Genomic DNA, 57,671 nt, shown 5'->3' on the forward strand with positions numbered 1-57,671 from the left:
AAAAAAGTTTTTTGTGTCAGTTGGTATTTCTTAACTGGACAACTCCTTAATTATATAACAATAATTCATTGAAGTCAATTGCTTTTTTAAAATATTTTTATAACTGTTTTCCAACAGCAACTTTTATATAATATAATACTTTTTTATAAAGTGCAAGTTTTTTTATGAAATTAACTTTAGATTTTAAAAATACACCTTAGACTTACTGTCTGTGGTGTATTTCCAAAGTGTTTCTTCTATATATGAACTCGGTGAATAAACATATTTCTTTTTAAACTCAAATCAATAATCTCTCCACTATGCTCAATTTTAACAGTAGGTCGTGTAATTAAATTATTATTTGTATAAACAATCGTTCCGATTAATCCATTAGACAGTTCCACTACTGTACCTAAAGGTAGATCTGCTACTGACGCCAATAAGGCCTGAACGACATCTATACGATACTTACCAAATGCTGATTCTCTAATGACTTCTACTACTTTAAACACAGACTCTTTAGGTTTGTATAAACGTTCGCTAGTCATTGCATGAAATACATCTGCGATTGCAATAATATGAGATATCTGTGTAATTGAATCACCTTTGACTCGATTAGGATAACCACTTCCGTCTAATTTTTCATGATGTTGAAAAATCGCGAGCTTCATTTCTTGTTTTAAAATCGGTATATCTTTTACCATCTTCAGACTATGAATTGGATGATTCATGATTTCTTTAAATTCAAATTCATTTAAAGCACCTGGTTTCATTCGAATTCTTTTACTAATCTTCGCCATACCACAATCAGCTAACAAGGCAGCTGTTGCAATTTGTAGAACATCACCTTTGTTATATTTCATCTTATTCGCAATAACAGCTGCTACTAAAGCTACTGCTACTGCATGATGATAAATATATTCTCTAGAATCCGCATAATCATTCAATGTGAAGATTTTTGTGCGATCTGTAATCATCTCATCAATTAGCGGCATGACAATATCTCGTGCTTTACCGATATCTACTTTAGAGCCTGCTTCCCAGTTGGAAAATTCAGATTTAAATTTTTGCACACTTGTTTTAAGTTTTTTCTCAAAGTTCTGCTCATCTGTTTTAAAAGTTTCTTTTGTATATACTACTTCTTTTTTAGATTCAATTGATTGTTTTGTTATTGGAATCATCGATATATTGAACGCTTGAAAGACCATCAACATGTCACGGTCTACTCTTGTATCCTTATATGCGATTGGATACTGTGTGTTCGCTAAAATATCTTCTGCTAATACACTACCTAATTTTATTTCATCTAAATTAATTTTTACTGTATCCAACTCACTGCCTCCTCATTCTATTTTATAAAAAATCAATGCACATATTTTCCACTAAATAGTCTACTTTCATTAAATATACACCTAATTTTTATGTGTTCCAATATAAAAAGAAGAAATCACGCATATTAACGTGATTTCTTCTAAGTCTAACAACTATTCTTCTTCTGTAGATTCTTCTTCAAGATTTTCAGATTCTTCTTCAGATGGATCTTCTTTTTCTACTTTCGCAACAGTCGCAACAAATTCTTCATCGGCTAAGCGAATTAAACGAACACCTTGTGTACTACGTCCAATTTGAGAAATATCATTTACATCCATACGAATTAACATACCGTTAATTGTTATAAGCATAATATCTTCTTCACCTGTAACTGCTTTAACTGCCACTACCGGACCATTTTTATCTGTAATTTGACATGTTTTAATTCCCACGCCACCGCGAGTTTGTAAACGATATTCTTCTTCTGAAGTACGTTTTCCATAACCTTTTTCTGTAACAACAAGAATCTCTTGACCTTCTTCTAAGATTTCCATGCCGACTACATAGTCATCGTCACGTAAACGAATACCACGAACACCAGCTGCATTTCGTCCCATCGCACGAATATCTTGTTCTTTAAAACGAACTAACATCCCTTGATGTGTTCCGATAATAATTTCTTTTGTACCGTCTGTTAAACGCACTGAGATTAATTCATCATCTTCACGTAAAGAAATAGCAATCAAACCGTTAGTACGAATGTTTGCAAAGTTTGATAATGATGTACGCTTCGTTACACCTGTTTTTGTTGTGAAAATAAAGTAAGCATCTTCTTCATATGAAGGAACGCGAATCATCGCTGTTACTTTTTCATCTTTATCCACATTTAACAGATTCACAATCGGTAAACCTTTTGCTGTACGTCCAAACTCAGGGATTTCGTATCCCTTCGCTTTAAACGTTTTACCTTTTGAAGTGAAGAATAGAATTGTATCATGCGTTGAAGCATACATTAAATGTTCTACAAAATCATCTTCATTCGTTCCCATACCTTGAACACCGCGTCCACCGCGTCGTTGGCTGCGGTATGTATTAGCAGGTAAACGTTTAATATAACCATTGTGTGTAAGTGTTAACACCGAATTTTCTCTTGGAATCAAATCTTCATCCTCAATCATGTTCGCGCCACCAGCAATAATTTCTGTACGGCGTGCATCATTGAAGCGCTCTTTTACTTCTGTTAACTCTTCATGAATAATCGCAATGATTTTTCCTTCATTTGCTAAAATTTCTTTTAATTCTGCGATTAGAGCTAATAAACCATTGTATTCTTCTTCAATTTTATCGCGTTCTAAACCTGTTAAACGTTGTAATCGCATATCAAGAATGGCTTGTGCTTGTCTTTCACTTAATGAATATTGCTCACCTAGCGTTCGCTTCGCTTCATCTGCTGTTTGTGAACTACGAATTAATTGAATGATTGCATCGATATGGTCTAGCGCAATACGAAGTCCTTCTAGGATATGTGCGCGATCTTCAGCTTTCTTTAATTCAAATTCTGTACGGCGACGAATTACTTCTTTTTGATGTTCTAAATAATGATAGAGAGCTTCTTTTAAACTTAGTGTTTGCGGTTGGCCATTTACTAAAGCTAGCATGTTAATACCAAAACTTGATTGCATTGCAGTTTGTTTATATAAATTATTCAAAACAACATTTGCATTTGCGTCTCTACGTACATCAATCACAATACGCATACCATTACGATCCGATTCATCTCGAATATTCGTAATGCCATCAATTTTTTTATCACGAACTAATTCAGCAATTTTCTCAATTAATCGCGCTTTATTTACTTGGTAAGGAAGTTCATTCACAATGATTACTTCTTTACCACTTGTTTTTTGTTCGATTTCAACTTTTGAACGGACAACAATTGATCCGCGTCCTGTTTCATAGGCACGACGAATTCCACTGCGCCCAAGAATAAGACCACCTGTAGGAAAGTCTGGACCTGGAATGATCTCCATTAATTCTTCTGTCGTAATTGCAGGATTTTCAGATACTGCTAAAACACCATCAATCACTTCACCAAGTTGGTGAGGAGGGATATTTGTTGCCATACCTACAGCAATACCTGATGTTCCATTCACAAGTAAATTAGGATAACGCGCTGGTAATACAACCGGTTCACGTTCATTCCCATCGTAGTTATCTTTATAATCAATTGTATTTTTGTTAATGTCACGCAACATCTCCATTGCGATTTTTGACATACGCGATTCTGTATAACGCATCGCTGCGGCACCGTCACCATCAATCGAACCAAAGTTACCATGCCCATCTACAAGCATGTAACGGTAACTGAAATCCTGTGCCATACGTACCATTGCTTCATAAATAGATGAGTCACCATGCGGGTGATACTTACCCATAACATCCCCAACAATACGTGCAGATTTTTTATATGGTTTATCCGATGTACTACCTAGCTCCTGCATTCCATATAAAATACGTCTTTGAACTGGCTTCAATCCATCACGCACATCTGGTAATGCACGTGAAACGATTACACTCATAGCATAATCTAAAAATGCTGTTTTAACTGTTTTAGTAATATTGACTCCTTTTACGCCGGAGTGATTTTCTTCAGACAAAACGTAAACCTCCTTTCAAAAACCTTACTTAAATATCTAAATCTGCATATACTGCATTCTCATTAATAAATTGACGACGTGGTTCTACATCATCACCCATTAATTGTTCAAATGCTTGATCTGCTTCAATTGTATCATCTAATTCAACTTGTAATAACACACGATGTTCTGGATCCATGGTTGTATCCCACAGCTGCTCTGCATTCATCTCACCAAGACCTTTATAACGTTGTGTCATTGGTTTTGGTTGACTTGGTAAACGATTTAAAATTTCTTGTAATTCCGCATCGCTATAACAGTATTCTAAATGCTTCCCTTGCTTCACTTGATAAAGTGGCGGTTGTGCGATATACACATAGCCTGCTTCAATCAATGGGCGCATGAAACGGAAGAAGAATGTTAATAGTAATGTACGGATATGCGCACCATCAACATCGGCATCGGTCATAATAACGATTTTATGATAACGTGCTTTTTCTAAATTAAATTCTTCACCAATACCTGTACCGATGGCTGTAATCATCGCGCGAATTTCCTCGTTTGATAAGATACGATCTAAACGTGCTTTTTCAACGTTTAAAATTTTACCTTTCAGCGGTAAAATTGCTTGGAAATGACGATCACGTCCAGATTTTGCAGACCCACCTGCAGAGTCTCCTTCTACAATGTAAATCTCACAGTCAGCTGGATTACGAGATGAACAATCAGCAAGTTTACCAGGAAGGCTTGAAAATTCTAAAGCTGATTTACGACGTGTCATTTCACGTGCTTTTTTAGCAGCTACGCGCGCACGAGAGGCAATTAAACCTTTGTCGATAATTGTACGTGCCACATTTGGATTTTCTAATAAGAAACGTTCGAAGCGTTCTGAGAATAATGAATTCGTAATCGTACTAACTTCCGAGTTACCTAATTTTGTTTTTGTTTGACCTTCAAATTGTGGATCAGGATGTTTAATTGAAACAATCGCAACTAACCCTTCCCGTACATCTTCACCTGTAAGGTTCGCATCATTTTCTTTTATTAGATTATTTTTACGTCCATAATCATTAATCACACGTGTTAAGGCAGTTTTAAAACCTGATTCATGTGTTCCACCCTCATACGTATTGATATTATTAGCAAAAGAGAAAATATTGGATGCAAAGCCATCATTGTATTGCATTGCAATCTCTACAGAAATGCCGTCCTTTTCACCTTTTAAATCAATCGCTGGGTGAAGTGGATCTTTGTTCTCATTGATATGTTCTACATATGATTTGATACCGCCTTCATAGTGGAACTCATCACGACGTTCGCTACCTGGTCGTTCATCAATAATAATCATCGTAATACCACGATTTAAGTATGCTAATTCTCGAATACGATGCGCTAAAATATCATATTCATATACAGTTGTTTCTTTGAAAATTTCTGGGTCTGCTTTAAAACGCGTTGTTGTACCATTATGATTTGTCTCACCAATCACTTTTAACTCTTGTACAACTTGACCACGTTCAAAGATGATTTCATGGATTTTTTCATCACGATGAACTTGTACGCTTGTTTCGACAGATAGTGCATTTACTACTGAAGCACCTACACCATGTAAACCGCCCGAAACTTTATAACCGCCACCGCCAAATTTACCACCTGCATGTAGTACTGTCATAATAACTTCTACAGCTGGCTTACCAACTTTTTCTTGTATATCAACTGGAATACCACGACCATTATCCTCTACGCGTATCCAATTATCTTTTTCAATTGCAACAGTAATCGTGTCACAGTAACCTGCTAAAGCTTCGTCAATACTGTTATCCACAATTTCCCACACTAAATGATGAAGACCTTTAGAACTGGTCGATCCAATGTACATACCTGGTCTTTTACGAACAGCTTCCAATCCTTCTAAAACCTGAATCTGCTCGGCATCATATGAAGTTGGATTTTTCTCTTCTAACGTCATAACTGGTTCCACCTACTCTTTCATATAACATTTAGATGTCTTTTGATTTGATAAGGTTCTGTAAATACTGTTACTCAGAATCTACAGAACCTTGTTTCACGTGAAACAATTTTGCTTCACGTATTGTATTGTGGTCAATGCCATCTACACTCGTTGTTGTAACAAATGTTTGTACATCGCCATGTATTGTGTTTAATAAATGGGATTGGCGATAATCATCTAATTCAGATAAAACATCATCCAATAATAAAATCGGCGCTTCTCCCACTTCTTGTTTAATTAATTCAATCTCAGCTAATTTTAAAGAAAGTGCTGTTGTGCGTTGTTGACCTTGTGAACCATATACTTGTACATCATAACTATTTACCATAAATTGTAAGTCATCACGGTGCGGACCAAGTAATGTAACACCACGCTCAAGCTCTCGATTTTTTTGTTCTTTTAATTTAGCTAATAGATGTTCTTCCATAGCTGTTGAATCCCAAGAAGCTTCTAATCCACTTACAGCTTTATAGTGAATTTCTAGCTTTTCTTTTTCCCTTGAGATTCCAAAATGAATAGGCGCAGCCCACTCTTGTAATAATTCCATGAATTCAAAACGTTTACGAATAACCTTCACTGCAGCGGCAACATATTGTTCAGTGAAAATATCAAAACTTAAATCATCTAAATTTCGTTTTCCCTGATTTTTTTTCAAAATATGATTACGCTGTTTTAATATTTTTTGAAAGCTAGATAAATCATGTAAGTAAGTCGGCGAAATCTGACCAATCTCCATATCTAAAAAACGCCTGCGCAACTGTGGACTTCCTTTGACGACATTTAAATCTTCAGGAGCAAACATGACTACATTCATTTGTCCAATATATTCGCTTAATTTACTTTGATTGAGGTGATTTGCTTTCGCTTTTTTACCTTTTTTGGAGATTGTAAGTTCTAGAGGGAGTTTTCCATATCGTTTTTGAATGTCTCCCTCTATTTTACCATACTCAGCGCCCCACTGGATTAATTCTTTATCATTCGATGTTCGATGTGATTTTGCCATCGCTAAAACATAAATTGCTTCCATGACATTCGTCTTACCTTGTGCATTTTCACCGATAAAGATATTAATCGTTTTAGAAAAATTTAATTCAAAAGAATTGTAATTTCGGTAATCATGTAATTTTAAGCGTTCAATATACATGCATTATTCCTCAAGAAATGCATCTTTCACAATAAATCTCCCTACCTCAGGTAACTCCACAATATCTTCGTGTCTTAATTTTCTTCCTCGGCGATCTTCTAACTCATCATTCACAAATACATCATTCTCAGCAAGGTACCATTTTGCTTGGCCTCCAGAACTAATAAGGTCGACCATTTTTAAAAATTGACCTAATGTTACATATTCAGTGTCTATTACGATTTCGTTCACAGTTTTCATCCTTTTCATAACGATTCTTTATCTTTCTATTATACCGAATTTTAAGCAATAAGTAAAAATAGGTATTAAAAAGCGAATTTAGCACCTGGTACTAAACTCGCTTGGGAAATAATTCGCGCTGTTGCTATTTTAAAATATTAATACGTACGCACAGGTAAAATCAGCTGTAGAATCGAGTCGTCATGAATTGAACGAATGATAAATGGACGCATCGCACCAGTGAATTGAATGATTACATCTTGACCATCTATTGATTTTAGAGCATCCATCATATATTTCGCACTAAATGAAATACGCAATTCATCACCCGTTAATTCTTGTACTTGAATTTCTTCTTCAACCTTACCAATCTCAGGTGAATTTGAAGAAATTTCGATTTGGTTTTGATCTAAAGTTGAAAAACGAACAACATTATTGCGTTCTTCACGTGCTAAAAGTGATGCACGATCGATAGCTTGTAATAATTCTTTACCGTTAATTTGTACAGTAGTTTGATATGTTTCTGGGATTAAGCGATTTGTATCAGGATAATTCCCCTCTAATAAACGTGAGAAGAAAAGAACATCTTCAGTTTTGAATAATACTTGTTGATTTGTCATATAGATATTCACAGGTGTAGATGAATCTGAAAGAATTTTGCTTAATTCAGTTAGACTCTTCCCTGGGATAACAACACTTTCCACATCTTTTGGTAAATTGTCCAGCGTGACAATTCTACGTGCTAAACGATGGCTGTCTGTTGCAACGCAAATAAGTCCTTCTTCTGTAACTTTCCAATTTACTCCTGTTAATACAGGACGCGATTCACTTGTTGAAACTGCAAATACTGTTTCACGAATAATCGATTTTAATAAATCTCCAGGAATTGAAATTTGATTTTCTTCACTTACTTCTGGAAGCATTGGATATTCATTTGGTTCTAAGCCGATTAAGTGGAAATCCGATTTACCAGAACGAATACGCGTTTGATAATTTTCAGTTACTTCAATTTCAACTTCATTTGTTGGTAATTTACGAATAATTTCGTTAAACATACGAGCTTGTAAAACAATTGAACCTGTTTCATCAATTTGAATTAATTGTTGACCGTCTTTTTCAGTTGGAATAAATGTTTGAATTGTAATATCTGCATCACTACCTGTTAAACGAATACCTTCTGTAGATACATCAATTTTAATACCTGTTAAAATTGGAATCGTTGTTTTTGAACTTACAGCTTTCATTACATCATTTAGTGCATTTAATAACTGATCTCTTACTATGTTGAATTTCATGTAAATAACCTCTCTTTATATATTATTAATTAATATTATTTTTAATAGTTTAAGTAATAGGGGGTGTGGATTCTGTGGATAACCCATCTCGTACGAATAAAATCAGTCTATCTGCTTGTAGATAGACTGTGTATAAGTGTGTGGTTAAAAATCTAATTTATCCACAAGCTAATTACTTAACTTGGTTTTAATCTGTTTAATATCATCTTGTAAAATTGCGTCTGTTTTTAATAAGGATGTAATTTTTTCATGTGCGTGAATTACAGTTGTATGATCACGACCGCCAAATTCTTCACCTATTTTTGGTAGTGAGGAGTCTGTCATTTCTCGTGATAAATACATAGCTACTTGACGAGGAAAAGCAATTGATTTTGTTCTCTTTTTAGCAGAAAAATCTTCAAGTTTAATACCATAGTGTTCCCCAACAGTCTTTTGAATATCCAAAATGGATAAAATTTTTGGAGTTGTTGAAGGCATGATGCTTTTTAAAGCTTCAGCAGCTAATTCAGCTGTTAAAGGTTGATTTAGTAAGTTTGAATAAGCAACAACTCGTGTTAAAGCACCCTCTAACTCTCGAATGTTCGAATCAATTTGACTTGCAATATAACTCATTACATCATCTGAAATTTGCAAACCATCTGCATCAGCTTTTTTTCTTAATATGGCAATACGTGTTTCTAAATCAGGTGGACCAATATCGATAATCAATCCCCATTCAAAACGAGAACGTAAACGATCTTCTAATGTTGGAATCTCTTTCGGTTGGCGGTCACTTGAAATAATAATTTGTTTAGACTCTTCATGTAGGGTATTAAATGTATGAAAGAACTCTTCTTGAGTAGATTCTTTTCCAGCTAAAAACTGGATATCATCAATTAATAACACATCTACTTTTCGATATTTATTACGAAAAGCCTCCGTATTATTATCACGAATTGAATTAATAAATTCATTTGTGAATTTCTCCGAAGATAAATAAACTACTTTCGCATTTGGGTCATGTTCTAACACATAATGACCAATTGCATGCATTAAATGTGTTTTTCCTAAACCTACTCCCCCATGTAAAAACAAAGGGTTATAAGCTTTTGCTGGTGCTTCAGCTACAGCTAATGATGCAGCATGTGCAAAGCGATTTCCAGGTCCGATTACAAATGTATCAAATGTATTTTTTGTATTTAACATTGCTGGAGAGTGATCATTTGCAACGACAGGTAACTCTTTTTTCTTACGTTTAGTTGATGGTTGAAAATCATCATCTGCTACTTCAGTAAAATGAATATCCAATGACGAACCCGTTAATTTTTTAACAATCCCTTGAATTGTAGTTACATAATTTTTAGCTAACCATTCTTTTGAAAATGAGTTTTCAGCTGAAACAACGAGTTGATCATCTTCATATGCAATTAATTCAGTTGATTTAAGCCAAGTATCAAAGCTTGGTTTCGATATGATTTTTTTGGCCTCATGTAACACCTGATTCCAAAAATGTTTCAGTTCTTCTTGGTTCAAAATCGTCTCTCCTTTCAATTAATTTTTATGTAAATAAAAGCGCAATGTTTAATATACATGAAAATAGAATTATACACAATAGCAACAACCTGTGGATAAGTGTTGTTAAGAGGGTGCAAATAACTTTATCCACAGGTTATAATAAATTGTGGAAAAATAGAGTTAAGGGAAAAATTGTATACAAACATTTCAACAAAACTGAAGTCCTTTAATAATTGGTATACGAGTATTTAAAGTACTTATCCACAGTGGGAGGTTACCACTCGAATAACTTTATCCACAGGGTATTAATTTGTGAAAAACTTGTAGATAATACCTGTGGATAAAAAATATCTGAAAATTTTTAGTCACAAGCTTTCTGTATAACCAAAATAAGATTTGTGGATAAATCTTATTTGTTATTTAGCAATGAAAATCAGGGTATTTTTGAAGCAGACTTTTTGGGATCCGTATTGACAAACTATTTATAAAAACGCTATAATGTGCAAGACTGTCTGTAGCATTTATAAATGGACTTTAGACTTTCAACAGGAGGTGTATTACACAATGAAACGCACATACCAACCAAAAAAACGTAAACATAGCAAAGTGCATGGTTTCCGTGCTCGTATGAGTTCTAAAAACGGTCGTCGCGTATTAGCAGCTCGTCGTCGTAAAGGTAGAAAAGTATTATCAGCATAAGCAAGTCCACTGACCAACATCAGTGGTCTTTTTCTTTTGAGAGGTTCGTGTCAATTTTTGGCACGGACAACTCTATTCAATAATTGTTGAGCAGGTGAACGATGAAAAAAAGTCGTAGAGTGAAGTCAGAACATGACTTTCAAAAAGTATTTCGAAGAGGTAAATCTTTTGCGAATCGTCAATTTGTTGTTTACGGTTTAGCAAAAGAAGAGCAAGAACAGTTTCGTATCGGTTTATCTGTGAGTAAGAAGTTAGGAAATGCCGTAACACGAAACCAAATTAAACGTTATATCCGACAAAGCTTTCACGAGCTAGATCTTGAGTTACGCCAAGATATGGATTACGTCATTATCGCCAGAAAACCGGCGGCCACAATGAATTTTGAAGAAGTAAAAAAGAGTTTAGAACATGTTTTAAAAATCTCTAAATTTTTGAAGAGAACTACTAGAGTTAAGCAGAATAAGCATGATAAAATAGAGAAAATGAATTGACTCGCAGGGAGCGATCACTAAAAAGATTTCTACATTACTTCATCCTGCGAACAACAGGAGGGGCCCAATTGAAAGAATCGATCCAAGTCGCGAAAACAGTGGAAGAAGCTGTTGCGAATGCTTTGAAAAAACTTGATTTGACCCATGACCAAGTAGAAATAGAAATTTTACAGGAGCCTAAAAAAGGTTTTTTAGGTATTGGTGTTCGTGATGCACATGTTCATGTAAAAGAGAAATTAATACTGGTTGAACCAGAAATTGAAGAAGTAGAAAATGATGAAGTTCATCCACAAACTGTAGATAACTCTGTGGAAAAAGAAGAAATTCAAATAAAGCATGATGACACCCGTGCAATTGAAGAAGCAAAAACGTATATTGAGTCTATCGTAAAGCAAATGGATATCCATGACTTGCAAATGGATGTTATACAAAAGCAGAAAACAATTCATATTCAATTATCAAGCGAGAAAGCAGCACTATTAATTGGAAAACGAGGTCAAACATTGAACTCACTTCAACTAGTTTCGCAATTAGTTGTACAAAAATATACAACGCGCTACCTTACTTTAGAATTAGATGTGGAAAACTATCGCCAAAAGCGTAGAGGAGCATTAATTGAATTGGCACATCGTTTAGCTGATCAAGCTGTATCCACAGGTAAACGTATTGATTTAGAACCAATGCCATCTAGTGAAAGAAAAATTATTCATCATTCGTTAGCGAGACGTTTGGATGTGGATACTTTTTCTGAAGGTGACGCGAACCGTCGCCATTTAGTAATTGAACCTATTCGCTCATAGTATTAAAGGATTGTGAAAGAGTCCTTCTCACGTTTTTACGGAGAAGGACTCTTTATTTTTTGAAGTAATATGAGTGTAGTGAAAAAAGAATTTATGTTAACATATATCATTAGTGAATTACGGAAAATTAGATCCAAGGAGGATTCAAAAGATGTTTGAATTTGATACAATTGCGGCAATTTCTACGCCATCAGGAGAAGGGGCGATTGCGATTGTACGCATTAGTGGTGAAGAGGCATTTGCAATTGCTGATCGTGTATTTCATTCCCCGAGCGGAAAAAGTTTGATAGAAGCACCATCTCACACAATCCATTACGGTCATTTAAAAGAAGTGGATAGTGGACAAGTTGTGGAAGAAGTCATGGTTTCAATTATGAAGGGGCCAAAAACTTTTACACGTGAGGATGTAGTTGAGATTAACTGTCATGGTGGTCTCGTTACTGTGAATCGTGTACTTCAACTTATTTTACGAAACGGTGCACGCATGGCTGAGCCTGGTGAATTTACAAAACGTGCATTTTTAAATGGACGAATTGATTTATCTCAAGCAGAAGCAGTAATGGATTTAATTCGTGCGAAAACAGATCGTGCGATGAATGTAGCTTTAGGACAGATGGACGGAAAATTGTCTCGTTTGATTACACAGCTACGCCAAGCACTAATTGAAGTGCTTGCACAAGTAGAAGTAAATATTGATTATCCAGAATATGATGATGTGGAAGAAATGACAATTCCACTTATGCTTGAAAAATCAAATTGGGTAAAAGGTGAAATCGAAAAGTTATTACAAACTTCTTCACAAGGTAAAATTTTACGAGAAGGTTTATCCACAGTTATTTTAGGACGTCCAAATGTAGGGAAATCATCGCTTTTAAACAGTTTAGTACAAGAAAATAAAGCAATCGTAACAGATGTTGCGGGAACAACTCGTGATATTATTGAAGAGTATGTCAATGTTCGTGGTGTGCCACTTCGTCTTGTGGATACAGCGGGTATTCGCGAAACAGAAGATATTGTAGAACGTATTGGTGTAGAACGTTCACGCCAAGTATTACATGAAGCAGATCTCATTTTATTTGTTGTAAATTATAATCAAGCATTAACAGACGAAGATTTACGTCTTTTCGAAACAATTCAAGATATGAATTATATTGTCGTTGTAAATAAAACAGATTTAGAACAAAATATCGATTTAGATCAAGTGAAGACTTTAGCAAAGGATCGTCGTGTGATTACAACATCTATTTTAAATGAAGAAGGTGTAGACGCTTTAGAGGAAGCAATTGCAGCGATGTTCTTTGAAGGTTCAATTGATGCCGGAGATGCTACGTATGTATCGAATTCACGTCATATTGCGTTACTGCATCAAGCGTTAGATCGTATCACAGATGCGATTAATGCAGCAGAGGCAGATGTGCCTGTAGATATGATTCAAATTGATGTAACGCGTACATGGGAAATTCTTGGAGAAATTATCGGAGATACAATGCAAGAAAGTTTATTAAATCAGCTATTCTCACAGTTCTGTTTAGGAAAATAAATTTATTTTTAAAAAAGAAGGGAAGTACGAACATGCCAAACACATTTGAAGCAGGCACGTTTGATGTCATCGTAGTAGGAGCAGGTCATGCAGGAGTAGAAGCTGCTTATGCTTCAGCGCGTATGGGCGCAAAAACACTCGTTTTAACAATTAATTTAGATATGATTGCTTTTATGCCATGTAATCCATCAGTTGGTGGACCGGCAAAAGGAATTGTCGTTCGTGAAATTGACGCAATGGGAGGTGCGATGGGAAAAGTCATCGACCAAACTCATATTCAAATGCGTATGTTGAATACTGGTAAAGGTCCAGCTGTACGTGCATTACGTGCGCAAGCAGATAAAGTTTTATATCAACAAGCTATGAAACAATTATTAGAAGAACAAGATAATTTAACAATTCACCAAGCAATGGTAGACGAGTTAATCGTTGAAGATGGTGAAATTAAAGGGTTAATTACACAAGTGGGCGCTGTATATCGTGCAGAAACAGTTGTTATTACAACAGGTACATTTTTACGCGGCGAAATTATTATTGGCGACTTAAAATATTCATCAGGTCCAAATAATCAACAACCATCGATTAAATTAGCAGATAATATGCGTGATTTAGGATTTGAAATGGTGCGTTTTAAAACAGGTACACCGCCTCGTGTAAATAGCAAAACAATTGATTACGCAAAAACAGAAATTCAACCAGGCGATGAAGAGCCACGTGCATTCAGTTTTGAAACAACTGAATTCATTATGGATCAAATTCCATGTTGGTTAACATATACAAGTCCTGAAACACATCAAATTATTAATGATAACTTAGATTCCTCACCAATGTTCACAGGCGTTATTACAGGTGCAGGTCCACGTTATTGTCCATCAATTGAAACGAAAATTGTACGTTTTAATGATAAACCACGTCACCAACTGTTCTTAGAACCAGAAGGACGTAATACACAAGAAGTTTATGTACAAGGTTTATCCACAAGTTTACCTGAACATATTCAACGTAAAATGCTTGAGACAATCCCAGGATTAGAAAAAGCTGAAATGATGCGTGCAGGTTATGCAATTGAGTATGATGCCGTAGTTCCTACACAATTGTGGCCAACACTTGAAACGAAAAAGATTAAAAACTTATACACAGCTGGTCAAATTAACGGTACTTCTGGTTATGAAGAAGCAGCAGGTCAAGGAATGATGGCTGGTATTAATGCAGCAGCGCGCGTATTAGGTAAAGAAGAAGTTATTTTAGGTCGTGCAGATGCTTATATCGGTGTTTTAATTGATGACTTAGTTACAAAAGGTACAAATGAACCATATCGTTTATTAACATCACGTGCAGAATATCGTTTATTACTGCGTCATGATAATGCAGATATGCGTTTAACAGAAAAAGCTTTTGAATTAGGTCTTGTTTCAGAAGAGCGTTATAACAAATTTGCTGAAAAACGTGAGTTAGTAAAAGCTGAAATTAATCGTCTAGCTGAATTCGGTATAAAACCACGTCTTGTCAATGAAGCTCTAACAGAAATAGGCAGTAGTCCTTTAAAAGATGGTATTCATGGAACAGATTTATTAAAACGTCCAGAATTAAATTATGATTTTGTTGCTAAAGTGACAGAAGCTCCTGAACTACCTGAAGATGTGAAAGAACAAGTAGAAATTCAAGTGAAGTACGAAGGTTATATTGAAAAAGCTTTACAACAAGTTGAAAAGCTTAAGAAAATGGAAGGTAAGAAAATTCCAGAGCAAATTGATTACGATGCCATTTCAGGAATTGCGACAGAAGCACGTGAAAAGCTAAAAGAGATTCGTCCATTAACTGTTGCACAAGCATCACGAATTTCAGGTGTAAATCCAGCCGATATTTCAATTTTATTAGTGTATATTGAACAAGGTAAAATTGCTAAAATCGCACAAGCATAAATCAATTTAGTCGATATGAGAGGGGAACAATATGAACGAGGAACAGTTTATACAAGCGTTAAAAGAACAAGGTATTGAGTTATCAGAAAAACAAATTCAACAATTCCGTCGCTACTTTGAAATTTTAGTTGAATGGAATGAAAAAATGAATCTTACAGCGATTACAGATGAACCATCTGTTTATCTAAAGCACTTCTACGATTCAATTAGTGCAAGTTTCCATTTTGATTTTACAAAAGTTACAACTGTATGTGATGTGGGTGCAGGGGCTGGTTTCCCAAGTTTACCAATTAAAATTTGTTATCCACATTTACACATTACGATTGTGGATTCTTTGAATAAACGTATTCAATTCTTAAATCATTTAAGCGATGAAATTGGTTTAGATCATGTCGAATTTGTACATGCGCGAGCAGAAGAATTTGGTCAAAATTCTCAATACCGCGAAAAGTTTGAGCTTGTAACTGCTAGAGCTGTAGCACGCTTATCCGTGTTATCAGAGCTATGTCTGCCTCTTGTTAAAGAGGGTGGACAATTCCTTGCTTTAAAAGCTGCAAGTGGTGATGATGAATTAAAAGATGCTAAAAAAGCGATTACTGTGTTAGGTGGTAAATTAGTGCATCATGTTGCTTTTGAGTTACCTATTGAGGAAAGTGAACGTACCATCTATGTATTTGATAAAGTAAAAGCAACACCAAAAAAATATCCAAGAAAACCTGGAACACCGAATAAATCTCCTATTAAATAACGAATGTTTCATGTGAAACGATATGTCACCTTACTTTTTTTGTAGAAAGAAACTATAATAGAGGTATTGCGCAACAAAACAGACATAAAATCGACTTATCACAATGATGTGGAATGAGGATATACTTGAAATAATCGTTAAAAGGTGGTGCTAAACTTGAAAAGTGCTTTATCACGTATTTTTGGTGGCGGCGATAAAACTGTAACGAAAGAGTCAGCTGAAAATGTGCTAAACTTACCAATTGGTAAAATTCATCCGAACCGTTTCCAACCACGTACAATTTTTGATGACTCCAAAATTGAAGAATTAGCTCGAACAATTCATACACATGGGATTATTCAACCAATTGTTGTACGAACGATGGAGAATGGTGATTACGAAATCATTGCAGGTGAACGCCGATATCGTGCGATGAAGTCATTACAATGGGTGGAAGTCCCAGCTATTATTCGAGAGATGTCAGATAAAGAGACTGCTTCTGTCGCATTAATCGAAAATCTTCAACGAGAAGAACTAACAGCAATTGAAGAAGCACAAGCATTTCAACAGTTGCTAGAGCTACATGAATTAACACAGGAAGCGTTAGCGCAACGTTTAGGTAAGGGCCAATCGACTGTCGCAAATAAATTGCGTCTATTAAAATTACCTGAACAAATTAAAGAGTCTATTTTAAAACGTGAAATCTCTGAGCGTCATGCTCGTGCATTAGTTCCTTTGAAAAATGAAGAATTGCAATTGCAATTATTAGAAGAAATTAAGGAACAAGACTACAATGTGCGTCAGTTAGAACAGCGGATTCGTGAAATTTTAGAGCCGATTGAAAAGGTGAAGAAACCACGTGTTAAAAGGAAGTCTGTTAGTCGTGATGTTCGTATTGCTTTAAATACAATTCGTGAATCATTAACCCTTGTTAATAAAACAGGTATTGATTTAAAAGCAGAAGAAGAAGAACATGATGAGTATTATCAAATTACTGTAAAGATACCAAAAAATAAAAAATAAATTGCGTAAAAGGGAAGCAGACATATGAGCTGTTTCCCTTTTTCATATACTTATACTGAAAAAAATTTGATAGAATATAGAAAATACAGACAATTAAGGGATGGTGGAATTTATATGGTACGTGTAATTGCGACGGCTAATCAAAAAGGTGGTGTTGGTAAAACAACCACAACGATTAATTTGAGTGCAGGTTTAGCTAGTTTAGGACAACGTGTATTAATTGTTGATTTAGATCCACAAGGAAATGCAACAAGTGGATTAGGTGTGGATAAAAGCACAATCGAACACTCAATTTATGATGTATTAGTTCGAGATGTACACATCAATCAAGTTATACATAAAACCAATACATCTAATCTATCCATTGTGCCGACGACAATCGCGCTTGCAGGTGCAGAAATTGAATTAGTCTCTATTATTTCGCGTGAATCACGTTTAAAAAAAGCATTAGAAGAAATAAAAAATCAGTTTGATTATATTCTAATTGATTGTCCACCATCTTTAGGATTATTAACGTTAAATGCACTAACAGCATCGGATGAAGTAATAATTCCAGTACAATGTGAATATTACGCCTTAGAAGGTTTGAGTCAGTTATTATCCACAATTACATTAGTGCAAAAACATTTGAATCAAGATTTGAAAATTACCGGTGTTTTACTCACAATGTTTGATATAAGAACAAACTTAAGTACACAAGTAGCAGATGAAGTTCGTCAATTTTTTGGTAATCAAGTTTATGAAACAGTTATTCCAAGAAATATTCGTTTAAGTGAAGCGCCAAGTCATGGCGAATCTATTTTAGAATATGATGAAAAATCAAAAGGTGCGTTCGTTTATTTAGAATTAGCAAAGGAAGTGAATCAGCTTGGCTAAAGGTTTAGGAAAAGGATTAAATGCCTTATTTAATACAGATGAAGTAGTTGCAGGGGAAAAAGTTGAGAAGATTCAAGTACGTGATATTAAACCAAACCCGTATCAACCACGTAAAGAATTTAAAAAAGAAGCGCTAGAAGAATTAGCAGAATCAATTAAAGAACATGGCATTTTACAACCAGTAGTTGTTCGTAAACAAGGAAAAGGCTATGAACTAGTTGTGGGAGAACGACGATTTAGAGCTGCTAAAATGGCTTTGCAAAAAGAAATTCCGGCAATTATTCGCGAATTCGATCAACAACAAATGATGGAATTAGCTATTTTAGAAAATTTACAGCGTGAAGATTTAACGGCATTGGAAGAAGCAGAGGCCTATCAAAATTTAATGGAGAACTTGAAATTTACACAAGAACAATTGGCACAGCGTTTAGGAAAAAGCCGTCCCTATATTGCGAATCAAGTTCGCTTACTATCGTTACCAAAAGATGTTCAACAATTAATAGCAGAACAAATAATTACACCGGGACATGGTCGTACATTACTAAGTTTAAAACGCAATAAGCTCATTTCACAAGTAGCAGCTAAAGTCGTTCAACAAGGTTTAAATGTTCGTCAGTTAGAAGCGCTTGTTCAACAATATAATGAAGATGTTTCACGTGAAACGAAAGAAAAACCTAAAAAGGATTTATTTTTACAAGAGCGTGAAGATCAATTGCGTGATGTCTTTGGAACAAGTGTTGTAATCACAAAAGGAAAGAAAAAAGGGAAAATTGAAATTGAATTTTTCTCAGAAGACGATTTAGAACGTATTTTAGAAATACTTGAAAAGTAATAGGCTATAAAAAACAGTGTAATAAAATCTTTTGCACAATTAAAGAATCGTTTGACTTAAATTAAATTAAAATTTTATAAAATCTCCATAGTGATTCATCGCATCTATAACATAATTTTTATATAATCAAACGAGTGAAAGTGAGGGATTTTATTTGTCTAATTTGTATGGAGATGCCAAAAGTCAATTATATAAATGGGTTATGAATAAGCTGACAGATGAAGATATGTGGGTAGCATTAGGAACAGGATTGTTAAAAATTATTGCCATTACAATTTGTTCAATTATTTTAGTAAAGCTCGGAAATCATATGATAAAAAAAGCATTTGATTTACGGATTCATGCACCTGCAAAAATGACGCAGCAGCGTGAACGTCGATACGAAACGATTTTGAAATTACTTCAAAGCGTCATTACGTATGTTGTGTACTTTACAGCCATTTTAGCCATTTTATCTGTTATGCAAGTAAAAGTTGCCGGACTATTGGCAGGGGCTGGTATTGTGGGTTTAGCAGTTGGATTCGGTGCGCAAAGTTTAGTTAAAGATGTTATTACAGGGTTCTTCATTATATTTGAGGATCAATTTGGTGTTGGGGACTTCATTAAAGTTGCTGGAGTACAGGGAACAGTTATCGAAATTGGATTACGCACTACAAAAATTCGTGGAATTGAAGGCGAGATAAATATTATTCCGAATGGCTCCATTTTAGAAGTTGTTAACTGCTCTGTGAATAACTCCGTTGCAATTGTGGATATTAGTGTGGCATACAATGCAGATATCAACAAAGCTGAACGGTTAATTGAAGAATATCTAGACGGTTTAGTGGAACGTTATGAAGATGTCGTGACACGACCTAATTTATTAGGTGTTCAAAATGTGAATGGAGCAGAAATTACATTACGTATGTCAGTCGAAACATTACCAATGCGTCACTTTGCTACAGCTAATTTAATACGTAAAGATATTAAAGAAATTTTTGATGAAAATCATATTGAAATTCCATATCCTAAAATGATGGTTTATGAACGAGATACGACAAAAAATAAAGAGGAGGAAAAATAAGAGTGCAAGCAAAAGTGTATAATTTAAACGACATCGTTGAAATGAAAAAAGCACATCCATGTGGCACAAACGAATGGAAGATTATTCGATTAGGAGCAGACATTCGAATTAAATGCGTTGGATGTCAACATAGCGTGATGATTCCACGTCGCGAATTTGAGAAAAAAATGAAAAAAGTACTTGTACAAGCGAATCCAGAAGACAATTAGACTTTTACGATAGAAGTCACTATAATAAGACGAGTTGAAAATTTGAAAACAAACAAACTGAAGGGTTGTGACATATATGGCTTTAACAGCCGGTATTGTCGGTTTACCAAACGTAGGTAAATCAACATTATTTAATGCAATTACAAAAGCAGGAGCACTTGCTGCAAACTATCCATTCGCAACAATTGATCCAAACGTAGGAATCGTGGAAGTACCTGATGCACGTCTTGATAAATTAACAGAATTAGTTGAACCAAAGAAAACAGTTCCAACTTCTTTTGAATTTACAGACATCGCGGGTATTGTAAAAGGTGCTAGCCAAGGTGAAGGTTTAGGAAATAAATTCCTATCTCATATTCGTGAAGTAGATGCGATTACACAAGTAGTTCGCTGCTTTGAAGATGAGAATATTACACACGTAGCAGGTAAAGTAGATCCAATCAGCGACATCGAAGTAATTAACTTAGAATTAATCCTAGCCGATTTAGAATCTGTGGATAAACGCTACGCAAAAGTAAGTAAATTAGCGAAACAAAAAGATAAAGAATCAATGGAAGAAGCAGCAGTTCTTGAAAAGCTAAAAGATGCTTTTGCGAACGAAATGCCAGCTCGCTCTGTTGAACTAACAGATGAAGAGAAGAAAATTGTAAAAGGTTTAAGCCTACTAACTTTAAAACCTGCTCTTTATGTAGCGAACGTTTCTGAAGATGAAGTATCAGATTCAGAAGAAAATGAGTATGTAAAACAAGTTCGTGAATATGCAGCTAAAGAAGGCGCTGAAGTAATTGTTGTTTGTGCAAAGATTGAAGAAGAAATTGCACAATTAGATGATGAAGAAAAAGCAATGTTCTTAGAAGAATTAGGAATTGAAGAATCAGGTTTAGATCAATTAATTAAAGCAGCATATAGCTTATTAGGTTTAGCTACATACTTTACTGCAGGTGTACAAGAAGTACGTGCTTGGACATTCCGTAAAGGTATGAAAGCACCACAATGTGCTGGTGTTATTCATTCTGATTTTGAGCGTGGATTTATCCGTGCAGAAACTGTATCATTTGATGATTTAGTAGAGTACGGTTCAAAACCAGCAGCAAAAGAGGCTGGACGTTTACGTTTAGAAGGTAAAGAATATGTTGTACAAGACGGTGATGTAATGGAATTCTTATTCAACGTATAAAATAAAGAAAACTCGAAATCAATCGGTTTCGAGTTTTTTTGTATAGAAATGTAGTTTAGGATTCTCAGTATCATCTTGAATATAGTAGGCATCATCTACACGTTTTAATTGTCTGTACATATAAAAATCACCAATTGCACCTACCATAAGCCAAGCACCCACTAATGTAAGTGGTGTGTAATCAAAATAAATGCCGCAAATAGTAGGAGCTACTCCTGTCACCCAAAAAGGTAGTAGAAGTGCTTTTCGCATCGCTTTATTTGGCATTAATTTTGTTGTTGTAGCATAAGCTACACCCATTTGTAAGTTCACGCCGATCTTCAAACTTTTTAAAGGAGCGTGTCCAAATAGTACAAAACCAATGAGATGACAAATTTCATGTAAAAACATAAAGAGTATGTAAAGTAGAATGATAATTAATGTACCGATTAGAAAATTGGTAATCGTAAATGTGAAATTTTGATGGATTACAAATTGAAGAACTAATACAAATAGCGTTAAAATGATTGTCCATTGTGTCATAGGTTTAACGATTTCTTCGATTTTTAATTCAAATTCACCGACTTTTTCGAAATTTCCCATGAAAAATCATCTCCTTTTATTCTTAGTATATTCGATATGAAGTTATTGCACTATGGATATCCCTATGTTACAATTTAACGATGTGAGTAGTATTAAATACTAGCTCCTTGCCTTTACTCAATGAGTCTAGGCCTAAGTCCATAAGGAGGTGCTTAATAATGAGAAAATACGAATTAATGTACATTATTCGTCCAAACATCGAAGAAGAAGCGAAAGCAGCTTTAGTTGAACGTTTCAACACAATCTTAACTTCAAACGGTGCAGAACTTAATGAATCAAAAGATTGGGGTAAACGTCGTTTAGCTTACGAAATCAATGACTTCCGTGAAGGTTTCTACCAAATCATGAAAGTTACTGCTCCAGCTGCGGCAATCGATGAGTATACTCGTTTAGCTAACATCAACGAAGATATCATCCGCCACATCGCTGTTCGCGAAGAAGAAAAGTAATAACATCGATATAAAATAGATAAGGAGGTTGATTTCTGATGATTAACCGTGTTGTATTAGTTGGAAGACTTACAAAAGATCCAGAGCTTCGTTATACGCCATCTGGTGTAGCAGTTGCACGTTTTACACTTGCTGTAAACCGTACATTCTCGAACCAACAAGGCGAAAGACAAGCAGACTTCATTAATATCGTCGTTTGGCGTAAGCAAGCCGAAAACACAGCTAATTTCCTTCGTAAAGGTTCTTTAGCGGGTGTTGAGGGCCGCATCCAAACAGGTAGTTATGATGGTCAAGATGGTAAAAAAGTTTACACAACTGAAGTTGTTGCAGATAGCGTACAGTTCTTAGAACCTCGCAATGCAGGCGGCGGTGCTCCACAAACGAACCAACAATTTGGTGACCAACCATCGTATGGTGGCGGTCAATCGTATAACCAAGCACCACAGCAAAACAATTATCAGCAAAATCAATCACCAAATCAACAAAACTATACACGTGTAGAACAAGATCCATTTGCAATGCCAAATGATCAAGGTAAAGTTGACATCTCAGATGACGATTTACCATTCTAATCGTGTACAAATTTAAACAAGGAGGGGACATATACTATGGCACCACGTAGAGGAGGCCGCAAACGCCGTAAAGTTTGCTATTTCACTGCTAACAACATTAAACACATCGATTACAAAGATGTTGATTTACTAAAAAAATTCATCTCTGAACGAGGAAAAATTCTTCCTCGTCGTGTAACAGGTACAAGTGCGAAATACCAACGTAAATTAACACTTGCTATCAAAACTTCACGCGTAATGGCTTTACTTCCATTCACAACTGATGATAAATAAGTAATTGAAAGAGACTAGGGCATATCGTCCTAGTCTTTTTTTATACGATTTTCTAATATATGTCTTTTGAAAGTAGCCATTTGCTTTTTTGTTTGCAATTGGGAAACATGGTACAATAAACAGATAAAATATTCATGTTGAAACAAAAAAGGAAGATTAAAAATGATGCAAGATCCTAAAGTTCGGCAGCTAACAACAGGTGCAATGATGGCCGCAATGTTTGTACTTTTAACACTGCTAAGTAGTTTACCTGTTATTTCACTTATTTTTACATGGTTTATTCCATTACCGATTATTTTGCACGTGTACCGTTATTCATGGAAAAGTGGATTACTTGTCATTGTAGCCGGTATAATGGTGAACTTCTTAATTGTAGGTATACTAGCAATGTTGATTAGTGCTTTATTTGCTATTATTGGTCTCGCAATCGGTTATACATTGCATAACAAAAGAAGTAAAACAGAAGTGTTTTTAACAACGAGTTTAGCTACGTTGGTAGCGATGGCTGGAATTATTGTTGCTTATATGCAGTTTACAGGTATTAATTTAATTACAGATACATTAAAGCAGTTAAAGTCGGCTGTGTATAAAAATGTGGAATTATCAGAGCAAATGGCTAAATTGACAAACACTAAATCGACATTTACGGATGAAATGGCCGCAAATATTGTGAAAATTTTCACAGATACAATGCCTGCTATGTTATTTTTGTCGACATTTATTTTAGCGTGGTTATTAATCACAATTAATTTCCCTGTTATAAAAAAATTGCGTGTTCCTGTACCAAAGTTTCCGCCAATCAAAGACTTAAGACTACCAAGAATGTTACTACTCTTTTATTTTGCTATTTTATTAGTGCAATTTATTGTGAAACCTGAAGATGGTACATATTTATATCTTGTTTATGTAAATGCATATTTATTATTGTCGATGTTATTCTTTTTACAGGGTGTTTCATTTATTCATTTTATGGTAGCACGTTCTGAAATGCCAAAAGCAGTAGCATGGGTTGCAACAATTTTTGCAATTCCATTGAATTCGTTTATCACGTTACTGGGTATAATAGATTTAGGATTTGGACTTCGCGCATTACTAGGCGATAAGAAGACAAAATAGGAGATGAGAACTATGGGTACTCGATTTAGACAAAGACCAATAAGATATCCTCTTTTAATTTTATCGCTGTTGATGATTGTAAGTATTGTGGGTCTTACTGTCTGGCATCCAATTATTGGTACGTTATACGGGATTTTAGTAATCGCTACGACATTTGTTTCTTGGAAGTATGAGAAAAATACGTACGAAGAAACGGAACGTCATATCGCTATGCTAAGTTATCGTTTAGAGAATGTGGGCGAAAAAGCATTGCTTGAAATGCCCATTGGAATTATCTTAATTGATGATGGAACAACGATTGAATGGGCAAATCCACATATTAAAAAGATGATGAACGGTGATGAATTAATTGGTCGTGATTTATCCTTTATATCAGAGGAGCTAATCTCATTAACAGCACATGAAGATTTACATGAAATGAACGCGACAGTGGAAGATCGCCAATATCGCGTATTATTTAAACGAGAAGAAAAATTGCTATATTTCTTTGATATTACAGAGCAAGTTGAAATTGAAGAATTGTATTATGAAGATCGTACAGTTTTAGCTATACTATTTATTGATAACTATGATGAAATTACGCAAAGTATGGATGACCAAACACGTAGTCAGACGAACACATTGATTACATCACTTGTGAATAAGTGGGGATCCTATCACGATATTTATATTAAACGTATTTCGTCAGATCGTTTTATGGCGGTTATGAATGAATCCATTTTATCGAATTTAGAAAAAAAGAAATTTGCAATTTTAGATGATATTCGTGAAATCACTGCTCAGCAAAACTTATCACTTACATTAAGTATTGGTGTAGGCGCTGGCTCACCTTCTTTAACAGAGTTAGGCGAGTTAGCACAATCGAGTTTAGATCTTGCTTTAGGACGTGGTGGAGATCAGGTTGCGATTAAACAACCTGATGGAAAGGTGAAATTCTATGGTGGTAAAACAAACCCTGTAGAAAAACGTACGCGTGTAAGAGCGCGTGTTATCTCACATGCTTTACGTGATTTGATTCAAGATAGTGACCAAGTATTTGTAATGGGGCATAAGATGCCTGATATGGATGCGATTGGTTCATCTATTGGTGTACGAAAGATGGCGGATATGAATAAAGTTGATGGATACGTTGTCATCGATTTTGAACAAATTGATCAAAGCATTAATCGTTTAATGCAAGTTATTAAAGATAAGTCTGATTTGTACGATCGATTTTTATCACCAGATCAAGTATTGGATAAAATGACAGATAAGTCGCTCGTTGTCATTGTCGATACACATAAGCCGAGTATGACGATTGATGAACGCATTGTAAATCAAGCGAGTAAGGTTGTCGTGATTGACCATCATCGCCGTGGTGAGGAATTTATTGACCGTCCAATGCTTGTATATATGGAGCCATATGCTTCTTCAACAGCAGAACTAATTACAGAATTACTCGAATATCAGCCTAAGAACGATAAAATTTCGATGTTAGAAGCAACAGCACTACTAGCAGGGATTATTGTCGATACGAAATCATTTACGCTTAGAACGGGTGCTAGGACGTTTGAGGCGGCATCATATTTAAGAACAAATGGTGCAGATACTATTTTAGTTCAACGCTTACTAAAAGAAGATTTAAATACGTATTTAGAACGCGCACAAATTGTCAAAACAGCAGAATTTGTGCATAATGGCATTGTGATTGCACATGGTGAAAAAGACCAAGTATATAATTCAGTATTAATTGCACAAACAGCTGATATTTTACTTACGATGAAAGACATTTCAGCGTCCTTTGTTGTCGCACGGAGAAGTGATGGTAAAATAGGTATTAGCGCACGCTCTTTAGGCGAAATTAATGTTCAAATCATTATGGAAGCACTTGGAGGTGGCGGTCATTTAACAAATGCAGCTACACAATTACAAGTGGATACCATCGAAGAAGCAATCGAACGTTTAAAGAAAGCAATTGATGAAACATTAGAGGGGAGTCAAGAATCATGAAAGTAATTTTCTTAAAAGACGTTAAAGGACAAGGTAAAAAAGGTGAGGTAAAAGAAGTATCAGATGGTTACGCACGTAACGTATTATTAAAAAATAAATCAGCTGTAGAAGCTACACCTCAAGCAATGAGCCAATTACAAGGTCAAAAGCGTAAAGAGCAGCAAAATGCAGAAGCAGAATTACAAGCTGCTAAAGATTTAAAAGTAAAAGTAGAAGAATTAACAGTGGAATTAAAATCAAAAACTGGCGAAGGTGGTCGTCTATTTGGTTCAATTACATCAAAACAAATTGCAGATGAGTTAAATAAAAAGCATGGTATTAAAGTAGATAAGCGCAAAATGGATTTACCAGAAGCAATTCGTACATTGGGTGTAACAAAAGTTCCTGTGAAATTACATCCAGAAGTTACAGCAACATTGAAAGTGCATGTAACAGAGCAAAAATAAGGGGAGACAAATATGAATAATGATCCATTAATGGACCGTATTCCACCGCACAATCAAGAAGCTGAGCAATCAGTATTGGGTGCGATCTTCCTTGAACCACAGTCTTTAATTACAGCCTCTGAAACATTATTAGCAGATGATTTTTATCAAGCAGCGCATCGTTTGATTTTTGAAACGATGCTACGCTTGAGCGATTTAGGAAAAGCCATCGATGTCGTAACCGTAACGGAAGAACTTTCAAGCCGTAATCAATTGGACGATGTCGGTGGTATTTCATATATGACGGAATTAGCCAATGCCGTACCGACAGCAGCTAACATCGCGTACTATTCAGAAATCGTTGCCCAAAAATCATTACTGCGTAAGTTAATTCGTACAGCTACAAAAATTGTAGAAGATAGTTTTACAAGAGAAGATGAAGTAGCAGAATTATTAGCTGAAGCTGAAAAGCAAATAATGGAAGTAGCCAATCGTAGTAATTCAGGGGACTTTAAGCATGTAAAAGATGTTCTTGTACAGACGTACGAGAATGTGGAAAAGCTCCAAAATCGTAAAGGAGACATTACGGGTATTCCAACAGGTTTCCGCGACTTAGATCGCTTAACAGCTGGTTTTCAGCGTGGTGATCTCATCATTGTAGCAGCCAGACCATCTGTAGGTAAGACAGCATTTGCCTTGAATGTTGCACAAGCAGTAGGGACGCAAACATCTGAAAATGTAGCCATATTCTCACTAGAGATGGGGGCAGACCAACTTGTTATGCGTATGTTGTGTGCTGAAGGTAATATTGATGCACAAGTATTACGTACAGGTGCATTAACAACAGAAGACTGGCGAAAATTAACGATGGCTATGGGAAGTTTATCGCATGCAGGTATTTATATTGATGATGCAGCTGGTGTCCGTGTAAATGAAATTCGAGCTAAATGTCGGCGCTTAAAACAAGAAAGTGGTCTTGGGATGATCTTAATTGATTATCTTCAGTTAATTCAGGGTAGTGGTTCATCAGGACAAAACCGTCAACAAGAGGTTTCTGAGATTTCACGCTCTCTTAAAGCACTTGCTAGGGAGCTTGAAGTGCCTGTTATTGCTTTATCGCAGTTATCACGTGGTGTAGAGCAACGACAAGATAAACGTCCGATGATGTCTGATTTACGTGAATCTGGTTCGATTGAGCAAGATGCAGATATCGTTGCTTTCTTATATCGTGAAGACTATTATGATAAAGAAACGGAAGATGCCAATACAATTGAGATTATTGTAGCAAAGCAACGTAATGGTCCAACAGATACAGTGAAATTAGCATTTAAAAAAGAATTTAATAAGTTTGTGAGTGTTGATTGGTCTCAAGAATCACCACCAGCGAGTTACTAACATTAAATACGAACATTTTCAATTGTAAAAATGAAATCTGTTCGTATTTTTAATTGACTTTTTAGAAGATGGTTGTTAAAATAACTTTTGTTTTTAATCAGGATACACAAAGTATCTGACGGAGGTGCTGTATAAAATGACATCAGTAGTAGTAGTAGGAACGCAATGGGGAGACGAAGGTAAAGGGAAGATTACAGATTTTCTTTCAAAACAAGCAGATATCATTGCGCGTTTTTCGGGCGGTGACAATGCAGGTCATACAATTCAATTCGAAGGCGAAACGTATAAGCTTCATTTAATTCCATCAGGTATTTTTTATGCAGATAAGCGCTCTGTAATGGGCAATGGAATGGTAATCAATCCAGAATCTTTAGTAAAAGAATTAAAAGGATTACAAGAACGTGGTGTGGATACGTCAAATCTACGTATTTCAAATCGTGCGCACGTCATTTTACCGTACCACATTCATCAAGATAAAGTAGACGAAGCTTCACGTGGCGATGCAAAAATCGGCACAACATGTAAAGGTATTGGGCCATGTTATACAGATAAAGTACAACGTATTGGTATTCGTATTGCAGACTTACTTGATAAGGAAGTATTTGAAGAAAAATTACGTACAAACTTAGAATTGAAAAACCGTTTATTCACGAAATTCTACGAAGTAGAAGGATTAGAGTTTGATGATATTTTTGAAAAATTCTATGCGTATGGTCAAGAGATTGCTCCTTATGTAACAGATACTTCTAAGATCTTAAATGATGTCATGGATGAAGGCGGCAAAGTATTATTTGAAGGTGCTCAAGGTGTACTATTAGATGTAGATCATGGAACATATCCATATGTAACATCTTCAAACCCAGTAGCAGGTGGTGTTACAACAGGTACAGGTGTTGGCCCGGCTTCTATTAATCGTGTAATCGGCGTATCAAAAGCATATACTTCACGTGTAGGTGATGGTCCATTCCCAACTGAACTATTTGATGAAGTAGGGAATCAAATTCGCGAGGTCGGTCGTGAATACGGTACGACAACAGGTCGTCCACGTCGTGTTGGTTGGTTTGATACAGTGGTTGTACGTCACTCGCGTCGTGTTTCAGGTATTACAGATTTAGCACTCAACTCAATTGACGTTTTATCAGGTTTAGATACAGTGAAAATTTGTGTAGCTTATGATTATAATGGTGAACGTATTACAGAATATCCAGCAAACTTACACATTATCGAACAATGCAAACCTATTTATGAAGAACTTCCTGGATGGGACGAAGATATTACAGGTGTTCGTCGTTTAGAAGATTTACCAGAAAATGCACGTAAGTATGTAGAACGTGTAAGTGAATTAACAGGTATTCGAATTGCTACATTCTCAGTAGGTCCTGACCGTGATCAAACAAATGTATTATTAAATATTTGGGACGAGATTTAGTATCATATAAAAAAAGCAGGAATCGCATGAGACGCGGTTCCTGCTTTTTTATACCTACGTATCAAAACGAAGATAACGAATCCCAAATTTAATTCCTGCAAGGGTTAAGGCTGTGCCTAAACCTGTATAGAAATACGCGATAAAGGATTCGGGCATTAAATTCATGACACGAATGGTAATACCGAGTGTTATCATAACAGCCATGATAATAAACGATTTTAAATCAAAGAAATACCAAAAATATTGTTTTTCTATCTCATAACCAGCAATTCGGATTGTATGTTTATTAACGAGGCGATTAAAAATCAAAAACCAAAACAAACAAAAGACAATAATTAATAAAATAATATTGAGGACAGTTATATGTCCAACATAAGCAAGTAAACCAATGCGTACAATATTAATTCCTACAATAAGCCATACAAAACAAGCAATGAGAAGTAATGTACGATTCCTAACCATAGGTGGGCTACCTTCCTTAAATGTTTGGAAAATGAAGTTGATTCATGTCGAATAGTATCCTTTTTGATTATTTTTATAACAAAAGTATATGTACAGAAAGTTTCAATTTCTTTACAATACAATTTCAAAATGGGTAGTATTTATAATATATGATAAGTTAGAAGAGTTCATTCTTCTGTATTATAATATTTCCTGGGGAATAAATTACAAAATATTACCTAAAGGTGCGTCAGAATTGAAATCATGTTAGAGTAAACAGAGAGTGAATGTAAATAAAACAGTGTATTTTAGAGAGAAAGGATGAAAGAATTTGGATAAGAAAATCTTAGTAGTGGATGATGAAAAACCGATTGCAGATATATTACAATTTAATTTAACAAAAGAAGGTTACAGTGTAGTAACAGCTTATGATGGTGATGAAGCTTTGGAAAAAGTAGAAGCAGAAAAACCAGATTTAATCTTATTAGACATTATGTTACCAAAACGTGACGGTATGGAAGTAGTGCGTGAGGTACGTAAAAAATACGACACACCAATCATTATGATTACAGCGAAAGACTCTGAAATTGATAAAGTTTTAGGTTTAGAGCTTGGAGCAGATGATTATGTAACGAAGCCGTTTAGTACACGTGAGTTAGTTGCGCGTGTCAAAGCAAATATGCGTCGCCATCAAACAACAGCCACTGTTGAAGAGGAAGAAGAGTCTTCAAATGATATTGTTGTAGGCTCATTAATAATCCAACCAGAAGCTTATTTAGTTTTAAAGAGAGATGAAACAATTGAATTAACACATCGTGAATTTGAATTGTTACATTATTTAGCGAAACATATCGGACAAGTGATGACACGAGAACATTTATTACAAACTGTTTGGGGTTATGACTATTTCGGTGATGTACGAACAGTTGACGTAACAATTCGACGTCTACGTGAAAAAATTGAGGATAATCCAAGTCATCCAGCATGGATTGTAACACGTCGTGGTGTGGGGTACTATTTGAGAAATCCTGAACAGGAGTAATGTTGAATGCAAAAGGTAGGTTTTTTTAAATCTGTACACGCAAAAGTTGTATTGATTTATGTACTTTTAATATTGATTGCCATGCAAATTATGGGGTTATACTTTGCGAATAAATTAGAGGCTACGCTTAAGCACAACTTTACGCATTCCGTAACAGATCGTCTTAAGCTAGTCGAGTTTAGCGTGAAAGAAGAAATGGTTAAGTCACATGAAGAAAATGATGGGACACTGGAATCCAATTTACGCGACATTCTAGGTGGATTGTCTTCTGGTTCGGGAGATATTAGTGAAATTCGTGTAATCGATTCACATAATCGCATTTTAGCGACTTCAGATAATAACAGTCAATCGATTATTGGCCAACGTTCCGCAGAAAGCGCAGTGACTTCAGCGCTTTCTACATCATCACCAATTGAAAAGATGGCGATTGATAAAAAGACTGATAAACGCGTATGGATTATTGCAAAACCTATTCAATCACAAGGAAAAACAATTGGTGTCATCTATGTTAAAGCCAATATTGAAACGGTATTTGAACAAATGACTACGATTAATAAGATTCTCGCCGTAGGTACAGCAATTGCTTTATTAATTACAATTATTTTAGGCGTTTTCATCGCTAAGACGATTACAAAACCAATTTCGGATATGCGTAGGCAAGCTGTTGCAATGGCAAAAGGGAATTATTCGAGAAAGGTTAAAGTATATGGGAATGACGAAATTGGTCAGTTGGCTGTATCTTTTAACCATTTAACGAATCGCTTACAAGAGGCGCACTCAACGACTGAAGGTGAGAGAAGGAAGTTAGCATCTGTCTTAACGAATATGACAGATGGTGTAATTGCAACAGATCGTAAAGGGAAAATTATTTTGATTAACGCGCCTGCACAGAAATTACTTGCGACTGAAAATAATGAATTAATGGGACGACAAATTACAGAGGTTCTAGGCTTAGATGAAGAATACACATTTGAAGATTTGATTCATATGCAAGAGGCGGTGAATTTAGATTTCAGCACGCAAGACCGCCCTTATATTTGGCGAGCAAATTTCTCTGTTATTCAAAAAGAGACAGGTTTTGTGAATGGTTTAATTGCTGTATTACATGATATTACAGAACAAGAGAAAATTGAAATGGAACGTCGTGACTTTGTTTCAAATGTATCACATGAGTTACGCACACCACTTACAACGATGCGCAGTTATTTAGAAGCATTGGCAGATGGTGCATGGCGTGATGAAAATATTGCACCAACATTTTTAAATGTGACACGTACAGAAACAGAGCGTATGATTCGTCTGGTTACAGATTTACTACAATTATCTCGTATGGATAGTCGTGAATATGAATTGAATACGGATTTCGTTGATTTTGTTAAATTCTTTGATCGCATTATTAATCGTTTTGAGATGTCGAAATCTAAAGAAGTAGAATTCATTCGTGAACTACCTACTACACCTATTTATGTTGAAATTGATACAGATAAAATCACACAAGTTATTGATAATATTATTTCAAATGCGTTAAAGTATTCGCCAGATGGTGGGTATATTCGGTTTAAGTTAACAAATATTGATGACGAGATTTTAGTCGAAATTAAAGATACGGGTATGGGAATTCCAAAAGAGAATGTTGATCGCATTTTTGACCGCTTCTATCGTGTCGATAAAACACGTGCGCGCTCTATGGGGGGAACGGGTCTTGGACTAGCCATTTCACGTGAAATGATTAATGCACATGGTGGACGCATCTGGGCTGAATCAGTAGAGGGAAAAGGCACATCTGTATTCTTTACACTACCAAATAATGCAGAAGAGGATGGTGAGTGGGAATAATGAAGTATTTAGAACAAAGTAAAACCGTTGTATTAATTATTCTAGTCGGTCTAAGTATTTTATTAACATTCTCCATTTGGTCATACCATCCAAACTATGAAAAAGTAGAAAAGCCAGAGCCATCAGGTGTACTGATGGACAAAAAACGAACATTACCTGAAATTATTCAGCCTGCTCGTCTATTAATTCGTCAAGAAGGTGACTGGCGTGGAACCATTGATACAGAAGAAATGGCTCCACTATTTACTGAGATGAAGAAATGGCAACTGACGGATATTTCAATTGTTAGTAGTAACTTTAATTTACAAAAATTAAATGATCAACTATTAGTAGATCAACGAATTGTTCTTCAATTCGATGGAGAAGTACCAATGCCTGTATTTCAAAGTTTACTTCCTGTGACAAGTAAGAAAGTACCTGAAATTATTTTCGATCAGGTAATTATCAGTTGGTCTACAGAAGAATCAGATATCCCTAAGAATGAATTAACAATTCTTTTTTCTAATGTAAAACAGAAGCAGTTATACAGAGGAAAAGTGAAAGTGAAAAGTGAGAACGGTTTTAAAAATGATGTGTTAGGATCATTCCAAGATTTAGCATCATATGAACCGATTCAAAGAGATAATGCAAATACATTATTCTTACCAACTCAAACGCAAAAATTAACACAGTATAAATATCTGATTTCAGCGATTAGCATTGAGGATTTTAAAAATGCACTCTTTACGATGCCAGGTATTGTGAAGATGAGTCCAGATTTAGAAGCAGGTATTGATAAATACACTGATGATAAATCGATTATGACAATTGATAAAAATCGCTATCTCGCAACATTTGTAGACGCGACAGCTACAGAGAATCAAGAAAATATTCAAAAGAGTAATTTGATTGCATCAACGTTTAATTTTATTAACTTACACGGTGGATGGACAGGCGATTATCGTTATGCCAAGGTGGACTATAATGCACAAGAAGTAGTGTACCAACTGTATATAGAAAATTTACCAGTGCTAAAAACAGATTTAGGTACCGCTAAAATTGAAGCATTCTGGGGGAATGGTCGCATCTATCGTTACATTCGTCCGACATATAAATTAGCTTATTTACCACAAGAGGAAAATAAGGAGATTAAGCTAATTTCAGGTATTGATGTCGTTCAAAAACTGATGGCAAGTAATGAAATTGACTTCAATAAAATTACTGCACTTCGTGTTGGATTAACAATGAAACAAGATGAAGGGCGCTCATCGATTTATTTATTTGAACCGACATGGTTTTATCGTTTAGATGGTGTATGGTATCCAATTAACCCGAAAGATTCACAAGTAGGAGGTGATACAGATGGATTGGAGTAAAACAAAAACCATCTTTATCATCGTATTCTCTATTTTGAATGTATTCTTATACTCGGTGTATATTAATAATTACAATGAAGAACAAGAGTTAGAAATACTTGGTGAATCCAATATTGAGAGTGATTTAAAAAATGCGAATATCTCAGTAGGGAATTTACCTGTTTCGACGGAGAAAGTAACATATGTATCAGGAAAAATTAATACCTTTGATAATTTTGATTTTGATCAAGTGACGAAAAATCAAATTATTACAGTAAGTGACAATATGATTATTGAAGGAACAATGAAAAAACCAGAAAAACTAGAAGCGCTAAATGAAAAAACACTCACTGAATTCTTAAAAAGGACGGTTTTCAAAGGTGAAGAATATCGACTATGGCAGATTGATAAATCGGCACGCGAAGCGACATTCTTCCAAGTGATGAACGATAAAATGATCTTTTATAATCAAAGTGCGACCATTAAAGTTTATTGGTCTGAAAAAGAAGAGATTACAAAGTATGAGCAAACGATGTTTGGTTCTTTAAAAGCTGTTGGTGAGAAAAGTATGTTGATTAAACCAATTCAAGCGATTAAAACTATTTTTGAAAAAGGCTATTTAAAAGACCATACAACTATTTCATTTGTAAATTTGGGCTATTCAACATTAGTTCCATTAACAGAAACGCAAGTATTGTCTCCAACATGGCATATTCGTGCTATGGTACCAGATGAAAATGGACGTAAAAAACAACAGGACTTTTTTGTGAACGCAGTAGATAATCAAATATTAGATATTGAAAAAAATATTCAATTCAAAAATAAAGCAGCTACGGATGTAGAATATAAAGAGAGAGTTCGCTCAAATGTAGATGCAAAGCAATCTGAATTAAGTAAGTAAGGAGTCTTTCACATGAAGTTTAGTGTATTGGCGAGTGGTAGTACGGGTAATGCTGTCTATGTTGAAAGTGGCGATCAAGCTTTCATCGTAGATGCAGGGCTGACAGGTAAAAAGATGGAGCAGCTATTTGCCAAAATTGATCGCGATATTAAAAAATTATCAGGTATTCTTGTCACACATGAACATTCAGACCATATCAAAGGTGTTGGGGTATTAGCACGTAAATATAATGTGCCGGTCTTTGCGAATGAGAAGACATGGCAAGCGATGACACCATCTGTTGGGAATATTCCATTAGACCAGCGTTTTCAATTCAATATGGAGACGGTTCAGGCTTTTGGAACATTAGAGATTGAATCGTTTGGTGTGTCACATGATGCCGCAGATCCGATGTTTTATACATTCCATGAGAATGGTCGTAAGTTAGCAGTGATTACGGATACAGGCTACGTGAGTGACCGTATGAAGGGGATTATACGCGGAGCAGATGCATTCGTATTCGAAAGTAACCATGATGTGAATATGTTGCAGATGGGCTCATACCCGTGGTCTACAAAACGTCGTATTTTAAGCGATGTGGGGCATGTGAGTAATGAAGATGCGGCAATTGCAATGAGTGATGTGGTATTTGAAAAAGATACGCACATTTACTTATCGCATCTAAGTAAAGATAACAATATGAAAGATTTAGCAAGACTTAGTGTGGCACAAACGCTGCAATCTGTTGGCATCATGCCAGGTGAATTTATTCATCTACATGATACGGATGCAGAAGAGCCAACAAAGTTAGTACGTGTTTAATCGAAGAGAGAACCATCGTAATCTGCGAGTGTTTTTTTTATATTTTGAAGAAATAGTTTTTATCTATTCGAGAAGGGGAATAAATGAGATATCATGAAATTTTGAGGGTATTTTAAAGCAATTTTCATCTAATTTTCATGTTTGGCAGGTATAGTAAAGATAACAAAAGAATAGAGGAGGCAAACAAATGGGATACTATGATGATACAGAACATGGAAGAAGGCAACAAAAAAAGGGAAGTAAAGTAGGCTACTTTTTCACGGGTTTAATCGGTGTAATTGTCGGTGCATTACTTGTCTGGTTGATTGTACCTTCTATCTCGAATACAGGAAGTAATAATACAAAGACCCCCGTACAAACAGAACAACTATCCACAGAAGTAACGACAGATGTCACAAAAGCTGTTGATAAGACGAAGGATGCAGTTGTTGGGATTACAAATATTCAAAAACGCCAAACAGCGAGTGATATCTTCGGTGGTGCATTTGGTGGAAGCACAGATAACCGTGATTCAAGCACAACAGAAGAATCAGGCAGTGGTTCAGGGGTTATTTATAAAAAAGCGAACGGTAAAGCATACATCGTAACGAATAATCACGTTGTAGAAGATGCAGATCGTTTAGAAGTAACATTACCAAACAATAAAAAAGTAGAAGCAAAATTAGTTGGTACAGATCAATGGACAGACTTAGCTGTTATCTCAATGGATGAAAAATATGCCACAACAGTAGCGAAATTTGGTGATTCGGATAAACTAAAACAAGGGGAAACAGTGATTGCGATTGGTAACCCACTTGGTTTAGATTTATACGGCTCTGTAACAACAGGTGTTGTCTCAGGTACAGAACGAACAGTACCAATGGATATTAATGGTGATGGTAATGCAGACTGGAATGCGGAAGTATTACAAACAGATGCAGCGATTAACCCAGGTAACTCAGGTGGTGCGTTAATCAATCTAGCAGGACAAGTAATTGGTATTAACTCAATGAAGATTTCACAATCTACAGTTGAAGGTTTAGGATTCTCCATTCCAAGTAACACAGTAATTCCAATCATCAGTGAGTTGGAAGAGAAAGGTAAAGTACAAAGACCGGCGATGGGCGTATCGTTAATCGACTTAACAGAAGTACCTGCATTCTATCAAAAAGAAACATTAAAATTGCCTGAAGATGTGACAGAAGGCGTTGTCATGGCACAAGTTGAAAATGGTTCAGCTGCTGAAAAAGCAGGTATTAAACAATACGATGTAATTGTTGAGATGGATGGACAAAAAGTCGGTAACTCGGTTGAATTACGTAAAATTCTATACAGTAAAAAAGTGGGCGATTCAGTTACAGTGAAAGCTTATCAAGACGGTAAACTTGTAACGAAAACGATGAAACTAACAAGTACGATTTCTAAGTAATGTGGATAACTTCAAAAGAGATTGTCGTAGAAAGTGTGGATACACTTTGCGACAGTCTTTTTTGTTTGTTACAATGATGTGTGGATAAAAAATGTGAATTGTGTATAACTTTTTATAAATTCTGAAAATAGAAAGGATGTTAGATTATGGAGATTAAATGCTGTGAAAACCATACAGGACATGCGATTGATGTGTTCCTAGAAAAGGAAAAAGATTTTCCAATTTTAAATAAGCTAGAAGAAAGCGAACAGTTGTCCACATCATGTGCATACTGTGAAGCCCCAGCAGAATATGTTGTAGGGAACAAATAATCGCCTACAACATATAGGGTGTTTTGTGGATATGTGTATAAGTTTTGTGGATAACTCACTAACAAATAAAGGAAAAGAGTGACGAATACGTGGGGATTAGTATCATTTCAGTTGGAAAATTAAAAGAAAAGTATTTGAAGTTGGGCATTGATGAATATGCGAAACGTCTGGGTAGTTATACGAAGTTAGACTTAATTGAAGTAGCGGACGAAAAAGCACCTGAACAATTAAGTGAAGCAGAAATGGAGATTGTGAAGAAAAAAGAAGCAGAACGCATCTTAGCCAAAGTACCACAAGATGCTTACATTTTTGCACTCGCAATTGACGGAAAGCAACGTACATCTGAAGAGATGTCAAAAGAGATTGAGAACCTCTTAACCTATGGACAAAGCAAAATCATCTTCATCATTGGCGGATCACTCGGACTACATGACGACGTACTCAAACGCGCCGACACCAAAATCTCGTTCGGAAAAATGACACTCCCTCACCAACTCATGAAACTCGTCCTGACCGAACAGATTTACCGCAGCTTTAGGATCATGAAAGGTGAACCGTATCACAAGTGAGGGGGTTTTTAGGCTAGCTATTTTCTAATAGCTAGCCTAAAATTTCACATTTTTTGTTTAGCAAATTTAATATTTAAACGATCATACAGGTATTCTTCTAGGATAATGACTTCTATTTTATGAGAACGTCTTTCATCTTCTAAAAAGTATTGTGTAAATGGTGTATTAGCATCTTTAGGATAACATCTGAATATTCGACAAGTATCAAAAGCATCCACAACTATATCGTTATTTTTAAGTTCAGTTTTAAAACATACGATTCCATATAATCTTTTAAAAGAGTGGTTAAATGAATTTTTTAAAATATGTTTAAATTCAATAAAAAATAAAGCATCTTTTTCTAAACTAACGCTACCTTCTCTTAAATGAGCTAGTACATCTATCCCAGCGTGAGTATCATAGTCAACAATTTCGAATGGGAAAAAGTCCGGTTTTATAATGTCTATAGTATGATATAAAGCAAATACTCCATGTTCTTGACGAGGTTCTCGTAAAATATGATTCTCTAAAACTGCAACTTTGTTTTGTAGAATATATTTTTTTCGCATCTCATAGTTTTTTTCTTCTTTCTTGTCACTTTGAAATGCATATGAACTTTGTTCAAGATATTCTAAATCTTCCCAATAACTACTATTAATGATACCATTATAGATTTCAACAATTTTATTTTGAATAGCTTCTAGTATATCAGAAGATGTATTATCTAGTGAACCACGATTGGCTGTTAATTTTAAATCTTGGCAGTTAAAGAAAGCATGGAATTTTGTATATTCAGACCCTTTTTTAGTAATCCAATCATTTTTTCTTTGAACAGGTATGAAGTCTTTACAAAGCCAAATTCCATAACGATCTTGAACTTTATATGCACCATCAGGGGCTTTATAACCACTTCTTCTAATCATAGGGTTGTATTTTTGTTTTGCCTTATTACCTTCAATATAAAATACTGCTTGAAATTCAATGTCAGGAAATTTTTCTAATGTTCCTTCATAAGTTAATTTTTTTACAAAATAATCAGGTGCATCAGATAAATATTCTTCCAGTAATTTATCAAGGCTTTCTGACTCATCAGGGAATATGTGCCCAAAGTTTAGTGTTTCAGCTTCGTTTCTGTCTAAACCCTTTAGATGAATTTTAATATCATTATACGAGCAATTTTCATCAAAAATATTTTCGAATGAACCAAATTTTGTGAACCAATAGATATGGTCTTTCATTTTTTCATGAGTAAAAACAGATCTCTCGTCATTGTTATAACCAATTATTTCTATATATGTTCCTTTAAATTCTTTGTTTTGTACTGTAACTTCGATATTAGGAAGTTTGTTATCGTACAATGCACTTAATGGATCAATCATTAGTGCAGTATATTCCATACCATCTTTTCCTGTATTTACATTTACATAATCAGAATTAAAATAAATTTTAGTACCATGACCTTTTTCACCAATTAGAGAAGTATCGAAGTCTTTTATATCACGTCTTGAAGAATTGCCTAAATCGAAGAAAGATCTAATACTTTCTTCGTTCATGCCTTCCCCATCATCTCTAATAGTAATTTTAAGTTTTTTGCGTCCCTTAATGGTTGCAATTTCAAACAACAGATATATATTTTGGGCTTTAGCATCAAATGAGTTACTAATTGCTTCACGTATAATATCTAAAGGGTTTGAAAAATCTGATGCAATTTCTAGAAATTCTCTACTTGGGTTAACACTAGGTTCAAAAGTATATGTAGTTATTTCAGTCATAGATTACACCTCGTCTAATTAATATTAGTTTAATTGTACAATAATAGCCTATAGTTCTGTTAATAAATTGAAAAATAAGCATTTAATATTACTGTGAATATATTTTTTAGTAGGTTAGCTATATGCATTTAGCGAAAAGAATAAATGGTTTATCTATTAAATTATTAAAAGAATCAAGTATACTTTACAAACAACGTAGAGTACGAAGTTCACAAGATAGTTACGAACATTTTCGAGACTACCTTGAATAAGTAGACAGAGAACACTTTGTCGTAGCATGTCTTGACACAAAGAACCGACAAACACCAGTACAGTTCACATAGGCAGCATCAATCCAGCATCGTACATCCATGTGAAGCCATGAAAACAGCCATCCTTAGCTTAGTAACGCATCTTTAATAATTTGTTGCCATCCACACTGCTCAGGTAATTCCTACACCAACCTCAGAAGATATTGACGTAACAGAATATCTTGTAGAAGCAGATAAAAATAGTAGAGATTGAACTCCTTGAGCATATTATTGTTGACGACGACAAGTTCATTTCATTAAAAGAAAAGGTTATTTTTAAGAGGATATAACCCATTTATATGTTCCTGAATAAGTTTAAGCGATATACAGACAATAATGTATCCATTGATGGAATTAGATACGAAACATTTAGTTTCTGTAAATAAGAAATAGACGAAGTACTTATTCCATAAGATATTTTAGAAACACTTGATGAAATTGTAGTTGCTTCATCTATTTTATTTGCTGATGAAAATGGGGGATTTATGCGTACATTAGTACAAGATAATGAAACATTAGAATACGACAAATTATGTAAGGTGGTTTATCAATAGTACACCTTTTAATTTGGAAGATTGAAATGAATTAATTGGGAAATGAGTTGGAGGTAATTGAAAGTCGTAAAAAGTATAATTAAAACATAAGTTGTTTATGATAATTAATTTTCTAATAAATACATTGTTAGAAAAAAAGAGACAAAATAAAAAAGCAGCTTCAAAGAATAAAGTGATAGATAAAAAGATTTAACAGTCTTTTTAATAAATATGGATTTATATTTCTAACTGTAACATGATTTGAGTAAACTGTTTAAAATCATCAATATGCTTATCTAAAATAGCTTCTAATATGTCAACCTTTAGCGCTTGATAGTCATGTACCGCAATATTTCGGAAACCAACCATATTCATTAATGTTTTCGCTAACGATGAATCAATTATATGAGCTTCTTGTAATAGCTTAAAGCCTTCACGACTTGCTTTCGGAACACCTAGTTTACGTTCACTAACAATATGCATCGCTAAATCAATACTTGCCTCGCATGCACGTTGAATATTTAAAATGATACTGTCTTGTTTTGTAAAGTCTTTTAAATTTTCAGAGTTGCCTTCGTAAACCTCATGAATTCGGTTTACACAGCGTTCAATTGTAGTTATTTTATTTAAGATTACATCATTCATCGCCAAAAACACTTCCTCGTTCTTTAATACTTTCAATCACACCAGCACGCTGTTCACTTAATGTTGCATACATACTATAAGCACGCATTTTTTGGCGTGTAAATTCATTTTCATCTTGAATATAAATCGGTATTCCTTGTGAAAATATTTGCATCGTGAACACGGTATCAATTTGTTTAAGGTCGACTAAATCAACTTCACGATCAGCAATTTCAGCTAATTCGCTTGCTAGTAAAAAACGTTCATAAGATGATAACTGCTCTTTACTAAAAAAAGCTAAATCAATATCGCTATCAATGCGATTCGTGCCTTTTGCGAACGATCCAAATAAAATGATGAAAGCTGGGTTTATTTTATTTTGAATTACTTTGATTAGCTGTTTTTTAAGATTTTCTTCAAGCATATTATCACCACCTTAACTCTATTATATACGTTGACGCAAAAAACCGCACTTACTGTCATCACAAGTAAGTGTGGTTACTGAGGGCGTGGGTAGAACTTGATATTCCAATATTTCTACCATTCTTTTGGTTCATAGTTTAATTCTCTAAATAGTTGAGTTCGCTCTTTTTTAGATAAATCTCTCCATTGACCAGGAGGAAGTTTGCCTAATTCAATGTTCATGATGCGGATTCTTTGTAATCGGTAAACTTCGTAGCCTAATTCAGCGCACATACGGCGAATTTGACGATTTAATCCCTGTGTTAAAATGATTTTAAAATCATATTTTGATAGTTGAACGACTTCACATGGAAGGGTTGTTGTGCCTAATATTTTGACACCTTCCGACATCTTCTTCAAGAATTCAGGCGTAATGGGTCTATCTACTGAAACGATATATTCTTTTTCATGTCTATTTTCAGAACGCAGAATTTCGTTTACAATGTCACCATCGTTCGTCATAAGTATTAAGCCTTCTGAATCTTTATCCAGACGTCCAATATTAAATATTCTTAATGGATGGTTGACTAAATCAACAATATTTCCCTTTACACCTTTTTCGGTTGTACTCGTAATGCCTACAGGTTTATTTAAGGCAATATAGACATTATTTCGTGCCACTCGGACAATATTTCCATCTACTTCAACTTCATCCCCAGGTTCAACTTGGCTACCTATAGTTGCACGTTTACCATTAATTTTAACTCGGCCTTCGGTAATTAATTTATCAGCGCCTCGTCTAGAAGTCTTCCCAGATTCACTTATATATTTATTAATACGCATGTTGCCACATCCTTATTCATGGATTGTTTTATTAAATACTAACTATACTTTATTTTAAGGATAAATTACATACTATTATATGGATAAAATGAGTTGAAATTTGTGTGTAATTACATTATAGATCGCCATCATAGGTTATCTTTTTTATATAGAGAAAGGGATATAAAAGGGAATGGAAGGGGACAATTACTTTCCTATTGTTGTAGTTGGTAGTTTGTTTTTTGATAAGAAACAGGAGTAGGTTATTTAAAGTTAATATTACGAAGAAAAAAACTAAGGTCGATTTTCTAAAAAAGAAAATCGACCTTTACAAATCGCCTGTGGATTTTTTCATGTACTTTATTATATGTTTAAAATGTACTTGAATGCAAGTTTTCTTGCTTTAATAAAATAATCTTACAGAAAAAAGCATATATAGAATTAAGTTGATTGTGTTTTATATATAAATTATTTTCTTTTCTAGCACGAACTAAAAACTTATAAATTTCTTTTTTTCTTTCCATTTTAGTTCTACCTTTGGGCATTAATCGCTCGTAGATAATATAAATAACAGTCATATCATAGATTCTTAGATTATTTAATTTCCTTTTAGCAGAGGTTTTGTTTGGAATTTTTTTATAAACATATTCAGTAACAAGTTGAGTGTTGTTAAATTTCTCCTTACTACCTACAATATCATTTAAAAGTGAGGAGCTATGTGCAGCTGTATTTCTAATATTTTTAACAGCGTATAAATTATTACTTAAATAATGGTAACTCGACTCCGTATTATACTTTAAATAAAATTCAATGAAATCTATAAGTGTTCCGAAAGACATTGTTTCAAATGCAACCCATACAGGTGTATGCGTTTTGTATTTTTCATAGAGTGAAGAGCTATATTTAGAATACTTCGAATAACCGAGTATATCTTTTTTTCTTTTAGTAGGGTTTTTTGAAGTTGAAATAAATTGATCCATAATAGAATAACCGTCTTCGTTTAAATTCTCGGTAATTTCAGCAAGAATAACGGTTTTAATTCGATGTTCTAAATCTAAAGACATTTTCATTAGAAGATATCGTAATTGCATATCTAACGCAGATAAATCACTTAATAATTCAAACGATACATTTGTATATTGATCTTTATGGTTTTTAATAAAGTTTTTTCGATAAGATATGAGTTTAAAAAAGTAATTATTTTTAGATAAAAAAGATATGATTTCATCATGTGTTAAATTATATGTAATTCCTTTACGGTCAAAATAATCTATCATGTCTGGGAATCTATAAATAGGAACATCCATACTATATCACCTCTTACTGTTTATTATATATTAACTAAGTTAAGAAATAAAAAAACACTGATATTTGTTATAGTAAAGCTCACCACCGTAGCCTACTCCAAAACTATACGTTTTGAAGGGGCTTTTCTTTATCTCTACATCTCATCTGTGATTTAATAAACATGAAAACAATTACATGAATCGATGTCTTGGAAAGGGAGAGGTTCCTCTTGGGTAAAACGGTTTGTATTATTGGTGCGGGTGTTGGTGGCTTGATGGCTGGTGCTTTTTTGGCGAAGAAGGGATATCAGGTGACGGTTCTTGAAAAGGCTACAAAAGTTGGTGGTTCGGCGGGTTCGTATGTGCGAAAAGGGCGCACGTTTCCTACAGGTGCGACGATTGCTTTTGGGTTGGAAGAACAGGGGTTACTCGATACTTTAATAAAAGAACTTCAACTTGATTTGCCATTCCAATTGTTGCAACATCCAATGGATATCATTTTATCAGATCGTCGAATTTCGATTTATCAAAATCAAAAAAGATGGGATGAAGAATTGCAACAGGTACTGCCAGAACATCAAAAAGATGTGCAGGCTTTTTGGAAAAAACTTGAGCAGATTAGTGAATATGTGTACGGTGTAACAGCTACGGGTGTCTCGATGCCGATTAGTCGTCCTTATGATTTAGGAAAGTTACCAAGTCATGCGCTAACACATCCAAAAGCGATGTTACATTTGGCGCGCTATGCGACGTGGACGGTGGAGGATTTATTACGCAAATACCATTTAGAATCGTATGAGCCGCTTCGTCAGTTGATTGATGCAGCACAGACAGATTGTACAGAGGCTGCTTTACTCCCTTCTAGCTTAGCATTGGCAATCTATAGACGTGGCAGTTTCTATATTGAAAAAGGTATGGGGCAATTATGCGAATTACTAGCCGAGCGTATTGTTGAGCTTGGCGGTGAGCTCATTTTAGCAGCGACGGTAAAAGAGCTGACATATGAACAGAAAAAGTGGCATGTGACAAGTCGAAAGCGAAGTGGTGAATTCGACATAGTTATTAATAACACAGGAGTTTCATTCGGCAAGGGCACAAGCTACGCCGATTCAGATTCATTTTCTTGGGGAGCCTTTCGTGTAGATGCACTTTTAAAAGATTCATTCTGGCATCAGGAATTACAGGGAAGACCGCTTCCTTTTGCGCTTCAAATTGTGCCGAGTAAAGAGCAAACAGTATTATTTTCAGATGTTCATGGACCTGTATATGCAACGTTTCAACCTGCTTACGACGATCAAGGTGAGAAGGTACCAAAAGAAATCATGATGACGATTTCTATTCATGCGAATGAAGATGGATGGAGAAAGGAATCAAAAGATGCATATAAAGCGATTAAACAGCAAATAACGGATGCGATGTTTGAGGAGATTCAAAAAGTAATCAATATAAAAGATTATTTAATTTATGAGGAATCTGGAACCCCGTTAACGTATAAAAAATATATGGGAAAAACGAGTGTCGGTGGTTTCCCGTTAACTGTTCGAAATGCTATTACAAAACCGAAAAGTGTTCGTTCACCTTTGCCACAGCTCTATATTGTAGGTGAACAAGCCTTTCCAGGACCAGGAACACTATCATCAGCATTAAGTGGCTACCACGCAGCACGCGCTATTATGCATACACATTGTTTAAAATGAAAAAATAAAGTCCAGCACATATATTAAATTATTCAGCTTTATTTGAGTTTTTTTCTAAATAATTTGTGTGATTTCATTTGTTTGTGCATTAAACGTGAGCTGAACAGGTTGTTGTGTATAAAAATCTAGTGCATGAATTGAGAGTAAATGGTTATTCCATTCTTTAAATTCAATATAGTCAATCATAATAGACGTTTCAATAGGGGTGATTTGTTGTTCAAATTCCTTTGAAGTATCTAAATTTTTTTGTTTGGAGATGAAAATAGTATAGTAATCGGATAACATAACTTGACCAGATGGTGTGAGTGTAACGTTTCGAAGTAAGCCACCTACATCATCATAATTGAGTGTAGTGAATTGTCTGGGTTGTTTGCGGTTAATTTCATAAAGTAAAAGATCAGTTAATACATAGCAACAGTCATTTTCATTGGAGATGGCGATTTGTCTAGGTTCACCTTTGAACTGACCATAAAATGTGTCATAAGAATCAGTTTCGAATTTTACCCATGTCCAATGTTCTGTATGGATGGGTGCATCAAAGATATGTTCTGAATAGAGTCCGGATATTGGTGTTGTTGTTATTTCAGCTGTTTGAATCATATGAATCACCTTCTTTTTAATATTCTTTGACTATAACATATAGTAATCGTTTTTTTAGATTGTGTCATTTTTCCTTTGTCTATTTTTTTGAAAGCCTTATAATGATAAAAGATGTATTTTAGTGAGCATTCTTTCGAAATGGGTAACCATTTGAGGAAAGAGCTTGAGAGAAAGGGCGCGCAGAAATCAAATGAAAAAAGTTGGATTTGATATCGAGAAGTATTTGCAAGAACAGTCTGCTTATATCTTAGAACGAGTGGAACAGTATGATAAGTTATATTTAGAATTTGGTGGGAAATTAATCGGAGATAAGCATGCGAAGCGTGTGTTACCAGGATTTGATGAAGATGCGAAAATCAAATTATTGAACACATTAAAAGATAATGCAGAGATTATCATTTGTGTATATGCAGGAGATATCGAGCGTAATAAAGTACGTGAAGATTACGGGATTACCTATGACCAAGATGTACTGCGTTTAATCGACGAGTACCGCGCATATGGTATTTCAGTGAATAGCGTACTTTTAACGCGTTATGAAGGGCAACCAACAGCAAAAGTATTTATGACGAAGTTAGAGCGTAGTGGTATTCGTGTATTCACACATAGCCAAATCAAAGGTTACCCAACGAATGTAGAAGAAGTCATCGGAGAAGAAGGATTTGCGAAGAATCCATATATCGAAACAACGAAGCCAATCGTCGTTGTAACAGCTCCAGGACCAGCTAGTGGTAAGTTAGCGACTTGTTTGAATCAGATGTATCATGAACATCGCTTAGGTAATAAAGTGGGTTATGCGAAGTTTGAGACGTTCCCTGTTTGGAACTTACCTTTAAAACATCCTGTGAACATCGCATATGAAGCCGCAACAGTCGATTTAAAAGATGTGAACCTAATTGATAACTATCACTATGAAGCGTATGGAAAAGTCGCTGTAAACTACAATCGTGATATGGAAACATTCCCTGTCATTAAACGTATTATTGAGCGTATTACAGGGAAAGAATCAGTGTATCAATCACCAACAGATATGGGTGTAAACCGTCTGAAATCAGGAATTACAGACGATGAAATCGTACAAGAAGCAGCACGCCAAGAAATCATTCGTCGTAGCTTTAGCGTAGAGAATGATTATAAAAAAGGTTTAGCTGATGAAGATAGCGTACGTCACATGCAAGTAATTTTAGAAGAAACGAATTTGAAAAAAGAAGATCGTGCGCCAGTATTGCCTGCACGTGAATATGCGAAGCAATTACAGGAACAAGAAGGTAGCACACATTTACAAGCTGTAATCGCTGTAGAATTACCGAATGGTGAAATGATTACAGGACGTACAACAAAGTTAATGGATGCATCAGCTGCAGCCATCTTAAATAGCTTGAAGAAATTAGCGAATATTTCAGATGAAATTAAACTATTATCACCAATGATTTTAGAAACGATTCAACGCTTAAAAACAGATGAGCTAAATAGTCGTGTACCGACATTAATGGCGAATGAAGTATTAATTGCTTTATCAATTAGCGCAGTAACAAATCCAACGTCTGAGTTAGCTTATAAGCAATTACCAAACTTACAAGATACACAGGCGCATTCAACAGTTATTTTAAATCGTGAGAATGAGCAAACATTGAAAAACTTAGGGATGGACGTAACGAACGATCCAATCTATCCAACTGATAATTTATTTTATAACTAATGATATATGTAGTCTTCTTTGCAAGAGAAGGCTACATTTTTTCATGTACAATAAAAGAAAAGGAGGAGAGTATCTTGGGGAGAGGTTCGAAAGTTTTACAAGTAGAGAAGATGGACCGACGAGAGCTTGGCTATTACTACACACCTGACTTCGTAGCGCGTTATCTGACGGACAGACTTCGCATGATTCAACCAAATGGACGAACTGTATTGGACCCTTGTGTGGGGAAGGAAGAATTAATCACGCATTTCTTAGCAGATGGTTATATAGTGGACGGTATAGATATTTTTCGACATGAAGAAACGTATAGTTGCACATTTACACAGATGAATTTTATTGATGTATATAGAGAACAACTAGAACCACTTCACTATGATTACTATATTGCGAACCCTCCTTATAATTGCCACGAAGTCGATTACATTCAAAAGAATAAAAAAGAATTGAAAGTATTATTTTCCGATGTAGGCGTACACAATATGTATAGCATGTTCATATCGGCTTTAATTGATGTAGCGAAAGACGGTGCAGTACTAGGATTTATTACATACGATTCTTTCTTTACAGCAAAGATGCATCAGAATTTACGCAGAAAGATATTGGAAACATGTACGATTCATGAGATTACGATGTGTCCAACAGACTTGTTTCATGAACAATCGGCAGACGTAAGAACAAGTATCATCATTTTACAAAAAGGAACGTCTTATCAAAAGGGCGTCTATGCAAAAAACCGACCAATTTCAACAGCTGCTTTTACAGAACAATTGCAACAACAGCTGACTGAATTTATGAATGGAGAAGTGAACACACATACGTTAGATGAATTAATTTTGAATGATGAAAAAGACTATGCGGAGTGGATGATCGATAGTCCTGTGGAGGTTAAAAAGCTTTTTCAATATGAGCGAATAGGTGACCAGTTTGATTGTGTGACAGGGATCTCGACAGGAAAAGACTCACTTTATTTATCAAAAGAAAAACGTGCACCGTTTACAATTCCATTTTATAAAAATCCGGGAAGTCACCGCTTCTACGCACCAGTTCGACTTTATTTACATGAAGATTTTTTAGAATTTGATCGATTGATACCAACGTTTAATGTGCGTAATAAACAACTTCTCTATCAATCTGGTATTACCTGTTCTTCAATGGGTGTAGCTTTTACAGCGAGTCGTCTCCCTAAAAATGTGACATATGGTGTGAACGCGAATATTATTTGTGAGGATGAAGATGTTTGGTGGTTACTAGCTTACCTCAATTCAGAGTTAGTCACCTATTTAGTACGTGGTATTTTAAATCGTTCAAATATGGTGACCTCAGGTTATGTGGCGAGAGTCCCCTTATTACCGTTTACGAATGAGCAAAAAAGTCAGTTAGGCATATTAGCAAAACAAGCTTATGAACTTGCAGAACAACAATATGCATATGAGGATCAATTAAAGGACATCAACGACATGATTCATCGCGTTACTGCATTCTCAAATGAAACAACGAAGAAAATTAAAGAGTTTAATATGTACTTAGTACAAAGTACATAAATTTATTTTTAAAATGGATTTATTTTTAGAAAAATAATGAAAATCTCTATAAAAAATCAAAAAAACACTTCTTGAAAATCATAAAAATGTAATTTTTGCAAAAAAAACATTAAAATAAACCTAATTTAGCTCGTTTATTTAATGTGTAATGAATTTTATAGTACTTTTTTGTTAAGGTTAAATTACATAAAAAATGCAAGGAGAAGAAAATGATTACATCTTTATATACAATATCTGTTTTAGTTTTAATTATCGTATTAATTGTATTCTTAGTTAAAAAAAGAAAAGCAAAAAAATCATCTGATTTAGAATCACAAGTTAAAGTATGGGCTAAAAGATTAAAGATAACATTTAGTGTCTTTATCGTTCTATTAGTTCTCAATATAATATCTGGTGCGTTAAGTGAAGATACTGAAGATAAAAATCAAAAAGAAGCATCTTCAGAGGAACAAAAAAAATCAGCAGAGGATATCGCGAAAGAATCTGAAAAAGAGTACAAAGATTATACAGAGCAATCAGAGAAAAATGATAAAAAGAAATTAGCAATTGGTAAAGAAATTGTTGCTGAGTTATCAAAACTACAATTCGAAAAAGATGAAGTAGAAGATCGAACATGGTATTACAACTCGTACTTAACAAACGATCGCACTATTTATCAATCATACCCTTATCTATCTTTACAAGGTGATATTCTAGATGCTGAAAGTTACGTAGAACAAAGTAGTCGTCCTAAAATGGTAGAATTCGTACGATTTAGTTATTCAGGTGATGATTGGTTATTTGCAAAAGATAAAATAGTAGTGAAAACAGATTCTGATAAACATACTCTTTATACAGAACAAATTTGGAGCCGTGATAATTCAGGCGGTGGCGTTTGGGAATGGTATGATTACCCTGTAAAAGAAGATACAGATGTCTTTATGGATATGGCTAGTTCTAAAAAAACAATTTACCGTTTAGAGGGTAATGAGTACTATAATGATCATACATTGTCACAAAATGAAAAAAATGCTTTAAAACAAATTACATCAATTTATGAGAAATACAATAAGCTATTTGAATTAGATCGTGTAGAATAAGTTTTTAAATAAAATAAATTATGAAAAAAATAAGGCCTCACAATAAAATGTGAGCCTTATTTTTATAGAGTTTTTTAATTTCTGTTATTATGAAATTCTCTTATCTAAAATGACACCAATAATTAATCCGATTGTTGAGATTAAAAATAGGTATGCACCTGAACCAGCTACATTAATGGCAGTCCCAAATATTTCGTCTGATTTTGAACTAATATAAGCAATTGAAGCGATTAATGCTACGATTCCACAAACTAGTCCGCCAACTTTATTTATATAAGTATTCTTGAGAACACAATAAACTGGATAAATAAAAGCAATTAAAAAAAGATATCCACCTTGTTGGAAACCAGAAGCACTTAAAATACCTAATTCAACCCACGGTAAAAATAAAGAAATAAGGGCGAGTACAGTTGTAATTAAGATAATTTTTTTACCGAGTGATAGTTGTTTAAAATTCATATTATTCACCACCTCCATCTTATTTTACCATAAAATATAAAAAAAGATTTATAATGTAAATCAATAAATCATTTAAAAATAGTGGAAATATTAAAAAGTATATACAATACATCTTTAGTTCTAGTTAAAAAGACCTTATAATGTATAAAATAGTATATATTTTAGATGGGTGGGGAAATAATGATATTATTTATGTTACAGACTTAACTCGGATCACTCGGAGTACGCAGAACTTATTTGAATTGATTGATTTAATACGCAGGAAAAAGGCAAGCTTAAAATCACTCAAGGATACATGGCTAGATTTATCAGAGGATAATCCATATAGCCAATTCTTAATTACAGTAATGGCTAGTGTGAACCAATTAGAACGAGATCTTATCCGTATGCGTCAACGAGAAGGGATTGAGCTGACTAAGAAAGAAGGGAAGTTTAAGGGTCGTTTAAAGAAATATCATAAAAATCACGCAGGAATGAAATATGCAGTAAAACTATATAAAGAAGGCGGTATGACTGTAAATCAAATTTGCGAAATTACTAATGTGTCTAGGGCTTCATTATATAGAAGGCTATCGGAAGGAAACAAATAGTTTGTCCTGATTCTATCAAAAGGTTTATTTTTTGATACCAACATTTTTAGGCATGAAATGTCGGCAATTATTATCTATTTTGTTTTAAAGTAAATATTGAAAGGGAGTAAACTTATGGATTGGCTAGAAAGAATGAACAATGCGTTAAACTACATTGAAAATAGCTTGAATGAAGAAATAGACTACAAAGAGATTGCAAAAGCAGCTAATTGTTCTGAGTTTCATTTTTCAAGAATGTTCTCTTCAATCTCAGGTATATCGCTATCAGAATATATTAGACGTAGACGGTTAACACTCGCAGCATTTGAAATTCAAAAAAGTGATATTCGGATCATTGATGTGGCAATTAAATATGGTTATGTTTCTTCTGATACTTTCTCACGTGCTTTTCAAAAAATGCATGGAGTAACCCCTTCCAATGCTCGTAATAGAGGGGTACAGTTAAAAGCCTTTCCCAGAATTTCCTTTCAAATTTCTATTAAAGGAGATACCGAGATGGAGTACAGAATTGAAAACCTTGATTTTGAATTAAGAATTGTTGGAAAAAGTAAGCCAGTAAAAACAAGCAGAGCATTTAAAACAATCCCTACGCTTTGGAACACTGCGAAAAAAGATGGATTTATGCAAGAACTAGTAGATATGTCATGGGAAAATCCAAAATGCACGCTTGAAAGCCTTCTGGGGGTTTGCGGAAAAGAAGCTGCCATAACAGATGAACAATTTTCCTATTTCATGGGCGTAAGATACGATGGGGAATCCCCAGAAAATATGGAGACGCTTATTATTCCCGCAAGTACATGGGCAGTTTTTCCGAACATAGTGGATGCATGGAAACGTTTATATTCCGAGTGGGTCCCTACCTCCGAGTATGAACTTGCAAATTTACCGTGTATAGAATGTTATTACGGTCCGAAGCATAAACCAAGACACGAACTCTGGGTCCCTGTTATCCCGAAGTAAATTACATATTCAGTAATAGAATGCTGTTTATGGAGTAACGAAAAAAGAGCTTAATTTCTCAATTTAGGTGATGGGAAATCAGGCTTTTTATATTGGAAATTCCTTATCGTTGTAAATCCGCATTTTCCTGACGCTACCCCAAAAAGAGCGTTATGGTGATCAACTTAATTACACAATTGAGTGTGAACCGTCACTTGCTTCTATTCAAATGTCAAAAATTTTATTACAGCCGATTGTTGAAAATGCCTTGTATCATGGGATTCGAGGTCTTTCGCATACAGGTGAGATTCGAATCTATGTAAAAGATGAAGGAGAAGATTTAACCTTTTATGTAGAGGATAATGGAGAAGGATTCGACACATCTACTCTAGATGAAATACAAGAGAAAAAACAAACAAAACTAGGCGGTGTCGGCATTCAAAATGTGGATGAACGTATTAAACTGTACTACGGAGAAACGTACGGTGTGACGACTGATTCTACAATCAATGAAGGGACAACCGTTACCATTAAAATTAGTAAAACATTGCACACATAATAGATATAAAAAAACAGCCCTTTGGTTCAAGAAAGGGCTGTTTTTTAGTCATAAAATAATTTTTGTTGTAGTAAATCAAGTGCTTTTTCAAGTTCAAACTTTTCGGCAGCAGTTAAATGCTCGATTCTTTTTTGAAATTTATGTTCGATTTTTTGAAAAGAAGTAGACATCATTTTTGTACCTTCAGTAGATAATGAAATTACTTGTTTTCGACGATCCACAGCATCGGTTTCTTTTATAATCCATTTTTGTTCTAATAATTTTCGTAATTCACGACTTGTATTCGGTAGAGAAATATGGAGACATTCGCTAATTTCACTTGGTGTTACCGGTTGGCTCACTGTAATGTACTCTAAAATAGCATATTGAACAGCTGTTAGATGTTCATTTTTTACATCCTTTGTGAGTTGTTGTGTGGTTAAATGTACAGCAGATGTAAAGGAAATAACTTTTTCAAATAAGGTTTTTTCGTTCATAAGAGACACTCCTTTAAAAAAACATATCAAATAACTTATCTAAAAACAATTATCATTTGACAACTAATTACTTTGCAAGTTATATTTAGTTATCAAATGATAACTAAAAGAGGTGTAGAATGAATATTTTAATTGTGTACACATATCCGAATCACGAAAGTTTAAATGCGTCATTTTTACAACACACATTAAAAGGGCTGCATGATCATTCTCAAAAACATGAAGTACAAGTGCTCGATTTATATGCTGAAAATTTTAATCCAGTATTAGATTTCCATAAAGAAAAACGAAGAAGAGATTTATATAAAGACCCAGATTTAGAGAAATACAGGGAGCAAATTAAATGGGCGAATCAACTGATTTTTATTTATCCAATTTGGTGGGGAAGACCACCCGCAATGTTATTGGGATATATTGATAAATTATTTTCTGCAAACTTTGCATATCGAGATACAAAGGGATTATTTGCAGAGGGGTTATTAAAAGGAAAATCAGCTATTTGTATTTCAACAATGAAAGGACCAACACATTCTCCATTTATTTAGCTGCATAATGCACATAAAATTTTGATGAAGCGTGCACTATTTCAATTCGTCGGTATTAAAAAGATAAAGTTTTTTGAATTTGGTTCTATGGAGAAAAAAGAGGGAAAACAACAAAAGAGGTTGTTACAAATTGAAAGTCATATGAGAAATTTATAAAAAAAAACGCAATTTCATATGCGTTTTTTATAGATACTCATTTATTCAATTTTTGTATCAATTTCTTGAATATAAGTTTGAAGAATGTCAATTTGCTCAACTAATGTTTGTTTATGTTGTTGCAAAATTGCTTGCACATTTAATTCTGCATGTTGTGATTCAAATGTTTGAATTTGCTGCTGGATTGTCTGAATGGACATACCGAGCGTTCGAAAACAGCGAATTAAGTTGAGTAATTCGATTTCTTTCTCTGTGAATATTCGATTACCCTTTGTATCACGTTGAACAAAAGGGAGTAGTTGAATTTTTTCATAGTAGCGAATTGTGCTTGCAGGCACTTGTGTTAATTCTGAAGCTTGTCTAATAGAGTACATGAATCGTCCGCCTTGACTTAAAGTATGGTTTAACTTGTATTATGAAGCATATCAAGAAAAAAGGAGTATGTATAATGAAAAAAATCTTAGTTGTCGTAACGAATGTATCAAAATATCCAAACCAAGCGCGTGCTACAGGATTATGGTTAGCAGAAGCAGTTCACTTCGTAGAAGAAGTAACAAAAGCAGGATATGAAGTAGATTATGTAAGTCCTAAAGGTGGTTATACACCACTTGATCCACATAGTCTTCAAGCAGATCAAATGTCTGAACTAGATTGGTCTTACTATACGAACCCTACATTTTTAAATCGTTTAGGTACAACAATGGCTGCGAGTGAAGTAGATGCAAGCGAGTATGATGCAATTTATTACACAGGTGGTCATGGCGTAATGTGGGACTTCCCAGAAGATGCACACCTTCAAAAATTAGCGAGTGCCATTTATGAAAAAGGCGGCGTAGTAGCGGCTGTATGTCATGGTTCAGTCGGCTTATTAAATATTCAAACTGCAACAGGTGACTATTTAATTAAAGATAAAAAAGTAACTGGATTTACGAATACAGAGGAACAAGCTGTAGGATTAACAGAAGTAGTACCATTCTTAACAGAAGACGCGTTAAAAGAACGTGGCGGCCAGTATGTGAAATCAGATGACTGGGCATCATTTGCAGTAGCAGATGAACGTCTCGTAAGCGGTCAGAATCCTTCTTCAGGTGCTGCAGTTGCAAAAGAAGTTATTCAATATTTAGAAGCACAATAATGAAAAAGTCCGAAGTCGCATTATAAGTGCAATTTCGGACTTTTTTATGGTTTATTATTGTGCAATTCCTACCGATTCACCGATATATGTGTCGTCATCTAAGGCTTTTAAAATAAAGTGTGCGACATCAGCACGTGGTATATTACGTGCATTCTCTGGTACGCCTTCTTTTGCTTCACGATATGCTCCTGTATAGTCATCATTCGTCAAACCAAGTGGACGAACAATCGTATATTGTAAGTCTTTATGTGCTTGAATCAAATCAACAGCGTGGCGATGGTCAGTTAAAACATTTTGAAGCATTTTCATCACCATTTTGCCACCTACACCCGGTAGTTCATTATTGATTCCAGCAGAAGCGGTATAGACGATTCGCTTCACGTGATGTGCTTCCATACCAGCTACAATGTGTTGGGTCATTTCTTCTAATTGTGTAGACTTCGCCACCATCTTATTTGAGCCGAGACAAGAAACAACGGCATCATGATCTGCAATTGCAGCAGATACTTCTTCTGCATTTGTCGCGTCACCGCGTACGACATGAAGATGGTCATTTTCGATTTGTAATTTTGTTAAGTCACGTACAAAAGCAGTCACTTCATAACCTGCTTGAAGTGCTTGATTGACTACATGACGTCCAACGCCTCCAGTAGCACCGAATACAATGATTTTCATAAAAATCCTCCTCGAATATAGCGTTATTTACTTATACCCTAAATGAAAATGACATAACAAATCAAATAATGTTCGATTTTTTTAAATATTCAACACTCTTTGGTTCACAAAATAACTTTTTTTGTTCAAAATAGAGAGGTAAGTAATTTTGATAGGGGGACAAATGAAAATGATTAAAGAACGCGTAGCACAACTGAGAGAATTAATGAAAGAACATCAATTGGATGCGTATATTATTCCAAGTTTTGATGCACACCAAGGAGAGTATGTAGCAGATTATTGGAAGAGTCGTGAATGGATTTCAGGTTTTACAGGTTCTGCTGGTACGGTCGTAATTACATTAGATGACGCAGGGCTATGGACAGATGGGCGTTATTATATTCAAGCAGAAAAACAATTAGCAGGTTCAGGCATTCGATTATTCCGTATGGCAGATCCTGAAGTACCTTTTTATACAGAATGGTTAGCGGATGTTTTAAAAGAACAGGCGACAATTGGTTTTGACGGTCGCGTATTCTCAACACAATTAGTAGAGCGTATGAAAAAGGATACAGCTGCTAAGCAGATGAAAATTCATGCAAAAGACGATTTAATTGGTCAACTATGGATCGATCGTCCAGCGATTTCAGATGCACCAGCTTATATTCATGACGTGAAGTATGCAGGGAAATCACGTACAGAAAAATTAGCAGAAGTACGTGCTGAGATGAAAAAACATCAGGCAACACATTATCTTGTTGCTTCTTTAGATGATATTGCATGGTTATTAAATATTCGCGGGACAGATGTTCCAAATAACCCTGTAGTGACAGCAAATGTGTTGATTACCGATACAAATTGCACCATTTTTATTGATTCTAAAAAATTACCACAAGATGTGAAAGAAGTTTTAGAAGCAGATGGTATTGAGGTTAAAGAATATGAAGAAACTACAGCAACACTTGAAAAGTTACCAACAGATGCAGTCATGTTATATGATGACCAACGCATTAATTATGCTTTAGATGAAGCCATTCCAACAGCTGTTAAACGCATCGCCAAAACAGATGTAACAACAACATTAAAAGCGATTAAAAATGATGTAGAAATTGAAAACTTCAAAGCATGTGAATTACGTGATGGCGTAGCGATGGTTCGTTTTATTAAATGGTTAAAAGAAGAAGTGGCATCTGGGAACATTACCGAAATCGCAGCAGAACAAAAATTAGAAGACTTCCGTCGTGAACAGGCTGACTTTGTAGAGCCAAGCTTTGATACAATTGCGGCATATAAAGAGAACGCAGCGATGATGCATTATAAAGCAGAGGAAGCGACTCAAAAGACATTAGAAGCACAAGGATTATTCTTAGTCGATTCAGGTGGTCAATATTATGATGGTACGACGGATATTACACGTACAATTGCGCTAGGTACTTTAACAGATGAAGAAAAACACCATTTCACACTCGTATTACAAGGTTTTATCGCACTAAGTAAAGTGAAGTTCTTGCAT

55 protein-coding genes and 2 pseudogenes (1 of these 57 running past the window's edge) are annotated in these 57,671 nt (G+C 34.9%); 38 read left to right on the forward strand and 19 right to left on the reverse strand.

All coding sequences use genetic code 11. From position 1 onward, the window contains the following. Positions 1–236: 236 nt before the first annotated feature. From KGI01_RS00005 to dnaA, 7 genes are all read right to left on the reverse strand, one after another. On the reverse strand, positions 237–1,310 hold the full coding sequence (locus KGI01_RS00005; RefSeq protein WP_141272236.1) for an HD-GYP domain-containing protein: 1,074 nt from the start codon (positions 1,308–1,310) through the stop codon (positions 237–239). A gap of 153 nt (positions 1,311–1,463) precedes the next feature. Beyond that, complete coding sequence (gyrA, locus tag KGI01_RS00010; protein WP_141272238.1) at positions 1,464–3,947, reverse strand: DNA gyrase subunit A; 2,484 nt, start codon at positions 3,945–3,947, stop codon at positions 1,464–1,466. Between the two features lie 28 nt (positions 3,948–3,975). After that, positions 3,976–5,895, reverse strand: a complete 1,920-nt coding sequence (gyrB, locus tag KGI01_RS00015) for a DNA topoisomerase (ATP-hydrolyzing) subunit B (RefSeq protein WP_141272240.1) — start codon at positions 5,893–5,895, stop codon at positions 3,976–3,978. 70 nt (positions 5,896–5,965) lie between these two features. After that, complete coding sequence (gene recF, locus KGI01_RS00020) at positions 5,966–7,081, reverse strand: DNA replication/repair protein RecF (RefSeq protein WP_141272242.1); 1,116 nt, start codon at positions 7,079–7,081, stop codon at positions 5,966–5,968. A 3-nt stretch (positions 7,082–7,084) separates the two neighbouring features. Continuing rightward, entirely contained in the window at positions 7,085–7,312 is a 228-nt protein-coding gene (gene yaaA, locus KGI01_RS00025; protein ID WP_141272244.1) for a S4 domain-containing protein YaaA, read from the reverse strand. A gap of 146 nt (positions 7,313–7,458) precedes the next feature. After that, on the reverse strand, positions 7,459–8,595 hold the full coding sequence (gene dnaN, locus KGI01_RS00030) for a DNA polymerase III subunit beta (RefSeq protein WP_068456860.1): 1,137 nt from the start codon (positions 8,593–8,595) through the stop codon (positions 7,459–7,461). 168 nt (positions 8,596–8,763) lie between these two features. Next, positions 8,764–10,107: a chromosomal replication initiator protein DnaA gene (gene dnaA / locus KGI01_RS00035; protein WP_141272246.1), complete on the reverse strand. Its 1,344-nt coding sequence runs from the start codon at positions 10,105–10,107 to the stop codon at positions 8,764–8,766. A 546-nt stretch (positions 10,108–10,653) separates the two neighbouring features. Between dnaA and rpmH the strand changes: the two genes are divergently transcribed. The 12 genes from rpmH (at position 10,654) to ychF (ending at position 21,448) form a co-directional block, all read left to right on the forward strand. After that, positions 10,654–10,788 carry a 50S ribosomal protein L34 gene (rpmH, locus tag KGI01_RS00040; RefSeq protein ID WP_036200974.1) on the forward strand — a complete coding sequence of 45 codons (135 nt, stop codon included), beginning with the start codon at positions 10,654–10,656 and terminating at the stop codon, positions 10,786–10,788. Positions 10,789–10,889: 101 nt separating this feature from the next. Then, positions 10,890–11,279 (forward strand): ribonuclease P protein component, encoded by a 390-nt coding sequence (gene rnpA / locus KGI01_RS00045; protein WP_087682065.1) that lies wholly within the window; start codon positions 10,890–10,892, stop codon positions 11,277–11,279. Positions 11,280–11,347: 68 nt separating this feature from the next. Then, positions 11,348–12,079, forward strand: a complete 732-nt coding sequence (gene jag / locus KGI01_RS00050; protein WP_141272248.1) for an RNA-binding cell elongation regulator Jag/EloR — start codon at positions 11,348–11,350, stop codon at positions 12,077–12,079. Between the two features lie 151 nt (positions 12,080–12,230). Further along, entirely contained in the window at positions 12,231–13,619 is a 1,389-nt protein-coding gene (gene mnmE, locus KGI01_RS00055; protein ID WP_141272250.1) for a tRNA uridine-5-carboxymethylaminomethyl(34) synthesis GTPase MnmE, read from the forward strand. Between the two features lie 32 nt (positions 13,620–13,651). Then, positions 13,652–15,541: a tRNA uridine-5-carboxymethylaminomethyl(34) synthesis enzyme MnmG gene (gene mnmG, locus KGI01_RS00060; protein ID WP_141272252.1), complete on the forward strand. Its 1,890-nt coding sequence runs from the start codon at positions 13,652–13,654 to the stop codon at positions 15,539–15,541. A 31-nt stretch (positions 15,542–15,572) separates the two neighbouring features. Beyond that, on the forward strand, positions 15,573–16,289 hold the full coding sequence (gene rsmG / locus KGI01_RS00065) for a 16S rRNA (guanine(527)-N(7))-methyltransferase RsmG (RefSeq protein ID WP_141272254.1): 717 nt from the start codon (positions 15,573–15,575) through the stop codon (positions 16,287–16,289). A 156-nt stretch (positions 16,290–16,445) separates the two neighbouring features. After that, the gene (gene noc / locus KGI01_RS00070) at positions 16,446–17,291 is read left to right on the forward strand and encodes a nucleoid occlusion protein (RefSeq protein ID WP_141272256.1); all 846 of its coding nucleotides are present in this window, start codon (positions 16,446–16,448) and stop codon (positions 17,289–17,291) included. A gap of 114 nt (positions 17,292–17,405) precedes the next feature. After that, positions 17,406–18,167, forward strand: a complete 762-nt coding sequence (locus KGI01_RS00075; RefSeq protein ID WP_141272258.1) for a ParA family protein — start codon at positions 17,406–17,408, stop codon at positions 18,165–18,167. After that, a complete protein-coding gene (locus KGI01_RS00080; protein WP_141272260.1) occupies positions 18,160–18,999 on the forward strand; it encodes a ParB/RepB/Spo0J family partition protein in 840 nt (279 codons plus the stop codon). Before KGI01_RS00075 ends, KGI01_RS00080 begins: the two co-directional genes overlap by 8 nt. Positions 19,000–19,153: 154 nt before the next feature. Next, a complete protein-coding gene (locus KGI01_RS00085; RefSeq protein WP_231726963.1) occupies positions 19,154–20,062 on the forward strand; it encodes a mechanosensitive ion channel family protein in 909 nt (302 codons plus the stop codon). Positions 20,063–20,064: 2 nt separating this feature from the next. Further along, a complete protein-coding gene (locus KGI01_RS00090) occupies positions 20,065–20,271 on the forward strand; it encodes a DUF951 domain-containing protein (RefSeq protein WP_141272262.1) in 207 nt (68 codons plus the stop codon). A 76-nt stretch (positions 20,272–20,347) separates the two neighbouring features. Beyond that, positions 20,348–21,448 (forward strand): redox-regulated ATPase YchF, encoded by a 1,101-nt coding sequence (ychF, locus tag KGI01_RS00095; RefSeq protein WP_068456893.1) that lies wholly within the window; start codon positions 20,348–20,350, stop codon positions 21,446–21,448. Between the two features lie 18 nt (positions 21,449–21,466). Here ychF and KGI01_RS00100 read toward each other — a convergent pair whose 3' ends face one another. Then, the gene (locus tag KGI01_RS00100; RefSeq protein WP_141272264.1) at positions 21,467–22,030 is read right to left on the reverse strand and encodes a DUF3267 domain-containing protein; all 564 of its coding nucleotides are present in this window, start codon (positions 22,028–22,030) and stop codon (positions 21,467–21,469) included. A 158-nt stretch (positions 22,031–22,188) separates the two neighbouring features. On the opposite strand from KGI01_RS00100, the gene rpsF reads away from it, so the two are divergent. The 8 genes from rpsF to KGI01_RS00140 all read left to right on the forward strand — a co-directional run bounded on the left by rpsF (position 22,189) and on the right by KGI01_RS00140 (position 29,678). Then, on the forward strand, positions 22,189–22,479 hold the full coding sequence (gene rpsF, locus KGI01_RS00105; protein ID WP_068456899.1) for a 30S ribosomal protein S6: 291 nt from the start codon (positions 22,189–22,191) through the stop codon (positions 22,477–22,479). 38 nt (positions 22,480–22,517) lie between these two features. Continuing rightward, complete coding sequence (gene ssb / locus KGI01_RS00110) at positions 22,518–23,051, forward strand: single-stranded DNA-binding protein (RefSeq protein WP_068456903.1); 534 nt, start codon at positions 22,518–22,520, stop codon at positions 23,049–23,051. Positions 23,052–23,087: 36 nt separating this feature from the next. Next, positions 23,088–23,324: a 30S ribosomal protein S18 gene (rpsR, locus tag KGI01_RS00115; RefSeq protein ID WP_068456906.1), complete on the forward strand. Its 237-nt coding sequence runs from the start codon at positions 23,088–23,090 to the stop codon at positions 23,322–23,324. Between the two features lie 162 nt (positions 23,325–23,486). Further along, complete coding sequence (locus KGI01_RS00120; protein WP_141272266.1) at positions 23,487–24,440, forward strand: YybS family protein; 954 nt, start codon at positions 23,487–23,489, stop codon at positions 24,438–24,440. Positions 24,441–24,452: 12 nt separating this feature from the next. Beyond that, on the forward strand, positions 24,453–26,429 hold the full coding sequence (locus KGI01_RS00125) for a DHH family phosphoesterase (RefSeq protein WP_141272268.1): 1,977 nt from the start codon (positions 24,453–24,455) through the stop codon (positions 26,427–26,429). Further along, on the forward strand, positions 26,426–26,875 hold the full coding sequence (gene rplI, locus KGI01_RS00130; RefSeq protein WP_141272271.1) for a 50S ribosomal protein L9: 450 nt from the start codon (positions 26,426–26,428) through the stop codon (positions 26,873–26,875). Before KGI01_RS00125 ends, rplI begins: the two co-directional genes overlap by 4 nt. Positions 26,876–26,887: 12 nt before the next feature. Continuing rightward, positions 26,888–28,249: a replicative DNA helicase gene (gene dnaB, locus KGI01_RS00135; protein ID WP_141272273.1), complete on the forward strand. Its 1,362-nt coding sequence runs from the start codon at positions 26,888–26,890 to the stop codon at positions 28,247–28,249. Positions 28,250–28,385: 136 nt separating this feature from the next. Further along, on the forward strand, positions 28,386–29,678 hold the full coding sequence (locus KGI01_RS00140) for an adenylosuccinate synthase (RefSeq protein WP_141272275.1): 1,293 nt from the start codon (positions 28,386–28,388) through the stop codon (positions 29,676–29,678). A gap of 54 nt (positions 29,679–29,732) precedes the next feature. Here the strand turns inward: KGI01_RS00140 and KGI01_RS00145 are convergent, their stop codons facing one another. Further along, on the reverse strand, positions 29,733–30,140 hold the full coding sequence (locus KGI01_RS00145) for a hypothetical protein (RefSeq protein WP_141272277.1): 408 nt from the start codon (positions 30,138–30,140) through the stop codon (positions 29,733–29,735). A 310-nt stretch (positions 30,141–30,450) separates the two neighbouring features. On the opposite strand from KGI01_RS00145, the gene yycF reads away from it, so the two are divergent. The 8 genes from yycF to rlmH all read left to right on the forward strand — a co-directional run bounded on the left by yycF (position 30,451) and on the right by rlmH (position 38,321). Beyond that, complete coding sequence (gene yycF, locus KGI01_RS00150; protein ID WP_141272279.1) at positions 30,451–31,161, forward strand: response regulator YycF; 711 nt, start codon at positions 30,451–30,453, stop codon at positions 31,159–31,161. Positions 31,162–31,167: 6 nt separating this feature from the next. Further along, positions 31,168–32,997: a cell wall metabolism sensor histidine kinase WalK gene (gene walK / locus KGI01_RS00155; protein WP_141272281.1), complete on the forward strand. Its 1,830-nt coding sequence runs from the start codon at positions 31,168–31,170 to the stop codon at positions 32,995–32,997. Further along, complete coding sequence (locus tag KGI01_RS00160) at positions 32,997–34,352, forward strand: YycH family regulatory protein (RefSeq protein ID WP_255314690.1); 1,356 nt, start codon at positions 32,997–32,999, stop codon at positions 34,350–34,352. The genes walK and KGI01_RS00160 overlap by 1 nt, the downstream gene beginning before the upstream one ends. Beyond that, positions 34,339–35,232, forward strand: coding sequence for a two-component system regulatory protein YycI (locus KGI01_RS00165; RefSeq protein WP_141272285.1), 894 nt, complete (start codon positions 34,339–34,341; stop codon positions 35,230–35,232). The genes KGI01_RS00160 and KGI01_RS00165 overlap by 14 nt, the downstream gene beginning before the upstream one ends. Positions 35,233–35,244: 12 nt before the next feature. Beyond that, entirely contained in the window at positions 35,245–36,033 is a 789-nt protein-coding gene (locus KGI01_RS00170; protein ID WP_141272287.1) for an MBL fold metallo-hydrolase, read from the forward strand. 187 nt (positions 36,034–36,220) lie between these two features. Further along, positions 36,221–37,441, forward strand: a complete 1,221-nt coding sequence (locus KGI01_RS00175; protein WP_141272290.1) for a S1C family serine protease — start codon at positions 36,221–36,223, stop codon at positions 37,439–37,441. Positions 37,442–37,587: 146 nt separating this feature from the next. Further along, positions 37,588–37,752 carry a CxxH/CxxC protein gene (locus KGI01_RS00180; RefSeq protein WP_082701495.1) on the forward strand — a complete coding sequence of 55 codons (165 nt, stop codon included), beginning with the start codon at positions 37,588–37,590 and terminating at the stop codon, positions 37,750–37,752. Between the two features lie 89 nt (positions 37,753–37,841). Beyond that, positions 37,842–38,321 carry a 23S rRNA (pseudouridine(1915)-N(3))-methyltransferase RlmH gene (rlmH, locus tag KGI01_RS00185; RefSeq protein WP_141272292.1) on the forward strand — a complete coding sequence of 160 codons (480 nt, stop codon included), beginning with the start codon at positions 37,842–37,844 and terminating at the stop codon, positions 38,319–38,321. 44 nt (positions 38,322–38,365) lie between these two features. Here rlmH and KGI01_RS00190 read toward each other — a convergent pair whose 3' ends face one another. The 5 genes from KGI01_RS00190 to KGI01_RS00215 all read right to left on the reverse strand — a co-directional run bounded on the left by KGI01_RS00190 (position 38,366) and on the right by KGI01_RS00215 (position 44,050). After that, positions 38,366–40,072 (reverse strand): ATP-binding protein, encoded by a 1,707-nt coding sequence (locus tag KGI01_RS00190; protein ID WP_141272294.1) that lies wholly within the window; start codon positions 40,070–40,072, stop codon positions 38,366–38,368. Positions 40,073–41,132: 1,060 nt separating this feature from the next. Continuing rightward, positions 41,133–41,540: a type VII toxin-antitoxin system HepT family RNase toxin gene (gene hepT / locus KGI01_RS00200; protein WP_141272296.1), complete on the reverse strand. Its 408-nt coding sequence runs from the start codon at positions 41,538–41,540 to the stop codon at positions 41,133–41,135. After that, positions 41,533–41,943: a type VII toxin-antitoxin system MntA family adenylyltransferase antitoxin gene (gene mntA / locus KGI01_RS00205; RefSeq protein WP_141272298.1), complete on the reverse strand. Its 411-nt coding sequence runs from the start codon at positions 41,941–41,943 to the stop codon at positions 41,533–41,535. Before mntA ends, hepT begins: the two co-directional genes overlap by 8 nt. A gap of 113 nt (positions 41,944–42,056) precedes the next feature. Continuing rightward, positions 42,057–42,764, reverse strand: coding sequence for a 23S rRNA pseudouridine(2604) synthase RluF (gene rluF / locus KGI01_RS00210; protein ID WP_068456946.1), 708 nt, complete (start codon positions 42,762–42,764; stop codon positions 42,057–42,059). 350 nt (positions 42,765–43,114) lie between these two features. Next, complete coding sequence (locus KGI01_RS00215; protein ID WP_141272301.1) at positions 43,115–44,050, reverse strand: Abi family protein; 936 nt, start codon at positions 44,048–44,050, stop codon at positions 43,115–43,117. A 209-nt stretch (positions 44,051–44,259) separates the two neighbouring features. On the opposite strand from KGI01_RS00215, the gene KGI01_RS00220 reads away from it, so the two are divergent. Beyond that, positions 44,260–45,726 (forward strand): phytoene desaturase family protein, encoded by a 1,467-nt coding sequence (locus KGI01_RS00220; protein ID WP_141272303.1) that lies wholly within the window; start codon positions 44,260–44,262, stop codon positions 45,724–45,726. Between the two features lie 54 nt (positions 45,727–45,780). Here the strand turns inward: KGI01_RS00220 and KGI01_RS00225 are convergent, their stop codons facing one another. Next, positions 45,781–46,326, reverse strand: a complete 546-nt coding sequence (locus tag KGI01_RS00225; RefSeq protein WP_141272305.1) for a hypothetical protein — start codon at positions 46,324–46,326, stop codon at positions 45,781–45,783. A gap of 190 nt (positions 46,327–46,516) precedes the next feature. Here KGI01_RS00225 and KGI01_RS00230 point away from each other — a divergent pair, with 190 nt between their 5' ends. The 3 genes from KGI01_RS00230 (at position 46,517) to KGI01_RS00240 (ending at position 50,645) form a co-directional block, all read left to right on the forward strand. After that, positions 46,517–48,025 carry a DUF1846 domain-containing protein gene (locus KGI01_RS00230; RefSeq protein ID WP_141272307.1) on the forward strand — a complete coding sequence of 503 codons (1,509 nt, stop codon included), beginning with the start codon at positions 46,517–46,519 and terminating at the stop codon, positions 48,023–48,025. 74 nt (positions 48,026–48,099) lie between these two features. Next, positions 48,100–49,566 carry an N-6 DNA methylase gene (locus KGI01_RS00235; protein ID WP_218026231.1) on the forward strand — a complete coding sequence of 489 codons (1,467 nt, stop codon included), beginning with the start codon at positions 48,100–48,102 and terminating at the stop codon, positions 49,564–49,566. A gap of 209 nt (positions 49,567–49,775) precedes the next feature. Continuing rightward, positions 49,776–50,645, forward strand: a complete 870-nt coding sequence (locus KGI01_RS00240; RefSeq protein WP_141272311.1) for a hypothetical protein — start codon at positions 49,776–49,778, stop codon at positions 50,643–50,645. 87 nt (positions 50,646–50,732) lie between these two features. Here the strand turns inward: KGI01_RS00240 and KGI01_RS00245 are convergent, their stop codons facing one another. Then, positions 50,733–51,104 (reverse strand): hypothetical protein, encoded by a 372-nt coding sequence (locus KGI01_RS00245; protein WP_141272313.1) that lies wholly within the window; start codon positions 51,102–51,104, stop codon positions 50,733–50,735. A gap of 179 nt (positions 51,105–51,283) precedes the next feature. Here KGI01_RS00245 and KGI01_RS00250 point away from each other — a divergent pair. The 3 genes and pseudogenes from KGI01_RS00250 to KGI01_RS00260 form a co-directional block, all read left to right on the forward strand. After that, a pseudogene (locus KGI01_RS00250) lies at positions 51,284–51,694 on the forward strand (recombinase family protein); the annotation flags it as partial. A 114-nt stretch (positions 51,695–51,808) separates the two neighbouring features. Next, positions 51,809–52,654 (forward strand): AraC family transcriptional regulator, encoded by an 846-nt coding sequence (locus tag KGI01_RS00255; RefSeq protein ID WP_010731423.1) that lies wholly within the window; start codon positions 51,809–51,811, stop codon positions 52,652–52,654. Between the two features lie 208 nt (positions 52,655–52,862). Continuing rightward, on the forward strand, positions 52,863–53,192 hold the full coding sequence (locus KGI01_RS00260; RefSeq protein WP_141272315.1) for a sensor histidine kinase: 330 nt from the start codon (positions 52,863–52,865) through the stop codon (positions 53,190–53,192). 44 nt (positions 53,193–53,236) lie between these two features. On the opposite strand, the gene KGI01_RS00265 is transcribed toward KGI01_RS00260, so the two are convergent. Continuing rightward, positions 53,237–53,668 (reverse strand): MarR family winged helix-turn-helix transcriptional regulator, encoded by a 432-nt coding sequence (locus KGI01_RS00265; protein ID WP_141272317.1) that lies wholly within the window; start codon positions 53,666–53,668, stop codon positions 53,237–53,239. Positions 53,669–53,787: 119 nt separating this feature from the next. Here KGI01_RS00265 and KGI01_RS00270 point away from each other — a divergent pair. Next, a pseudogene (locus KGI01_RS00270) lies at positions 53,788–54,369 on the forward strand (NAD(P)H-dependent oxidoreductase). Between the two features lie 41 nt (positions 54,370–54,410). On the opposite strand, the gene KGI01_RS00275 reads toward KGI01_RS00270, so the two are convergent. Further along, a complete protein-coding gene (locus KGI01_RS00275) occupies positions 54,411–54,743 on the reverse strand; it encodes a MerR family transcriptional regulator (protein WP_141272319.1) in 333 nt (110 codons plus the stop codon). Between the two features lie 74 nt (positions 54,744–54,817). Between KGI01_RS00275 and KGI01_RS00280 the strand changes: the two genes are divergently transcribed. Next, entirely contained in the window at positions 54,818–55,504 is a 687-nt protein-coding gene (locus tag KGI01_RS00280; protein WP_141272321.1) for a type 1 glutamine amidotransferase domain-containing protein, read from the forward strand. Between the two features lie 54 nt (positions 55,505–55,558). Here KGI01_RS00280 and KGI01_RS00285 read toward each other — a convergent pair whose 3' ends face one another. Then, entirely contained in the window at positions 55,559–56,179 is a 621-nt protein-coding gene (locus tag KGI01_RS00285) for an NAD(P)-dependent oxidoreductase (protein WP_141272323.1), read from the reverse strand. A gap of 169 nt (positions 56,180–56,348) precedes the next feature. Between KGI01_RS00285 and KGI01_RS00290 the strand changes: the two genes are divergently transcribed. After that, positions 56,349–57,671, forward strand: partial view of an aminopeptidase P family protein gene (locus tag KGI01_RS00290; protein ID WP_141272325.1) — the 5' portion only. The gene runs 450 nt beyond the window's last position; the window shows 1,323 of its 1,773 coding nt (coding positions 1–1,323); the start codon lies at positions 56,349–56,351; its stop codon lies beyond the right edge, outside the window.

This window comes from Kurthia gibsonii (assembly GCF_006539985.1).
GTDB classification, from domain to species: domain Bacteria; phylum Bacillota; class Bacilli; order Bacillales_A; family Planococcaceae; genus Kurthia; species Kurthia gibsonii.

What these genes read in the sequence shown, in the direction of transcription:
- ssb (WP_068456903.1), top strand. Translation starts at nt 22,518, where the DNA reads ATGATTAACCGTGTTGTATTAGTTGGAAGACTTACAAAAGATCCAGAG.
- dnaB (WP_141272273.1), top strand. Translation starts at nt 26,888, where the DNA reads ATGAATAATGATCCATTAATGGACCGTATTCCACCGCACAATCAAGAA.
- KGI01_RS00170 (WP_141272287.1), top strand. Translation starts at nt 35,245, where the DNA reads ATGAAGTTTAGTGTATTGGCGAGTGGTAGTACGGGTAATGCTGTCTAT.
- KGI01_RS00255 (WP_010731423.1), top strand. Translation starts at nt 51,809, where the DNA reads ATGGATTGGCTAGAAAGAATGAACAATGCGTTAAACTACATTGAAAAT.
- KGI01_RS00160 (WP_255314690.1), top strand. Translation starts at nt 32,997, where the DNA reads ATGAAGTATTTAGAACAAAGTAAAACCGTTGTATTAATTATTCTAGTC.
- gyrB (WP_141272240.1), bottom strand. Translation starts at nt 5,895, where the DNA reads ATGACGTTAGAAGAGAAAAATCCAACTTCATATGATGCCGAGCAGATT.
- KGI01_RS00285 (WP_141272323.1), bottom strand. Translation starts at nt 56,179, where the DNA reads ATGAAAATCATTGTATTCGGTGCTACTGGAGGCGTTGGACGTCATGTA.
- rpsF (WP_068456899.1), top strand. Translation starts at nt 22,189, where the DNA reads ATGAGAAAATACGAATTAATGTACATTATTCGTCCAAACATCGAAGAA.
- ychF (WP_068456893.1), top strand. Translation starts at nt 20,348, where the DNA reads ATGGCTTTAACAGCCGGTATTGTCGGTTTACCAAACGTAGGTAAATCA.
- rpmH (WP_036200974.1), top strand. Translation starts at nt 10,654, where the DNA reads ATGAAACGCACATACCAACCAAAAAAACGTAAACATAGCAAAGTGCAT.
- mntA (WP_141272298.1), bottom strand. Translation starts at nt 41,943, where the DNA reads ATGCTTGAAGAAAATCTTAAAAAACAGCTAATCAAAGTAATTCAAAAT.
- KGI01_RS00075 (WP_141272258.1), top strand. Translation starts at nt 17,406, where the DNA reads ATGGTACGTGTAATTGCGACGGCTAATCAAAAAGGTGGTGTTGGTAAA.
- KGI01_RS00180 (WP_082701495.1), top strand. Translation starts at nt 37,588, where the DNA reads ATGGAGATTAAATGCTGTGAAAACCATACAGGACATGCGATTGATGTG.
- KGI01_RS00230 (WP_141272307.1), top strand. Translation starts at nt 46,517, where the DNA reads ATGAAAAAAGTTGGATTTGATATCGAGAAGTATTTGCAAGAACAGTCT.
- rnpA (WP_087682065.1), top strand. Translation starts at nt 10,890, where the DNA reads ATGAAAAAAAGTCGTAGAGTGAAGTCAGAACATGACTTTCAAAAAGTA.
- KGI01_RS00120 (WP_141272266.1), top strand. Translation starts at nt 23,487, where the DNA reads ATGATGCAAGATCCTAAAGTTCGGCAGCTAACAACAGGTGCAATGATG.
- KGI01_RS00260 (WP_141272315.1), top strand. Translation starts at nt 52,863, where the DNA reads ATGTCAAAAATTTTATTACAGCCGATTGTTGAAAATGCCTTGTATCAT.
- KGI01_RS00145 (WP_141272277.1), bottom strand. Translation starts at nt 30,140, where the DNA reads ATGGTTAGGAATCGTACATTACTTCTCATTGCTTGTTTTGTATGGCTT.
- KGI01_RS00280 (WP_141272321.1), top strand. Translation starts at nt 54,818, where the DNA reads ATGAAAAAAATCTTAGTTGTCGTAACGAATGTATCAAAATATCCAAAC.
- walK (WP_141272281.1), top strand. Translation starts at nt 31,168, where the DNA reads ATGCAAAAGGTAGGTTTTTTTAAATCTGTACACGCAAAAGTTGTATTG.
- KGI01_RS00215 (WP_141272301.1), bottom strand. Translation starts at nt 44,050, where the DNA reads ATGGATGTTCCTATTTATAGATTCCCAGACATGATAGATTATTTTGAC.
- KGI01_RS00165 (WP_141272285.1), top strand. Translation starts at nt 34,339, where the DNA reads ATGGATTGGAGTAAAACAAAAACCATCTTTATCATCGTATTCTCTATT.
- rplI (WP_141272271.1), top strand. Translation starts at nt 26,426, where the DNA reads ATGAAAGTAATTTTCTTAAAAGACGTTAAAGGACAAGGTAAAAAAGGT.
- hepT (WP_141272296.1), bottom strand. Translation starts at nt 41,540, where the DNA reads ATGAATGATGTAATCTTAAATAAAATAACTACAATTGAACGCTGTGTA.
- rpsR (WP_068456906.1), top strand. Translation starts at nt 23,088, where the DNA reads ATGGCACCACGTAGAGGAGGCCGCAAACGCCGTAAAGTTTGCTATTTC.
- mnmG (WP_141272252.1), top strand. Translation starts at nt 13,652, where the DNA reads ATGCCAAACACATTTGAAGCAGGCACGTTTGATGTCATCGTAGTAGGA.
- KGI01_RS00265 (WP_141272317.1), bottom strand. Translation starts at nt 53,668, where the DNA reads ATGAACGAAAAAACCTTATTTGAAAAAGTTATTTCCTTTACATCTGCT.
- dnaN (WP_068456860.1), bottom strand. Translation starts at nt 8,595, where the DNA reads ATGAAATTCAACATAGTAAGAGATCAGTTATTAAATGCACTAAATGAT.
- KGI01_RS00275 (WP_141272319.1), bottom strand. Translation starts at nt 54,743, where the DNA reads ATGTACTCTATTAGACAAGCTTCAGAATTAACACAAGTGCCTGCAAGC.
- KGI01_RS00245 (WP_141272313.1), bottom strand. Translation starts at nt 51,104, where the DNA reads ATGAATTTTAAACAACTATCACTCGGTAAAAAAATTATCTTAATTACA.
- mnmE (WP_141272250.1), top strand. Translation starts at nt 12,231, where the DNA reads ATGTTTGAATTTGATACAATTGCGGCAATTTCTACGCCATCAGGAGAA.
- KGI01_RS00240 (WP_141272311.1), top strand. Translation starts at nt 49,776, where the DNA reads ATGATTACATCTTTATATACAATATCTGTTTTAGTTTTAATTATCGTA.
- rluF (WP_068456946.1), bottom strand. Translation starts at nt 42,764, where the DNA reads ATGCGTATTAATAAATATATAAGTGAATCTGGGAAGACTTCTAGACGA.
- recF (WP_141272242.1), bottom strand. Translation starts at nt 7,081, where the DNA reads ATGTATATTGAACGCTTAAAATTACATGATTACCGAAATTACAATTCT.
- KGI01_RS00190 (WP_141272294.1), bottom strand. Translation starts at nt 40,072, where the DNA reads ATGACTGAAATAACTACATATACTTTTGAACCTAGTGTTAACCCAAGT.
- KGI01_RS00100 (WP_141272264.1), bottom strand. Translation starts at nt 22,030, where the DNA reads ATGGGAAATTTCGAAAAAGTCGGTGAATTTGAATTAAAAATCGAAGAA.
- KGI01_RS00125 (WP_141272268.1), top strand. Translation starts at nt 24,453, where the DNA reads ATGGGTACTCGATTTAGACAAAGACCAATAAGATATCCTCTTTTAATT.
- rsmG (WP_141272254.1), top strand. Translation starts at nt 15,573, where the DNA reads ATGAACGAGGAACAGTTTATACAAGCGTTAAAAGAACAAGGTATTGAG.
- KGI01_RS00175 (WP_141272290.1), top strand. Translation starts at nt 36,221, where the DNA reads ATGGGATACTATGATGATACAGAACATGGAAGAAGGCAACAAAAAAAG.
- KGI01_RS00140 (WP_141272275.1), top strand. Translation starts at nt 28,386, where the DNA reads ATGACATCAGTAGTAGTAGTAGGAACGCAATGGGGAGACGAAGGTAAA.
- KGI01_RS00225 (WP_141272305.1), bottom strand. Translation starts at nt 46,326, where the DNA reads ATGATTCAAACAGCTGAAATAACAACAACACCAATATCCGGACTCTAT.